Source organism: Collinsella sp. Sow4_D11 (genome assembly GCF_052116465.1).
Classification (GTDB): domain Bacteria; phylum Actinomycetota; class Coriobacteriia; order Coriobacteriales; family Coriobacteriaceae; genus Collinsella.
The window spans coordinates 56,273-113,943 of record NZ_JBQKLA010000003.1 but is presented as its reverse complement, the minus strand read 5'-3'; the positions used below and the strand labels follow the sequence as shown (position 1 = coordinate 113,943).

The window sequence follows — 57,671 nt, the reverse complement described above, 5'->3', positions numbered from 1 at the left end:
CTTTCCCTTCTCGTCAATAAGTTCGGTGCGGCGAACGGTGTCGCGCAACTCAAGAATGTACGGCACGTACGTGCCGGCAGGACAGTCGATAGGGCGGGTGAGCGATGTAGGCGCCATGGCGCAGACACGCTCAACCTCTTCCTCAAAGCGTTCGGCCAACGCGGCGCTTGCCCTTCCACAGACGAGCGTAAGCAGCTCGGAATGTTCGGTGAGCCAGGCAGCGGCGTCGATATTCTGCTGCGCGATGGCGCTCAGCGTGTCGTAATCCAGGCCACTGCGTTTGATTTTGGAGACAAAGCCGATCATCTTACCGATGTTTTGCGCGGGCATATCAGGTGACCCTCCACCTAACGGAGAACCAAAAGGCAGCGATTTGAGCAGCCGATCAAAAATCTCTTGCTGGTGCAGGTTGGTAACAAGCGTGTCGGTCGAAGGGCGCATGAAGTACTCGGGATAGCGCGACCTGATGCTGCTTGCAAATCCGTGAAACGTGCTGACTTCGATGCCGTAGGCGTCGCGTCCAATGAGCTCAATCAGACGTTTGCGCATGGCTTCCGCGCCCGCCTCGGTATAGGTGAGGCAGAGGATGTTGCGCGGGGCGGCATCGCGCTTGGCTAGGATGTTCGCCGCGCGCAGGCTCAACAGCTGCGTCTTGCCGGTGCCGGGGCCGGCAATGACGAGCAACGGACCATCTAGGCATTCGACGGCCTCGCGCTGTTCGTGGTTTAGTCGGTCAAGCGATGCGATGAGTTCGGGGGTCATGTTCATGGCAGTATTACCTGTCTTCCTGGTAGAGCGCACGCGTACTATCGAGATAGTCGAGATATGTGTCGATGGCACTTTGCGGCTGAACGATTTTAATGTAGGTGCTGAGCTGCAGCAGCCAGCCAAAGAACTGAGGCGACAGCGGGGCTTTGACGGTCGCCAACAGGCGCCCGTCCTGGTTCTCAAACACGACGGCGTCGAGTCCAAACTTGTCGATGAGCGGGTTCATCGCGCGGTCGTCGAGCTCCAGCACGACGGTGGTCTTGTCGGCCGCGTAAACGCCAAACGACGGCGAAACGTGATCTTCGAGCACATAGCCCGCGATACGCGGGTCTTTGGTCGCGGACTCTTCGGACACCGCCACATCGAGCATGCGATCGACGCGATAAGGCGTGAACGGCTGATGACCCGAGCCGGCATTAGCCCATTTATCTCTAAATCCAATCATGTAATAGAGTTCGTCGGAGTAGATAAGGCGCACAGGTGTGAGCTCGTAGGTCTTTCCGTCATGATTAAGGGCCTTTTGCTTGGCGGCGTCGTAGTGGAAGTAACGAAACCGAATCTTGCGTTTTTCGCGCATAGCCTGCTGAATCAAGTCGATGTTGAGCAGGGCATCTGAGTTTTGCATCTTCACGCGCGAAGGCACATCGACGCGCTTGTGCATCAGCTCGCGTTCGCCCAGGCTGGCGAGGCTCTGCAGCTTGCCGATGAGGTGGTCGGTCAACTCATCGGTCAAAAACGGCGAACTCTGGACGGCGTCAACAAGCATGATGAGCTCTTGCAGGTCGAGCGGGCGTGAGACCAGCACCCATTCCTTGCCACCGCGCTGGTTGATGTTGAGCCCAAAGTCGCGAAGCGTTTGCAGGTCGCGATAGATGGCCTTTCGCTCTGCCTCAAGGTCGTGATAGGCGAGCTCCTCGATAATCTGCTGCGTTGTGAGCCCGTGCGTGCTGTCGGTCTTTTCCATCAAGGTTTTAAGCAGGAACAGAAGCCTGAGCTTTTGATTTGGTCTGTTCGCCACGTTGTCTCCTTTCGCCGGCAGGGTACCAACCGGAGATACAAAACAAGACCCGTTATTGGGACTCATTGTAGTCCGCGCGACCGTAGTATTCGCAGCAATAAGAGCTCGAATAGGGCGAAAGGTGGTTAAACGGAAATCGGCGGTTTGGCTGGATGGTGTGACATGCGCTCTATTGGCTTGGGGCCGGTTCCGGTTTACAAGGATCAGAACAGGAGAAATGCGATGGCAGACATCAAAGTCTTTGCCGAGAATCTTGAGGATTCAACCAAGGAGCAGATCGAGGAGATTTCCAGCTGCCCGGCGTTTGAAGGCGCCAAGATCCGCATTATGCCCGATGCCCATAAGGGCAAGGGCTGCGTGATTGGCTTTACGGCAAACTTGGGCGACAAGGTGATTCCCAACCTGGTTGGGGTCGACATCGGATGCGGGATGTACTGCGTGCCGCTTGCGGAAACCATCGCGCGCGACGACCTCATTCAGTTCAATCGCGATGTGAAGCGCGCGGTGCCCACGGGCTTTAGCCTTCATCGCGATCCTGCCTGCGTACTCGCGGACTTTAACATGGAGTCGCGCGATTGGCTTCAGGACAAGCGCAAGGTTGAGCGCTCCATGGGCACGCTGGGCGGCGGCAATCACTTCATTGAACTCGACGAGGACGAGGATGGGTGCCAATATCTGGTCGTGCACACCGGCTCGCGCAACATGGGCAAGCAGACGGCGGAGCATCATCAGGCGCTGGCGCAGAAGACGTGCACGGCGGATATCCCCGACGAGCTTAAGTATCTCGTGGGAGATCTTTCTGCCGAGTATCTCGTCAATATGCATAACTGCCAACGCTTCTCGAATCAGAACCGCAAGGCGATTGTCACACAGATTGTTGAGCGTACGGGAATTCGACTCGACGGAGACGGCTTTACCACCATGCACAACTACATCTCGGAAGGCGGCATGATTCGCAAGGGCGCCATTAGCGCTCATGCGGGCGAGATGGTGCTGATTCCGTTCAACATGCGCGACGGTGCCGTTATTGCACGCGGCAAGGGAAACGAGGACTGGAACTGTTCGGCGCCGCACGGGACGGGTCGCGCGATGAGCCGCGCCAAAGCGTTCCAAACGCTCGACACCAGGTCGTTCGTTAACGAGATGCGCGATGCCGGCATCTACTGTCCGAGTGCATGCGAGACGACGCTCGATGAGTCGCCCGAAGCGTATAAGCCTGCGGATGATGTACTGAGACTCATGGACCCGACGGTTGATGTTATTCACCGACTCAAGCCGATTTGGAATTTTAAGGCTACTGGTAAGCGTGGTAGGCGTTAGGAGGGTTGCGATGACGCTAAAGATGGACTCCAGGGACGACCGAATTGGCCGTTCTGTGAGTTTGGGCGAGATGCTGGGCCTATCAGGCGTGATGCCGCCGACGCCCACGAATCAGCGTAGTGGGAATCGAAAAGAACGTGATGACGAGGTTTTTGACCTCAGCGGGTTTCGCAATCGACTGGTTTCTGGGCTCGATCGCCGTATGGAGACGTCGCTTTTTGAAACTCCTTGTGTGTTGAAAACCGGTATGTCGGTCGATGATGCCCTAGGTGGCGGCGTTGGGTTGGGCAAGCTTAGCGTGATTGGCGGCGCGCATGAAGACGTTTCGAACGTACTGGCGCATGCGGTTTTATGCCTGAGCGAGCAGTGCACTGTGCTTTACGTGCCGATGCGGGAGCGTGAAGAGGATGCGGTTGCCCGGCTTATTCGTGCCGAGATGGATGACAAGGTGTCAGAGGATCCTGAGGAACAACAGGTTGAGGCAATCCGCGCAACGATGCGCCTCAAGCAGCGCGACTTGGGCATCTTTGCCGAAGACAACATGACCATAGACCTTTTAACGAGTTGGCTGCTCGGCGACCAGGCGTGGAATAGGGCGGTGCTAAAGGACGTCGTGGTCGTAATTGACGGACTCGAGATGCTCGACGACAATCGCCCCGTGAATGCAGCCCTGCGCGACCTGCGCAACATGCTCAGCCCAACATCCGCCATCCTGGCAGGCTGCTTTGCGGCAGAGGGCGGCAACGATGCGGCTTTTGCCGAGACCCACTGCAATGCAGACGCCCTGGCCCGCATAAGTTTCGATGGCACGGAATCTTCCTGCGCGCGAGTCTTTGGCTGAGGTCAGGGCCAATAACAACTGCTCGGCCAGCAGCGCGTCTACCAGCAGAAAGTGACCGCTCAACAGCCAAGAAGATGCGTTTAAGTGGGTTAAGAATTACCATCAAATAGAGGGCAAAGACGAGCGGGCTTCTGTCAGATTCAGAAAGGAACGTCCAATGGCAACGCGTAAAGATCGGAATGTTAGGCGAATCGTTTCTTCCATTGAGGCTTCGCTTCATCCGGATAAGTATTACGAGTTTGATTTAGACCAGAACGATTTTCCGGTTTTTAGCGATAAGAACATCGCCTTTGTGAACGGTCTCGTAAATAATGATTCGAATTACACATGGATTGATCAGGACACGATTCACGATAAGTATGTGGATGCTTCGAACGGTGATGCCTGCGCCATCCGGGAGGCTGTTTATTTTACTAATAAAATGAATTCGACGCATTTGGCTGCAGTGACGGTAAAGGGTGACCAAGATGAGCTAATGGGCAAGATGAATGCCGAGCTCAAACGGCTTTGCGAAATCAAAGAGGATTCGCAAGGCGGTAGTGGTGAAAAGGGGGATGAGGGCGAAGCCGAGCTTACTGGAGGAACACTTATAACTGCCGCATATCTTGTGAGCCAGTATGCGAATAATAATGAACTGGGGTCTAGCCTGCTGGAAAAAGACCTTGAGTCCCGAGCGAATCTCGTTGCCAGCATCGCGCGCGCTACAACAAATATGACTTATAAACTATTGCCGGAAGAGGACCCTAGCGACCTTAAGTGCAATCGAAGCAATTTTTCCTTTGCAACAAAGTTTTGCCACCATGGTTGTCGTAATCTAAGCAGGCGTGAGGTGAATGACTCTTATATCTATGATGCGGACAACTTCTGCATCTATGACACGGTTGTCGGCACAATGCTTCCTTATTATGCGGATGCTTATATTGATTACGGCAGCAATGAGGGTGAGTGGCTTAACGAATGGTGCAAAAAATACAATGACACTCCATTGAGCCGCTATGGAAACCGATATGCATGGATTAGAGGTACGATTAATAAACTGGTTGCCACGCCCGATGAGGATGTTGAAAACGCTGACGCCCAGGTCGCTTGGGGCTACCTGGGATACCTTGATCTTTACAGCCATATCGTTGACGGTATCAATGAGTGGCGAAAGCAGGAAAACCAGACGGTTGGTTCAAATAACGGCTCCGCCCCAGATATTGGCTTCCATGAAGTCGACCTGATGATTTGGTACTTCTTCAAGGGCAGTCGTCTCGACAAGGCAAAGGAGACGATGAAATAAATCGTCGCTAAGCTTAGCGACGATTGACAATGGAAAAGTCCCGCCCAAGTTCGACATTATGTGCAGAGCTTGGGCGGATCAAGATGCTTTCACTTCGCCCAAAGATATTCTGAGTCTCGTTCTCGGGCCGTGCCTGGTGTGGGCACGGCCTCTTTCGTGTCCATGAGGATTCGAATGCCGAATTGAGATATGGGCAAGACTAGCTAATGGGGGTTGTTGCGGCTTTTCGTATCTTCCGTCAACATGCGCGATGCCGATATATATCCAGCCAAATTGGCTCGTTCTCCTTGTTGTCGGCGTACTCTTCAAGCAAGCCTTCTATCCTGTCCAGCTCGACCGCTTGCAAAGCCGCGTATGCTTCCGGCAAGGGCTGCGTTACTTTCTTCGCTCTGAAAACAGGCGACAGCATCAAGTTCGTATGCGCCCATCCGGCAAAGCAGCTGCCGTAGGGGATAGAGCCGCATCTGATCTGCCCATTGCCATCGGGATACAGGAAGTCCAATTTCGAGTTTGCTACCAGGCAATAACAAGGTCCTGGCGCCCATGGTCGGCAGTCGATTTCAAGAATATCGCCCTTTCTGTACGGCGTGGGCAGGTCGACATATGCCCCCTTGAACCACGGGCCAAAGATTCCACCCACAATGCAGTCGAGCACCTCGCCGCATTTGCCCTCTTCTTCCCTGCAGATGTACTGGATTTCGCCGGAGGCGTTTGCGTAGTAAGTGTAGTCTGGCTGTAGAAAGCCGTCGTATGGATATGAACAGCTCGGGTCGTTGGCAAGGTTGAACAGCTCGATCATCCAGTATGAGGACGATAAGTCTGTCATTTCGCTCCACTTGTTTGCGTATGCCTTCATTGCCGCAAGGGCGGCCTGCCAGGATGCCACGGGGAAGGGGCCATGCGTGATGGCGGATCCCACTTTGTTGTCGACAAAGCTAATTTCGCTAATAAGCAGCACCTTCCTGTTTCCGTCGACAGCGTTTAGCGCGTTCATGCAGTCATCGATGTAGTCGATGCAAATCTGCCGATAGTGCCAGTAAGGGGTGTCGTCTGACGAGTTGCACCCGCCAGCAGCCAGTCTGTTGAGTAGCTCTCGTTTGCGGGTAATTTCAACCGGTGCTCCACCGACAATCTGCATGCAATGGTCGCCGCTCAGGAGCTGCGGATTATGCAGCAAATGCTCTCGCAGCTCCGGAGAGTCGATCAAGTTGATTATTTCTTCGTGCACGATAGTCTCCGAGTTGTTGGTGCGACTTCTTGTGGATTCGGGCATGACGACCTTTATTCAAATAGCTGCGGGTACTTCTCCTTGAGCGGCGCCTGATCAAGACGTAGCTCTTTCAGGTTGCGCTTTGCCTTGGACTCCATCCTTATGGTGTCGATAAACGCGATGAGTGAGTCGACATACAGGTCGCCGCGCAGGTAGGCCTGGGCGGCGATTAAAATTCGCTGCTCGTCTTCGAGTGGTTTGCGATAGTACTCAAGATTCAGGTAAAGCGGGTCTGGCTCGCCGATGTAGAGGGGAAACGTCTCGTTGTAGGTAATCGAGCAGCCAGTGGCACGCATGTTGCTGATATCCCCTGCATGGCGATAGTGCTCGAGGCGCTGCTGCGCATGATCAAGCCATTCGTCAGAACGGTCTGCCTGCCGAAGCTCTGCCTCGAGCTTTGTCCGGTCCCACGTGGGCAGATCGAACAGCGTGAACGGCTCACGGACACTGCCTTGCGGCGTCCAGACGATATCGCCGGTGTGGAACGGCGTGGGGATATCGACCCAGATGAACTCGAACGCGATCCCCCAATCGTTCTCAATGGGGCCGGCGGAAGGACAATAAACGGAAAGGGCCTCACCTTTGCCGTTCACAAGGAGCCAATCTTCCCGGCGATGTTCTTCGTCGGCATCGAGTGGGTACCGGGCGATGCGTACGCGTGCCTCTGGACGGCTCGCCAGTTCATCATCACCGCGCAACGCCTCGGCACATTTCTCATAACAGCTGAATGGCGCGCCGAAGGCCCCACAAAGTTGCCCGTCGGGCACAATCTCCTCTTCATACTGATAAACGTAGCCCGTCCCACTCGTAAACGCATCGACGCACCGCTTGTTGTAATCGATTGTCCAGCGCAAAAAAGCATGGAAATCGGGGATGGCCGGCCTTCCAAGACCGGCAAGGGTTGCCTCCAGCGAACAATTGGGCATGGTGTGTACGATCTCCTGCCAGGCTTCGCGCTTCTGCTCAAGCGAGGCGGTCTTCGAAAACCAAACCAGATAGGCGGCCTCAATGGTGTTGGGTTGAAAATTGATGCGGCGGAGATGCTCCCGAATGTCCCGGGAGTCCACAAAATCCAAGATGTCCATGGTTAGCTCCTCTTTGTTTCGAATCGCTCCGGCGGGGTTATCGCATCATCGAACAGCTCCGGATAGCGGATCTTGAGTCCGCCGTCTTCCCCTTCAAACCGCTCGGCTTTTTTCTTGACCAGCGCCTGCAGCTCGCAAAAACTTGATAGCGCAATTAGTGAGTCAAGACCCAGATTGCCGTCGAGATATGCCCGCACGCCGTACAGAATTCTCGCCTCCGGCTTGAGCGGGGTACGGCAGTATTCCATATCGAGAAGAAAACAACTCGGCTCTCCGATATAGACGGGGTACTCCAGGGGATATTCAATCTGACAGCCGTAGGCGTACATGTCGCTCGTATCGCCATTTTGCCGATGGTGCCTGAGCAGGTCGTCGGCCTTTTTTGCGGCGCATTCCCTGTAGGTGGAAGGCGGAAGCTCATCTATGACCCGCTGCGTGGTCCATGTCTGCATATTGAGAAGCAGTATGGGGTCGCTAGGGTCGCCGTGACAACAGATGATGTCGCCGGCATGGAATGGCGTCGGGATGTCAAACCACATCAACTCAAAAGCGAAAGTGGGGTCTTCGCCCTCGCGTTCCATGTCGATGCAGCTCAGCTGGCAGTCCATAATTTCGCCTTTTGCGTTGAGCATGAGCCTGTCGGCGGCATAGTAGTCTTCGTCCGGATTGATCGGGCGGCGTGTTACTTCAACCGAGGTAGGATTCTCCTCCTCAAGCACATTCCAGATTGCCTCGAAACATTTTTCGTAGCTGGTGTAGGGGCCATAATTGCACTCGCTCTCAGGGGGACTTCCCGTCTTGTCCTCAAAGAAATACATGTGCTTGCCAGGCTGTTTGAACCGGACGATTTTCTTGCGCTCCCATCTGATGACGTCGCGAAGAAAGACATGGAAGTTGGGGATATTGAACGTGCCGTATCGCCTGCTCATCGCACAATTGGGCATGTTTTCGAGAATCTTTTGCCAGGCCTCGATCTTCTGTTGCAGCGTCTTCTCGTTCGAATGGTCGACGATGAACGCTGCCTCGGGCGTGGTGGGCTCGTAGCCGATGCCTTCCAAATGCTCTCTGATATCGGGCGAGTCGAGAAACTCGAGAATGTCCGAACGTATGGCGTTGACGCCGGCGCCGGCCGATGTGCGATATGGCTGCAAGCAGTCGTGTACGACCGATCCATCCGACCAATGTTTGCCACAGCCGGGGTCATCGTGCAGCTTTTTCGAGAGTTCGAGCATAAAGGAGCAATCATCGGGCAAGTCGCCGATATAGCGTTCGGCGGTGTAGAGCGCAGAGGGTGTGAAGTCGTCGAGGAAGCCGTCCGTGAAATCCCTCAAGCGGAGATTGCCTTCCTCAACGCCGTAGATTTTGCTCGGATAGGCGCACCAAACCTGGCCTTTGAACGAACTATCGTAGTCGTCTTCGAGCACGATGGCGAAACGAGGGCCGTGGTCGAAGGGCCGACCGTCGATCTTGATGATGTCGCCGGGGACCCAGGGAGTGTAAAAGACCTCACCATTGGCGCAGAAGTGCTTGCTATTGTTCCACGGCAAGTGATTGATGCTTTGATGCGGAGTCCGCTGATTCCGGCGGTCGCTCAAAAAGACCAAATCGCCAGCCATGGTTGCGGCGAATATCAGCGAGGCTTGAGTGCGTGGGCGGTCGTGTAAGTCTTCGGCGGTATAGAGCTTAATCTGCCAGAATGATTCGGACCAATCTTCATCGGGGTCGTCATCGACGTATTGCTTCATAAGGGTTTGAGCGGCATCCCAAGAGGCAACGGGGAAGGGGCCATCAAAGGTGTCGTGCCCGCGCTCGTCTTCACTGTAAAACATGCCGGAGACCAGCAAGATACCGCGGTCACGGTCAACGTTGTAAAGCATATCGAGTGCAGTGTCGAGTTGTTCGAGGTCGGAGTCGATCGTCTCGGCGTAATCCGATGAGACCTCTTTGCGAAGCTGCTCGAGCATGGTCCGTTTTTCGTCGAGCGTCTTGAGGGAGCCGCCGATGGTTTTACAGAGGGAGCCATCTGCCATTCCCATGTGTTTGAACATATGAGCACGCAGCTCATCGTCCTTGATGCAACTGCAAACGAGCTCCCTGCCGGCATCGGTGATCACGGTATCTGCTTGGCTGTCCATAGCAACCTCCAATTCGGTCGTTGCCGTTAGCATCCATCAGAGGCTGTGCTTTGTGATCCCATTAACGGGTCTGATATGAATCTCGCGTCAAACATACTTTTGGAAACGCACTGGTACATGAGTGTGCGCGTACTGAAAGGACAATCGGTAGTGGCGTTTCAAAAACTAAGCGTAACTGGTGCAACCTCCCTCTAAGAAGGGATCGGCCGTCGCATCGAACAGCTCCGGGTAGCGGTCCTTGAGCCAACCGTCTGCATCCTCGAAGCCACGCGCCTTTTTCTCCGCCAGCGCCTGTAGCTCGCATGCGCTGGCCATTGCGGCGAGCGAATCAACCGCCAGGTCGCCTTTGACATATGCCCTGACGCCGTAAAGGATTCGCTCCTCTGACTTGAGTGGCTTGCGGTAATAGTCGATGTCCAAAAGAAAGCCCTCAGGCTCCCCAATGTAGAAGGGGAAATGCAAGGCGGATGAGACTTGGCAGCCGTAGGCGTACATGTCGCTGGTGTCGCCGTCATATCGGTGCCAGCGCAATAGCTTGTCGGCCTTTTGAACGAGGCGCTCTTTGTAGACGGAGGAGGCCAGCTCTTTGTCGACTCGTTCGGATCCCCAAGTTTGCAGGTCAAACAGCACCATCGGCTTGTCGGGGCGTTGGAGGTTGCAGACGATGTCTCCGGCATGGAAAGGCGTCGGGATATCAAACCACATGTCCTCGAAATCGCTGGCGGTGCCCGCCTCGTCCCACTCGCTTTTGTTGCGGTAATCGCAAGACATTACTTCGCCGTTCGCATTGAGTAAGACCATGTCGTCGGCATAGTGGTCTTCTTCTGGGTCGATGGGACGACGAGTGATCCTGATGGCTTTGGGGTCGTCACCGTCGAGCTCTTTCCAGATGGCATCGAAGCACTTTTGATAACTGCTGTACGGGCCGTAAAGATAGCCGCCCTGCCCGCGCCGGTCCCACGAGTAGTCCTCAAAGAAGTACAGGCTTTGACCGTCCGTCCTTTTAAAGTGTGCGAGCTTTCTTTGCTCCTGCCTGATGACATTGCGCAGAAAGGCATGGAAGTCCGGGACGTTGACCGTGTCATTTCTGCGGCTCATAGTGCAATTGGGCATATTGTCGATGATCTTTTGCCAGCCTTCGAGCTTTTGCTGCAGCGTCGCTTTATGCGAGCAATTGACAATGAAAGCCGCTACGGGTGTGGTGAGCTCGTAGTTGATTCGTTGAAGATGCTCCTTAATGCTGCGCGAGTCCAAAAACTCAAAGATGTCCGAACGAATATCCAGCTCGCTTTGGTTGGCGGGCTTGCGATACGGCTGAAGGCAGTCATGTCCGACGGAACCCTCGGACCATTGTTTGCCGTAGTCGGGATTATCGTGCAACTTTTGCGAGAGCTCGAGCATAAAGGCGCAGTCGTCCGGCAAGTCGCCGGTATAGCGCTCGGCGGTGTAGAGGGCGGAGGGGATGAAGGGGTCCAAGAGACTGTCGCGGTAGGTGCCGGATGAAAGCGAACCCTCCTTAACGCCGTGATCTTTGCTAGGCCCTGCGCACCAAATCTGTCCCCGGAGCGTGTGCTCGTAGTCGTTTTCGAGCACAATGGCAAAGCGAGGCCCGTGGTCGAAGGGGCGACCGTCGATTTTGAGGATGTCGCCCGGTACCCACGGCGTGTAGATGGGCTCGTTGCTGTCGCAGAACCGTCTGCTATCGTTTCGCCAGGCGCTTTCGACATACGATTTGCGAGTGCGGTTATTGCGCTGATCGCGGAGAAATATAAGCTCGCCATCCTTGGTTGCCGCAAACGCCAGGGAGGGCTGCGCCGTTTGATGTTCGTGCAGGTCTTCTGAGGTGTATAGGTCGATCTTCCAGTACGATTCGGGCCAGTCGTCTTCAGGATACTCTTCGATGTAGCGCTTCATGAGCGTTTGCGCGGCTTCCCAGGATGCGGTGGGGAAGGGACCGTCGAGGGCGTCGGCGTCGCGTTCCTCCTCGTTGTAGACCATGACGTGCAACAGGAGGATTCCGCGGCCGCGCTCGATGTTGTCGAGCATTTCAAGCGCGCTGTTAAGTTGGGCAAGATGCGAATCGACATCTTCGGTCAGCTCCGGCGAAACCTCCTTGCGGAGTTGCTCGAGCATGGTGCGCTTTTCATCAAGCGTCTTAAGAGAGCCGGCGATAATTGGCGCTGGCCAGTATAGGTATTTACGCATGTGGTCGCGCAGCTCTTGGCTCTTGATGCAGCTGAGGACGAGGTCCTTGCCGGCATCGGTGATGCCATCGCATGCCTGATTGTTCATGTCGGCCTCCTTATCGATCATTACCGGCATGATGAAACGGGCGTGGCGATTGTTGGTCCCATTAACGGGACCAAGCAGCGGCTCGATGTGGCAAAGGGACTGCCCCTTCGTCGCATCCAAATATTGCCTTTACGTGTTGATGCACACGGTGTGCAATAATACTCGCACTGTGCAATAGCGCACAGGCTGAGTAACAAGGAGGACGCTTGTCCCAGCTCGAGAAATGCGATCGCCGGTCCCTTCGCTCGCAGCGTGCCCTTCGCCAGGCACTTGCCAGCGAACTAGCCGAAAGCGGCGATCTTTCGCGCATTAACGTCGCGTCGCTCACCGAGCGCGCCGGCCTTACGCGCCGTACGTTCTATTCGCATTACCGCGATATCCCCGACTTTATCAATCAAATCGAGGACGGCTTGCTGGCTGAGATCCGTGAGCGTATTGAGCTCATCACCGCAGCTCGGCTGCCCGATCTTTATCACAACATCGATGAGCTCGAGCCGGCGCCCGGTTCGGTTGAGCTGCTGCGTTATCTTGCGGCCAACCGCGACTTAATCGGTGCGCTGCTGGGTCCGGGCGGCGACCAGGCCTTCATTAAAAGGATTATCGACACCGCGCGTGAGGCTGTGGTGCCGCGTGCACAGACGGGCATTTTGGGCCTGGCGCTGGGCACGTTCTTTGACTACTACGTCACCTACGTCGTGAGTGCCGAGGTCGGCATGATTCAGCGCTGGTTTGAGCGTGGGCTCACCGAATCGCCCGAGGCCATGGCGCGCATGATGACGGTGCTCGCTTTTGTGCGCCCTGGTGACCTGTATGGCCAACCCATCGATATCAACGTGCCGGAGTACGGCATGAAGCTATTGAACTTGCAGCTCGAGGACGCGGCCGACACCCCCGCAACCGTCGAGTCCAACAACTAAGAGGAGAGACAATGAGCAAACTCGTCGAGGGCATCAAGGACCGTATGGTCGCTGCCGCGCGTGAGGCCGCGCCCACCGTGGTGGACGCCGCGCAGAAGGCCGCGACCGCGGCTGCCGAGAAAGTTGCCGAGGCAGTTGCCGATGCCAAGAACTCGGTAGGGGAGACGTCCGTCGCTAGCGAGCCCGCCACCGCCGCCGAGCCCGCAGCCGCCGCCCACGCCCCCGAAGGCGCAATCTTCAACCCCGAGGCCGCCCACGGCAACCTGCACCTGGGCATCGATGTGGGCTCCACCACCGTCAAGCTCGCCGTGCTCAACGACGACAACCAGATCGTCTACGCCAAGTACCAGCGCCACCACACCGACGTCCGCGCCTGCGCCCGCGACCTGTTCGAGGGTGCTGCGGCCGTGCTGCCGACGGCCCAGATGACCTGCGCCATTACCGGCTCGGGCGGCCTGCTGCTGTCCCAGTGGCTCGACCTGGAGTTTGTCCAAGAGGTCATCGCCAGCAAGCGCGCCGTCGAGACCCTCATCCCGGCCACCGATGTCGCCATCGAGCTGGGCGGCGAGGACGCCAAGATCATCTACTTCGATAACGGCATCGAGCAGCGCATGAACGGCACCTGTGCCGGTGGCACGGGTGCGTTCATCGACCAGATGGCAACCCTGCTGCACACCGACGCCAGCGGCCTTAACGAACTCGCGGCCAACGCCACCACCATCTATCCCATCGCCAGCCGCTGCGGCGTTTTTGCCAAGACCGACGTCCAGCCGCTGCTCAACGAGGGCGCCCGCCCCGAGGACGTGGCCGCCTCCATCTTCCAGGCTGTCGTGACCCAGACCATCTCAGGCCTGGCGTGCGGCCGTCCCATCCGCGGTAACGTCGCCTTCCTGGGCGGCCCGCTGCAGTATCTCTCCGAGCTGCGCCATCGCTTCTACCTCACGCTCAACCTGGACGAGGAGCACCGCATCGTGCCCCAAAATGCTCACCTGTTTGTGGCGAGCGGTGCCGCCATGGCGCACGAGTCCAATAAGCTCAGCACGTTCCCGCAGCTCATCGAGGCCATCGATGCCCTGGGTGACACACAGGGCGCCGAGGTCGAGCGTCTGGATCCGCTCTTTGCCACCGACGAGGACTTTGCCGAGTTCAAGACCCGCCACGACACCGAGGTCGTCCCCAAGGGCAAGCTCGAAGGCTACACCGGTCGCGTGTTCATCGGTATCGACGCCGGTTCCACCACCATGAAGGCCGCGCTTGTGGGCGAGGACGGCCAGTTGCTGCATACCTGGTACGGCAACAACAACGGTGACATCCTGGGTACGGCCAAGGTCATCATGGCCGATTTCTACAACCACATCCCCGCCGGCTGCACCATCGGCCACGTGACCACCACGGGTTACGGCGAGGCGCTGCTCATCGAGGCCCTCAAGGCCGATTCCGGCGAGATCGAGACCGTCGCGCACCTACGCGGCGCCAAGGCGTTCCTGCCCGGCGTCGAGTTTATCCTGGACATCGGCGGCCAGGACATGAAGTGCCTGCGCGTAAAGGACGGCGTCATCGAGCACATCATGCTCAACGAGGCCTGCTCGTCGGGCTGCGGTAGCTTTATCGAGAGCTTCGCCGTCTCTATGAACATGGACGTGCGCGCGTTCGCCGACGCAGCCATCCATGCCAAGGCTCCGGTGGACCTGGGCAGTCGCTGCACGGTCTTTATGAATTCGCGTGTTAAGCAGGCGCAAAAGGAAGGCGCCACGGTGGGCGACATCGCGGCCGGTCTGTCCTATTCCGTCATTAAGAATGCCCTGTTCAAGGTCATTAAGCTGCGCGATCCCAAGGAGATCGGAAGCCAGGTGATCGTCCAGGGCGGCACCTTTATGTCCGATGCCACGCTGCGCGCGTTTGAGCAGCTCACCGGCGTTCACGCCGTGCGTCCCGACATCGCCGGCTGCATGGGCGCCTATGGTGCGGCCTTGCTCGCCCGCGATCGCGCTGGCGCCGACGGCACCTCGACCATCCTTTCGGCCGAGGACATCGCGCACCTCACTGTGACGCAAAAGCACGTCCGCTGCGGCCGTTGCTCCAACAACTGCCAGCTCACCGTCAACGACTTTGGCGGCGGCAGGCGCTTCATTACCGGCAACCGCTGCGAGAAGGGCGCCGGCCACAAAAAGCAAAAAACCGAGGCCCCTAACCTCTTCAAAAAGAAAAACGAGTTGCTCTTTAATCGCGAGGTGCTGAGCCCCGACGAGGCCCCGCGCGGCACCGTGGGTATCCCGCGCGCACTCAACATGTACGAGAACTACCCCTTCTGGCACGCGTTCTTTACGCGCTTGGGCTTTAGCGTGCAGCTGTCCGACCAGTCGAGCAAGAAGACCTACCAGGCGGGCATCGAGTCCATGCCGTCCGAGAGCGTGTGCTATCCGGCCAAGATGAGCCACGGCCACGTGATGAACCTTATCGACCGCGATGTCGACTTTATCTGGATGCCGTGCGTGCGCTGGGAGCGCAAGGAGGATCCGACGGCCGGCAATTGCTATAACTGCCCCATCGTCATGAGCTACCCCACGGCGCTGGCACTCAATATCGACGAGATTCGTGAGCAGAATATCGAGTTCCTGTACCCGTTTGTGCCCTATCACGACAAGACCGAGCTCAAGCGCCGCTTGTACCAGGTGCTTGCCGTCGACCGCGTGGCCGATTCGCAAGCCGGTCGCGGTCGCGTGCGCGGTCCCAAGATCACGCGCTCCGAGGTCGATGCCGCCGTCAACGCTGCCTTTGAGGCCGATGCACGCTTCCACGAGGACATCCAGACCATGGGCGAGGAGGCCCTTAAGTGGGTCGAGGACCATGGCGGTCACGGCATCGTGCTCGCCGGTCGCCCCTACCACAACGACCCCGAGATCAACCACGCCCTGCCCGAGCTTATCTCGAGCTTTGGCTTTGCGGTCTTTACCGAGGATTCGCTTGCGCACCTGGTGAAGCCCGAGCGTCCCATCCGCGTCGTCGACCAGTGGATGTACCACAGCCGCCTGTACGCCGTCGCCCGTTTTGTGACGATGCGCAACGACCTGGACCTGATCCAGCTCAACTCTTTCGGCTGCGGCCTGGACGCTCTGACTACCGATCAGGTGCAGGAGATTCTGGAGGCCAGCGGCAAGATCTACACCGTGCTCAAGATCGACGAGGTGTCCAACCTGGGCGCCGCGCGCATCCGCATCCGCTCGCTCATGGCCGCGCTTAAGGACCAGGAGGCCGAGCGCTTGGCCGAGGCCGCGGCCGCGGGCGAGACCTACGAGCAGGGCGATGCCGCGCCGGTGGCTCCCTCCACGGATGCCCCCGCATTCGCGAGCCGCAAGTACACGTTCGAGGCTCAGCGCGAGAGTGCATCGACCGCGTGGCCCAAGGTGCCCTTTACCGAGCAGATGCGCGAGGAGGGCTACACCATCCTGTGCCCGCAGATGGCGCCGATCCACTTTGACCTGGTCAAAGAGGTGTTCCGCGGTGCCGGCTACAACTTGGAGCTGCTGCCCTCGACCGATCACGACGCCGTCGAGGCCGGCCTGCGCTATGTGAACAATGACATTTGCTATCCGTCCATTTTGGTGACCGGCCAGATTATGGAGGCCATCGAGAGCGGCCGGTACGACCTGTCCAAGACGGCCGTGGTTATCAGCCAGACCGGCGGCGGCTGCCGTGCCACCAATTACATCGCACTCATCCGCAAGGCCCTGCGCGAGAGCGGCCACCCCGAGATTCCGGTGATCTCGCTTTCGGCGGTGGCGCTCGGTGAGGACAACCCCGGCTTTAAGATTACGCCGGCGCTGCTTAAGCAGGCAGTCTACGCGGTGCTCTTTGGCGACGTGATGATGCAGATGCTTTATCGCTGTCGTCCATACGAGGCTACGCCCGGTGCCGCCAACGCACTCTACGAGGAGTACATGGCGCGCGCCCGCAAGCTGGCGCCCAAGTTCAACCGCCACAACTACACCAAGCTGTGCCGCGAGGCCATCCGCGCGTTCGACACCATGCCGCTCGTGGGCGAGGGCACCAAGCCGCGCGTGGGCGTGGTCGGCGAGATCTTGGTCAAGTTCCACCCCACAGCCAACAACCACGTGGTCGACGTTATCGAGCGCGAGGGCTGCGAGGCCGTGGTGCCGGGCCTGCTGGACTTCTTCCTGTACTCCATGAGCAACGCCGAGCTGCAGAAGGATGAGCTCGGAAGCTCTGCAACCACGCGCGCTGGTATGCAGGCGCTCATCAAGCTCGTGGACTGGATGCGTACGCCGGTGGAGGAGCTGCTCCAAATGTCCCGCCGCTTTGAGGCGCCCGAGCGCATCGGCACCATGGCGGACAAGGCCCGTACGGTGCTTTCGGTGTGCAACAACATGGGTGAAGGCTGGCTGCTCACGGCCGAGATGCTCGACCTGATTGACCATGGCGCGCCCAACATCATCTGCACGCAGCCCTTTGCGTGCCTGCCTAACCACGTGGTGGGCAAGGCCGTGATCAAGGAGCTGCGCCGTCGGCACCCCGAGAGCAACATTGTCGCAGTGGACTACGACCCCGGCGCGTCCGAGGTCAACCAGCTCAACCGCATTAAGCTCATGATCAGCGTGGCCAAGGAAAACATGCGCGCCGGTAAGGGCTTTAAGCTCGAGAAGGTGGCGCCGCTCGCGATGGACGAGGTCACCGGCCAGATGCATGCCCATGATGGCTGCGTGAGCTGTGGCTCGGTCAGCGAGGAGGCCGTTGCATCGGTCGCCAAGCGTCTGGGACGTGGCATTAAGAAGTAGTTGGCCTGCTATGTGCTAGATATGAGACAAACGGGTGGTAGCCGTATCGGCTACCACCCGTTTTTGCTGGACGTATGCTGCGTAAACGCCCCAACTATCACCTCTTCCGAAAGCTACGTGTCAGTGGCACCAAAAATCGCCCTTGGAACCCTGAGATAATGAACATATGTAGCCGTTCGCCGCAAAATACCGTCCGTTTATGGAACCCACCTCTAGCGCGCGTCATCCTTACGGTTGAATAAATACACATCCATGGAATTACGTAAGAGAGGACTGTTCCTATGAGCTACAAGACCGTTTGTGTTGCCGGTGGCGGCGTGTTGGGAAGCCAGATTGCCTTTCAGGCTGCCTACTGCGGCTTCGATGTGACGATCTGGCTGCGCAGCGAGGGCAGCATCGGCCGCACTCAGCCCAAGATCGATCATGTGCGCGAGGAGTACATCGCGGCTATCGAGGGCATGGCGGACGGCACGGGCGAGTGGTGTGCCGGTATCGCCGATAGCGACCAGCCCTTCGATAAGGAGGCGGCGCTCGCCGCCGTCGAGCGTGCCTACTCCACACTCAAGCTAGAGCTCGATCTTGCCAAGGCAGTGGCCGACGCCGATCTGGTTATCGAGTCGATGGCCGAGGACACCCAGGCAAAGATCGACTTCTACAAGAAGCTCGCCCCGGTTCTCCCGCAAAAGACCGTTGTCGTGACGAACTCCTCCACGCTGCTGCCGAGCACCTTTGCCAAGTACACTGGCCGCCCCGAGAAGTACCTGTCGCTGCACTTTGCCAACTCCATCTGGAAGAACAACATGACCGAGGTCATGGCTCAGGACCAGACCGACAAGCGCTATTTCGATGAGCTCGTCGACTTTGCCAGCGACATCCGTATGCTTGCCCTGCCCGTCAACAAGGAAAAGAACGGCTATCTGCTCAATTCCATGCTGGTGCCGTGGCTGCTTTCGGGCCTTGATCTGTACGTCTCGGGCGTCAGCGACCCCAAGAGCATCGACCTCGCATGGACGCGCGGCACTGGCGCGCCCAAGGGCCCGTTCCGCGTGTTCGACACCGTGGGCATCCAGACGGCCTATAACATCGTCATGCAGTATCAGAAGGTGCCGGGCTTGGTGAGCCCGCTGCTCAAAAAGATGATGATGCCCTACAACTTTAAGGCCATGGCATCCGTCCTCAAGCAGATGCTCGACGAAGGCAAGCTGGGCGAAAGCTCGGGCGAGGGCTTCTTCAAGTACTAAAAAGATTCCTCGGCAACATTGAGAAACATATCATTTGCAGTGTCAGTGCGCCGCAGCGCCGCTCGGCAACGGGACAATCCGCTTTATGCGCCAACGCGAACTTGTCGACTTTGCCGCGGACTGGATCGAGCACCATCGCGGCCGCTCCGATTGATCAGTTGGGAGCGGAAGGGTTGCGGATTCCCTTCGCGCCCCGCGTTTCCGTATCGCTACAAGCTTAAACTTGCATTAAGGGGCGTTTGTTAAACTGCGAGTCAAAATTAGACAGGGATGGGCAAACGCCGTGGTATATGAGGGAACAACAATGGTATTCAAAGACGGTAACGATATGGAATTGAGTGACAAGGACAGCAGACTGCTTTCGCGTCGAGCGGCTCTTGCGGGTGCGGCGGGCGCGCTGGCGCTTGCCGGGACAGGGCTCATGGGCTGCTCGGTCGGCGGAGCCGGCACGGGCGCCGCATCTACTGCGAGCAACGAGCTCACTGACGAGCAAAAGAAACTCCACAAGCAGATTGTCGCGACCTACGACGTCGAGAAGCAGGCGGCCATCAAGGAGCGGCTCGATGCCGAGTACGCTGACGGCGGCTACAACGAGACCACTCCGTTTATCGCGCAGGACCCCTTTGGCACCGATACCCTGAGCTGCTACGTTCGCTTTGCGACAACGGATTCCGTAACCGTCTCCTACAAGGTCGCCGGTCGCAAAAAGACTGGTGACACGCCCAAGGTCGCCGCGTTTTCCCATACGCCCCACGGCGGCGACGCGCCGGCCACGGAACACGAGTTCAAGGTCATCGGCCTCATTCCCAACCACAAAAACACGGTAACCATCACTTGCACGGCACAAGATGGTATCAGCCGCACCTCGACGTTCACGGTCAAGACGCCGGCTCTCAAAGGCGAGGAAGAAGAGCAGCTTGCCGTCACGTCGGGGGAGTCCAATACGCCGCTTGCCGATGGTCTCTTTACTATTCTGGGCAACGACTCGTCCAAGCTCGACTTTATGTACCTCTACGACAACGACGGCCAGATTCGCGGCGAGGTGCCGATTGTCGGCTACCGCAGCCACCGCCTGCTGTTCCCGGGCGACGGCAGCATGATCATGAGCGTCTCGACTACCAAGATGGCCCAGATCAACGCCATCGGCCAGGTGGTAAACGTCTGGAGCACGGGCGACTACGAGCTACACCACGACTACGCTTTCGATGACGATGGCAACCTGCTGGTGCTGGCGAGTCACGCCGGCTCCGAAGCCGATTTGGACGTCGATCGCGCGGCTGCCAAAAAAGATAAGGACGATCGCGTTAATGTAGAGGACCTCATCATTAAGGTCGACATAACAACAGGTGACGTCTCTCTCGTCGTGGACCTGGGCGATATATTCCCCGACCTCAAGGCAAGTGCCAAGGTTGCCTCGGACGGCGACCTGGATTGGATTCACATCAACACGATCCAGTGGCTCGGCGGCGGCACCGTTTTGCTCAGCTCGCGCGAGACCTCAACGGTCATCAAGCTCACGGATATCTACGGTACGCCTACGGTCGATTGGCTTATGGGCCCGCCAGAGTTTTGGGCCGGCTCGGGCTTTGAGGACAAGTTGCTGCAGGCTCAAGGCGATTTTTCGCTCAACGCAGGCCAGCATAGTGTGACCTATCTGCCAAACGACGAGACGACCGCGACTGGTCGCTACCAGGTGCTGCTATACGACAACAACTTTGGTGCTGCCGAGAGCTATCCCAAGTTCGACTGGGGCCAGCTGGGCGCTGCGGTAGTGACCGACTACAGCAAGGGAACGCATTCGTTTGGGCGCATTTTTACGGTGGACGAGACCGCGCGCACCTACGAGCTTGTGGACCAGATCGCAGTGCCGTTCTCAGGTTACGTAAGTAGTGCGCAGCGCGTCGGCGATTCGAATAGCATGCTCGTGGCATCGGGCATAGCCAAGACCTTTGCCGAGTACGATCGCTATGGACTGCCCATTGCCACGTACGAGATGGAAGCCGAGAAGTACATCTACCGCGTGTACAAGTACGAGCTGTAGCGCTGCGCTTGGCTGTGCCTGTGCCCCGCGGCTGCGCGCGCTCGTACCGGGCCTACCTCACGTTCCGCATCACTTCACGTCAAACTCCACGCGATCGAGTTCGGGTACGTTGAGGTCGATGAGCTTGCGGGCAACACGGCGGTCGTGCGCCCCGAGCGTCTCGCTTGTCGTTACGCGAGCGACAGTCTGGCGCTCGACAACGCCCTCCTTGTCGCCCTCGGTAGCCGAGGTCTCGACGGCGACGGTGTAATCCTTAAAGCCCGGCAGCACCGCGGCAAGTTCGCGCGTGGTTTCAGTGACGCCGTAGCCGTCTTGCACGCCGGCCTGCGCCGAGCCAATAGACCCCGCCGTCATAATAATGCAGGGGATGGCAAAGATCGCCGTGCCCACGATGATGCGGCGGCGCACCTTGCGCGATAGCTCGTTGACCTCGGCGTTTTCTTCAGCAGTCACAATACCGTCGCCGTTCAGGTCGCGCTTGAGCGGCACGCGCAAAAGAAGCAGCACGGCTTCGGCAGCCAGTGCGATAAAGACCACGTTGACGCCAAACTCATAAAGCGCCGAGAGAAACAGTGACCCGCTTGCAGTGGCGATGCCATAGCCCGCCGCGCACAGGGGCGGCATGAGCGCGGTCGCCACGGCCACGCCGGCGATAAGCGTGGCAGGTTCCTGGTCACGCGAGTTGCCCAGCCCGCCCGCAAAGCCGCCCGCGAGCGCGACGGCAAGGTCCCACACAGTGGGCGTCGAGTTGTCGATGATGGCGGCCGTGGTGGTGCCAAGGGGCGAGAGCTTAAAATACAGCGTGGACGTGATCAGACAAAAGGCCATCTGTAGCGCGAGGCCGGCGACGGCCTCGACGGCAATCTCGCGGTCGAGCGTGGCGATGCCATATGCCATGGCAAGGACCGACCCCATGAGTGGGCAGATGAGCATGGCGCCCACGATGGCAATGTCCGAGTCGATATCGAGGCCGATGCTCGCGATGAGCATGGCGATGATGAGGATGCATAAGTGCGAGCCGGTCAGCCGCGCCCCGTTTACAAAGCGCTTGCGAATCACGTGATAGGGTGCGCGACCCTCGCGAATGTTGAATGCGCGCTTTAGGAAGCGGCCGGTGTTCTCCAGGGCCTCACTATGGGCAGGTCGAATGCCGTGGCGCCGGTGATGGCGTTTGCGTAGTCGCTTGATCTGTTGTTTGTCGAGTTCCATGTCCACCTCGTATTGCCGCAGGAACGCGGGTGCGCTCGCAGCATGTACTCTACACCGTGGCGGGCGGGGCGGTCATCTTGACGTGAAACTTAGACGAGCAGGTAAGGGGGACGTCAAATGCGGTTGCGGCCGAGTGTTTCGACAGATACAGAGCGCGGGGCCGGATGGTCTCCGGCCCCGCGCTCTGTACGGGTACGTTGTTGTTGGGTTTAGCCCAGCAGACTCAGGCCGACGGAGACAAACGCCAGGATAACGCCAACGACAGACTCGCCTCCCAACAGGCCGCTGGCGACGACCAGGCCCTGCTCCTGGAAGGCAGCATCCTTGGAAGCCTTCTCTTTGCCCGAAAGACCGGAACCGGCGTCGCGGTGGGCTGCCCACTTGTCGTAGGCGAGCTTGACGCAGGAGCCCAAGAAGGCCGTGAGCGACATGTAGAACGGCAGGTACACGCCCAGACCGATCATCATGGCCGGAATGCCGAGCCAATACATGACGATGCCGGCGATAAAACCGCCTGCGAACCACGGCACGCTCGGGATGCCCGAGACCATGGTGGCGACTACGCTTGCCTGCGCGGCCACAAAGCTCTTGTCGGGACCAAAGGCGTCCGGACCATAGGCGGTGACGAGCGCGACCATGACGGCGGCAGCGACCAGTGCGCCCACGATGCCGCCGATGGCCTGGCCGATCCACTGTGCGCGCGGGTTGGTGCCCAGCACGGCGCCGGCCTTAAAGTCGTTCATGACGTCGCCCGCAAGGCCGCACGCCACGGCCACGATGCCGGCGATAAAGAACAGCTTGACCTGCGCAAGCTGCGCGAAGGCCGCTACGATGAGCATGACGATGAGGCCAAAGATCTCCATGGGGTCGATACCCGTCTGGCCGCAGCTCTGCGCACTCATGATGGTGGTGACAAAGGTGAACAGCGTGACGATGACGGCTGGGACGGCACCCAGGTCGAGCGCGACGGCGATGATCACGGCGATGGAGGCGGTACCCAGGCCGATGATGCCGGCGTCGAGCTTAAGCGAGCCCGAGATGAGCGACTGCTCGTCGGTGTCGGTGGAGCTGTCGGCGGCAAGACCGCGGACGATACCGGCGACCTGCGGCAGGATGTCTTTAAGGACGACGGCGACGCCAAAGCCCATCATAAGGCCCATACCTAAGGACTTGACGATACCCTGCGCGGTCACAATATCGAACAGGCCGGCAGCGGTGCCGCCGACGATAATGCCAAAGTTGCCCAGCAGCGCGCCGGCAAACCAGAAGGCGACGGGGGCAAAGCCCACCAAAAAGCCGATGGACAGCAACATGGGCGAGTTGTAGATGGCAAAGGTCACGCCGGGGATATTGAGCGTGCACAGCATGCTGGGCACCACGCCCAGGGCGTCGCGCAGCACGCTATAGATGCCTGCGATGGCCATGGAGCCAAAGAGCTGCTTGCCGGTCTTGCCGCCGGCCTCGGTAGCACGCAGGGTCTGGGCTGCGGCGTTGCCGGTGGGAAACTCCAGCGCGGCGTCCACGATAAAGTGACGGTGGATGAGCGCCGTTGCCAGAAGGCCCAAGATGGTGCCGGCGATCGCCACGATAAACATGTCGAGCCAGCTGATCTGGTCGGCATAGCCCAGCATCCAGGCGCCCGGGATGGTAAACGCCAGGCCGCCGGCGACCATGGCACCCGCGGACATGATGGTGTGGGTAACGTTGGCCTCGTTGAGGCTGGCATTGCCCATGAGCTTAAGGAAGAACAACGAGATGACGGCAGCGAAAATGATCGGCCAGGGGAGGGCGCCCATCTTGAGGGCCGTGTAGGCCGAGCTTGCCGTGATAATCACGCAGCCAAGGACGCCGATGACGACGCCGCGCAGCGTGAGTTGACCGCGCATAGAGGTGCGGTTCGAGGGATTGCCCATATAGAACTCCTTTGCGTATATCCGCTTCCCCCGCAAGCGCCGCTACGGATACGGCGCGGGAAGTCGGGTTACCAAGGGCCGCCGCGTGAGCTCGCGCACGACCGCGCATCAGTATAGCGGCATCGCCCGTCCCATGCCCTGCCAAAACCAGCTAATTTGGGACGGGACTTTTTTAGCTACCTCGAGCGAAGTCGAAGGATGATTATTCTGGGACGGGGATATACTGCTGGGCAGACGAAAGGAGCGCCGACGATGCTTAATGGGTGCGCATATATATTGACGGTCGACGTGGGCAACACGTTCATTCGCTTTGGTCTGTTTGCCGAGGATTCGGCCGCGGCGCAGGAATGCCCGCTTGCGACGTGCGAGATCACGACGCCGCCGAGCATTACGGCCGATGAGGCGCGCATGAGGCTCGCGCGGGTCATGGGCGCACTGGCAGCCGATGCGGGCATGCCTGGTGTGCTCGTTCCTGCGGCAGCAGTGCTGAGCTGCGTGGTGCCGGCGCTCGAGCGCCCGTGGAAGGCGGCACTTTCCCGTACCTGCACGGGGCGCGTGCTCACCGTGGGGCCGGGACTTAAGACCGGCATGCCCGTGCACTACGACGACCCGGCCGAGATCGGTCCCGATCGCATCGCCGACGCCGTGGCGGCCCGTGCCGTCTACGGCTCTCCGTGCATCGTGATCGACCTGGGCACTACGACCAATATCGAGGTCATCGATGCGCGCGGAACCTTTGTCGGCGGTGTTATCGCGCCGGGGCTGGCGCTCGGCGCTCGCTCGCTCTCGGCCGCTGCGGCGCGCCTGCCGCAAGTCGAGCCCTCGGCACCCACGCATGTGATCGGTCGCAACACGCGCGAGGCCATGCGCTCGGGCGTGGTCTTGGGCGAGGTGGCCCGTATCGACGGCATGCTCGACATGGTGCTTGCCGAGATGCGCTCGACCAAGGCGGCAGGCGAGGGCAGCGTGCCCATTGTCATCACCGGCGACGATGCCGAGGCGCTCGCGGCGTTGGTCGGCCACAGCCTGACGGTAGACGACGCGCTGACGTTGCGGGGTCTCGCCGAGCTGTACCGCATCAACCAAAAGCCTCGCCGCGCATAAAGCCAAGAACGTCGGCGGGGGGAGGAAACAGTCCCACCTTTCACCTGCTACAATGGGCCAAACTATTTCGATTTCGGAGGTGTCTGCCATGTCGGACGATCTTCATCAAACCGCGTCGGGCAAGCGCCGCGACGTTATTAGCTGGGACGAGTTCTTTATGAGCGTGGCCATCGCCGCGCAGCGCCGCAGCAAGGATCCCAATACGCAGGTGGGCGCGTGCATCGCCAGCACCAACCACCGCATTCTTTCGGTGGGCTACAACGGTACGCCCTCGGCGCTCAACGACGACTTTTTCCCGTGGGGCACGAGCGATGACCCGCTGCAGGACAAACATAACTACGTAGTTCATGCCGAGGCCAACGCCGTGCTCAACTACCGCGGCTCGCTCAAGGACCTTGAGGGTTCCACGGTCTACGTCACACTGTTCCCGTGCCACGACTGTGCCAAAATCCTGGCGCAGGTAGGTGTGGGCGAGGTTGTCTATCTGGACAATAAGTACGCCGACACCGACGACGGCCGCATCAGTCGCCGCATTCTCGACTCCTGTGGCATTAGCTTCCGCCAGGTTATCGTCGATGTCCACATTGGTACCGGGGAACAAACGCAGCAGTAGCGGCAGCGTGTACGAGCGCCGGGCGTTGGCAAAAGCGGCTAATTAAGCCCCGTCCCAAATTGACTGTCAAATTAACTGCTCGTGAAAGTCGTGTCCGCGCGCATGGACGGCTCGCGAGCGGGTACATGGCTGTAGTAACATAGCTCTGTCCGCGGGCGCGCCCGCGTTATTGTGAGAAAGGAGCCCCTGTGGCTGTTAACGAAGAGCTGCTTAAGAAGGTTCTTGAAGAGATTCGCCCCAACCTGCAGGCCGACGGCGGCGACATGGAGTATATGGGCGTTGATGACGAGGGCGTCGTCAAGCTGGAGCTCCAGGGCGCCTGCGCCGGTTGCCCCATGAGCGCTCTGACGCTTTCCATGGGCGTCGAGCGTATCCTCAAGGAGCACGTGCCCGGCGTTACGCGTGTCGAGCAGGTCAATGCCTCCGGCGAGGTCGAGGATCTGTACGACGAGTATGCGCCGTTCTGAGAAGCGAAAGCTGCGGGCGATGTGCTCCGCATAGACGTCATGCCCAAATGTGCGGCTGCGAGCGAAAGGCCCGCGGCCGCATTTGTATGTAGGGAGCAGGGGGACCGATATGCTCAACGACCTCTACCATATGCTTGATCCTGTCGCCATTTCGGCGGGGCCCATCACCATCTACTGGTACGGCTTGGCCTATGTGGTCGGAGCTCTGCTCACGGCGGTCGTCATGTACCGCACGCAGCGTCGTTGGGGTTTTGACATTACGGTCGACGACCTGATGAGTGTCGTGGTTGGTGTGGTCTTTGGCCTCATCATTGGCGCCCGTCTGTTCTACGTCATCTTTTACGGTGACGGCTACTACTGGGCGCATCCGCTCGAGATCTTTGCCACCAACGAAGGCGGCATGAGTTTCCATGGCGGCCTGGTGGGCGGCATCATCGGAGGCGTGCTCGTGTGCCGCATGTACAAGCTCGACGCCTGGACCATCGCCGACCTTGCCGTTATCGGTGCTCCGCTGGCCCTGTGCCTGGGGCGCTGCGCCAACTTTGTCAACGGCGAGCTGTGGGGCAAGCCGACCGATTTGCCCTGGGGCGTGATCTTTGGCGGCACCGCGGGCGATATGCCGCGCCATCCATCCCAGCTCTACGAGGCATTTCTCGAGGGCATTGTGCTCTTTTGCATTCTGCAGGTGCTCAGCCGCAAAAAACCGCTGCTGCCCCAGGGTACGTTTATGGGTGTGTTTGTGATGGGGTACGGCATCGTCCGCTTTCTCGTTGAGTTCGTGCGCGTGCCCGATGCCCAGCTGGGTTATCTGCTGGGCGGCGTCATCACCATGGGCCAGCTGCTGAGTTTGCCGCTCGTGATTGCGGGCCTGGCGCTCATCATTTTTGCCCTCCGTCGCAACCGTCCCCAGCGCATCTATCTCGACGCCTAACCACCACATACCGCCACAAAGGGGACAGGCGCCTTTGTGGCGGTTTTGCCAGGCAACGATGACAGAACCGTAACGTTTCCCCAGATAAAACCTGCCAAAATAAACCTGTCCCTTTTTGGCAGGTTTCTAGAAAGGCTTTTCGGACTGTGAAGGATTCCGATCTCTCCACAACGGCTGCGCGCGACGCCGCCCGCATCGTTTGGTTTAAGCGCTATCCCGCCAAGCAGACGCTCGTCGCATTTTTGCTCGCCCTGCTGGCGACCACGGCGTTTTCCATCGATCCCGCCCCGGTGTCGAGCAACGCGGTCCTGGCGATCGATCCAAAGGCGACGGGCGTGCTTTACGTGTGCTACGAGGTACTCCTCTCATTTGCCGGCCATACCGACGCTGTGATGCTGCTCGCGCTGGCCTGCCTACTCACGCTACCGTTTCGCTATGTGTTCTTTGGCCGCGGTGACGCTTGGCGCCCCTCGGTCGTGCTGCCGTCGCTGTTCTTTGCCGTCTGCATGGTGTTCGGCCGCAGTTACGACCTTACCGATTCGGCCGAGATTGTGCTGGGCGACAAGGCGCGCGTTATCTGCGCCTGGATTGGCGGCGCGGGCTGGATGCTTCTGGCGATTGTGTCCTTCTATCTGGCTTTTGAGTTTTTGGATTGGTTGAGTTCTCGCCGCATTCCGTTTTCGGAGGCGCATTTTGGCCGCATGTGGCGTGTTGCCCACGCCGTGCTCTCGGTCCATCCTTTTGTTGGGCCGTTTCTTGTACTCATGATTGTCTGGGCGCCCACGCTTATCGCCTCGCTGCCCGGCCTCTTTATGGGAGATACGGGCGCGCAGATCCGCCAATGGTTCAACTACCCCAACGGCACGAGCGACTACCTGCGCCTGCTTAACCCCAACGTGCTGCTCAACGGCCATCATCCGGTGGTGCACACGGCCATCATCGGCTCGTGTGTGCAACTGGGGCTTTCGCTATTCAATAGCGCCAATGCGGGTCTTGCCATCTACACCTGCGCCCAATTTGTCATCACGGCCGCCTGCGTGGCCTATTCCATATCGTCGCTGCGCAAGCTGGGCGTGAGCCTGCCGGTCCGCGGCGTCATCTTGCTGTTCTTTGCGTTTATGCCGATGTTCTCCAACTACGCGGCGCTGCTGACCAAAGACGTACTGTTTGCCGATGCGTTTCTGGTACTGCTCGTTCAGACCGTCAAGCTCGTGGCATGTGGCCTGCCCCGTCGCGATGTCAATGCCGAGCGCGCGGGCGAGCGCACGCCTGTGCTCTTTGCGCGCCACGACTGGCTGTTGCTCGTGCTGGGCGCCATGGGTTCCACGTTTTTGCGCAATGGCGGCCTGGTCTTTCCGTTGGCGGCCTGCGTGATTGCGGCGGCGTTTTGCGCCTGGGACGCGCATGTGGCCCGTCGCGTGGTCAAACAGTCTGGCGTCGCACCCTCATGCGCCACGCCGCGCTTCCGCTGGGCCGGCGTTCTCGCGGTGCTCGTGCTCTGCCTTGCCTCCAACATGTACTTTACCAAGGTCTTTATGCCCGAGCACGATATCACGCCGGGTTCCAAGCGCGAGATCCTCTCGATTCCGTTTCAACAGACGGCGCGCTTCGTCCAAAAGCACGACGGCCTTAATTCGGGCGTTAACCCCAAGGTCAAAGACGACGGCACGATTGAGGAAGCTCCCTGCGACGGTCTGGTGACCGATAAGGAACGCGCTGCGATCGACCGTGTGCTCAAGTACGAGAATCTGGGCCGTCGCTACAACCCCGACAAGTCGGATGCCGTAAAAAACTGTTTTAACGAGTACGCCTCGCAGGAGGACATCAAGGCCTATTTTGAGGTGTGGGCCCAGATGTTCAAAAAGGATCCCGAGTGCTATATCTCGGCGCTCATCAATAACTACTACGGCTACTTTTATCCGAGTGCCCGCGATGCGTGGGTCTACAGCACGGCGCGCAGTGCCGAGATCATGGCGAAGCCCGATAACCTCAAGTACTTCGACTTCCATCCGGTCGATAGCAAGGTTGTGCGCTGGTGCGACCACCTGATCAACCTGTATCGCGTGGCAGTACAACGCATCCCGTTTATCTCGCTCACCATGAGCTCGGCCACCTATGTGTGGATCATGATCGCTGTGGTGGTCTATCTGCTACGTCGTCATTCGTGGCGCGGGCTGGCCATTTGGGTGCCGCTGCTGGGCGTGCTCGCCGTGTGCCTGATCGGTCCCTGCAACGGCTCGACCTACATGCGCTACCTGTATCCAGTCATCGCCTGCATGCCCTTCGCCATCGGCGCCACCATCACCCGCAGCGACCTTCTCTGGTTCTAACTTGGTGCAAAGGGGACAGGTTGCTTTGCACCAAGGGGCTGCATCATCACGACGCCTTCATTTTGGGGTTTATCTCGCAGGCCAGTAGGTATATCATAACGACGTTTGTTTATATTGCCCGAGCATCTGCGCTGGGCTTTAGGTCGAAACCGATAGGAGACACGTATGTCCGGACACTCTAAGTGGGCCACAACCAAGCATCGTAAGGGCGCGCAGGACGCCAAGCGTTCCGCCCTCTTCTCCAAGCTGAGCCGCAACATCACCGTTGCTGCCCGTCTCGGCGGCGACCCGCTGCCCGAGAACAACGCCAGCCTCGCCGCTGCCGTTGCCAAGGCCAAGGCTCAGTCCATGCCCAAGGACAAGATCAAGTCCGCTATCGACAAGGCCTTCGGTTCGGGTGCCGATGCCGCCGTCTACGAGAGCATCGTGTACGAGGGCTATGGCCCCGCCGGCGTTGCCGTCTACGTCGACTGCCTGACCGATAACCGCAACCGTACCGCCGCCGATGTCCGTTCCGCCTTCTCCCACGCTGGCGGCAACCTGGGCACCTCCGGCTCCGTCGCCTTCCAGTTTGAGCGCAAGGGCCAGATCGTCGTCGCCAAGGAGATCCTGGACGAGAACGCCAAGAAGGAGACCATGATCGCCAACGGTGCTGCCGGTGACGAGGAAGAGTTCATGATGGCTATCGCCGAGGCCGGTGGCGACGACTACGAGGACGCCGGCGAGGAGTGGATCGTTTGGACCGCCGCCAACGACGTCATGGCTGTTTCCAAGGCGCTCGAGGAGCAGGGCATCCAGGTCAAGGGCTCCGAGACCACCATGGTTCCGACCACCCCGACCGAGGTCTCCGGCGCCGATGCCAAGAAGGTCCAGCGCCTCATCGACCGTCTCGAGGAGCTCGACGACGTTCAGGATGTTTACAGCACCATGGACATGACCGACGAGGTCATCGCTGCCCTCGAGGAGGAGTAGCGCCTGCACGGGTTAAGCCGTGCATATCTGGGCATAATGAAGCGAGCATACAAGCCTCGTGGAATAGATGAGCCGGATCCGCGTGCGTATGGCACCGGACCCGGCTCTTTTATAATGATGCGAATCGTTTTGCATTCTGTGGACCGAAACCTGAAGGGAGCGCGCGTGCGCGTACTCAAACGAGCCCTAGCAACCGTGTACCTTGCCGCCGCCATCGTGGCGCTGGGCACGCTTGTCTGCCAGTTCTGGGGACCGTATACGTATCGCTTTATGCTGCTGTTGCGTGACACCATGCCTCGCGTCGTCGTTACGGTGTGCGCCGCCATCGTGGCACTTGGCGTGCTCATCGGGTTTTTCCGCCTGATGTTCGCGCGTCGCGAGCCGTCCTGCGTGCATCCGGCGGGGGAGCGCAACATCGAGGTCACCCTCGCAGCGCTTTCCTCGTGCGCTCGCGCTGCGGCAGAGCGCGACGACCGTGTGATGGTCGAGCATGTCGAGGCGCGCGTGCAGGGTTCCGACGAATCGCTCGTCCGTTTTAAGGTCGACGCCATCGCGCTCGATGACCGGGACGTGGCCTCCCTTGCAACCGCGATGCAGCAACGTATCGAGGAGGCCTGCGACACCATGCTCGGCACGCCGGGCACGACCGCGCGCGTCCGTTTTTTGCCGTCCAAGACTACCGTCCAGACCGTGGAGGTTTCCGGTGAGTGATACTAATCAAGACAAGACCGTCCGCACCCCGCGCCTGACGATCGACCAGAACGCTACGCCGGCGAGCGAGTCCGCCGACACCACCCCCGAGGCCGGCGAGCAGCACGACAGCGCCGCCAGCGACTTTGACGAGGCCATGGGTCTCATCAAGGGTACGGGGGCGGCCATCTGGAGCTATGCCGTCCGTCATCCCAACACCACGCTCGGAGCCGTCGCTGGTTTTGTGCTCGCCGTGCTGGTGCTCACGCTCGGCCTGTGGGACACACTCGTCATCGCATTCTTTGTGCTGATCGGCGCCGTGATTGGCCAGATCCGTGACGGCGAGAACGGGATCGTCAACTTCTTCGGCCGTCTGTTTAGCGGCCGCTAGTATGTATTCGACCGCCGCGTGTGCGGTGGGCATAAGGAGGAACCATGGCTTTTAACACGAAGGTCGATGTGGCCGATACCGAGCTCGAGGCAGGCGAGACCGTCGCCGCCGAGGCTGAGGACGTAACGCTCGAGGACGGGGCGCTCGTCGAGGCCGAGCCCGCCGACGATGCGGACGAGGATGACGAGGAAGCGGACGAGTCCGAGGATTCGCTGACCTATTCCAACGGTGTGATCGAGAAGATCGTCGCCATGGCCACCCGCGAGGTGCCGCACGTCCTGGGCATGAAGGGCAACCTTATGCACTTTGTGCAGGAGCAGTTTGGTGCCGAGAACCTGACCAAGGGCGTGACGGTCGAGGTCACCGATGACAACCGCGTGGTCGTCAACATTTCCGTCATTATCGAGTACGGCGCCTACGCACCCGCGATTTTCGACGACGTTAAGGCGCGCGTGACCGAGCGTCTGGCCGCGATGACCGGCCTTGAGGTGGCAGGCGTCAACCTGCGCATCGAGGATGTCATCACCCCCGAGGAGTACGAGCACCGCACCAGCCAGCACGAGTAACCTACCAAATAGGGACAAGTTTGTTTCGATAGGTTTTACCTGCGAAAACGCTAAACGGTCGACCGCGCAAGCAAAAGTGCGGTCGACCGTTTTCTATATGCCCTCGATGTAGTCATACCGCTCGTCTAACTAGGGGTTGCAATCTTCGCGCTCCGCGTTACCCTAATGGGCGCATTGTTTCCAAATTGTTAACGAGGGGTTGCCGTAATGGCCGACGAGCACGAAACAGAAAGCAAGGCATGGGCGATTGAGGCCGCCGCGGCAGAGGCGGCATCGCGTGCCGCCGAGGAGGTGCATCGTCCTCCCGTGGTGCCGATGGAGCGCGTGGTCGATCGCGCCGATATCGAGCGCGGCGAGCGTGCCGGCCGCAAGCGCAGCCAGGAGCCGGGCTTCCCGCGCTTTTTCGCCGAGCTCAATCTGGGCCTGATCCTCACGGCGTTCGCCATCGTTGCGTTTAAAACCCCTAATCATTTTGCTTTTGGCGGAACCTCGGGCGTGTCGGTCATTCTTTCCACGCTGTTCCCGACTCTGCCCGTCGGCGTCTTTATGTGGATCATCAATGCGGTTCTCGTCGTCTTGGGCTTTATCTTTTTGGAGCGCAAGGCAATCCTTTGGAGCGTTTTTGCCTCGTTTGCGCTTTCGGCCTACGTCTCGCTGTTTGAGCTCTTCATTCCGACGGATGTTTCGATGACGGGAGATATGTGGCTCGACCTGTGTTTTGCCGTGATTTTGCCGGCGCTGGGCAGTGCCATTGTCTTTGACATTGGCGCCTCGACGGGCGGCACCGATATCCTTGCCATGATCCTCAAGCGTCGCACGACGCTCGAGATCGGACGCGCCTTGCTACTGGTCGATATCGGCATCGTGACCATCGCGGCCTTTTTGTACGGTCCGCGCGTTGGCCTGTACTGCGTGCTCGGCCTGTTTGCCAAGACGCTTGTGGTCGACAAGGCCATCGAGAGCATTCACTTGCGCAAGGTCTGTACGATTATTTGCTCCGAACCGCGCAAAGTCGAGGAATTTATCGTCAAGCATCTCAACCGCACGGCAACGATCAGCCGCGGCTACGGTGCCTTCTCGGGCAATTGCGTGACGGTGATCATGAGCGTGTTGAGCCGTCGCGAAGCAGTGCAACTGCGCCGCTATACCCGCGATATCGATCCAGATGCGTTTATCACGATCGTTGACAGCTCCGAGATCGTGGGCAAGGGCTTCCGCGGCACGAACTAGCGCGGATATACCCTTCGAACCATTGAATAAAGCCGCCAACGTTTCAAATCGGTCATCTTGGGGTATTTGTCCCCACATTGCGCGATAATGTTGCCAAAGACGTCGTTTGCGATCCAGGTGGTTCACTCTAGATACGAAGGGATGATTTCGATGTTCTGTTCGCAGTGCGGCGCCCCCATGGGCGATAACGACAAGTTCTGCGGCGTGTGCGGTGCCCCTAATACCGTGGTCAAGGCCGCCGGCCCCGCTCCCCAGGGACAGTCTCAGCCCCAGCAGTTTGTTCCGCAACCGCCCGTGGCGAATGCGCCAAAGGGCTGTGTGGCTCAGGCGTTCCAAGACATGACCAAGACTCCGGGCGTGCTGCAGCGCGTGTGCCAGATTGCTTTTTTGCCGGCGCTTATCTGTGTCGTGTCGGTGCTCGTGCTGTTCATTCCCGTTATCGGCGGTATTGCAGCTGCCATCGGCTTTTTGGCCGCCTGCGTGGCGAGTGTGTGCGGTTCGGGCTTTGGCATCGAGTGGGGTCGCGACCTGTCGCTTAAGATCGATGACGGCATGGATCGTCCGTTGATGCGTTCCACATCGTTTGGCCTCGGGGTCTTTTCGAGCGTTATTTCGGTCGTGCTCGAGATTATCGCTGCCATTCCCGTTATTGGTGTAGTGCTTTCGCTGGTGGAGAGCGTGGTAATTGGCGCGGCGGGCTCGTATTCGTATTACGGCTCTTCTGCGCTCGAGACTGCGCTGTTTGGCTCGCTTGGCCTGCTTGTCCTGGCTATGATTGCCACGGCGGTCCTGGGAGTCTTCTTTAAGATGTTCGCCGATATCGCCGTGATGCACTTTGCGGTGACCGGTCGCGTCGAGAGCGCGTTTTCGCTCGACAAGGTCTGGGCGGCCTTTAAGAACAATAAGACCAAGCTGTTCTGTGCTTCATTCCTTCCCGAGTTTTTGACGGGCCTGGTCGCCAACGTTGTCACATGGATCTTGACGGCGGTCTTTGGCGCCATTGCCTCTGTCGGTATGTATAGCTATTACTATCGTCCTACGGGTATTGAGGCAATTGTTGCCGGCGGTGGCATCGCACTCGTACTGTTCCTGGTGCTGATCGCTTTCGTCACCGTATTTCTAACGGTCTTTGGCAAGATGCTCAAGCACCGTGCCGTTGGCTATTGGGTCGCACGTTATGCAAGCGAGTGGGCCGACGAGGATAAGGACGACGTCCTGACGTTTGTATTGCCCTTCGAGAAGAAGTCCGCTCCTTCGGGTTACAGCGCTCCGGATGTCGCGCCTGAGCCCGAGCCTGAGTCTGCTCCGGGATCTGCGCCGGAGTCCGAGCCCACGACGGAGCCCGAGCCCGAGACGGAGCCCGAGCCCGAGACGGAACCCGCGCCAAGCTCCGACGAGGACCCGCAAGACGAGTAGCCCTGTCACCTGCCATTTGGGGACGGGGTAGAAATGGTAGAAATAGTGCTTGACGAATGAGCGGGGGCGGACGTGTCGAAACGTCCGCCCCCGCTTTGACATCGCGATGTGGCTACGGCTGCGAGATGGTCGCGATTCGGCTACTCGCCATGCTTCTCCTCGTGACGAGCGGCGGTGCGAGCTTCGTGGATGCCCTTGATGGCGGCATGGCGGGCGGTGCGGGCGTCGTGCATGGCGTCGCGGGCCTCGGCGGCCGTTGCCTTGGCAGAGCGTAGCTTGGCTGCCAGATCGGGATTGGTCTCGGCGACTGCGGCGATAGCGGGGCCGTCGAGCTCCTCTTGCGTGGGCTCGGCCAAAAAGTCGATAGCATACTGAGCGGCTACCATGGAGCCCTTGGCGAGCACGCTCTCGTCGATCTTATAGAAGCAGGAGTGCTGGGCATAGGTGGCGCCGATCTGGGGGTTGCGCGTGCCCACAAAGGCAAGCACACCCGGTACACGGCGCAGGTACTCCGAAAAATCCTCGCCCGAAAGCGTGCCGCGATAATGGCCTTCGCCGGCTGCACCCAGACACTTGACCACGGCCTGACGACAACGCTCACTCGAGGCGACGTCGTTTTCGACCTTGTAGTTGGCGATGGTGTAGTCGGTAAGTTCAGCCTCGGCGCCCAGGGCCGCCGCAGTGTGCTCTACGATGCGGCGCATGAGCTCGGGCATTTCCTCGTGCGTCGAATCGCCATAGGTGCGCACCGTGCCGGCGAGGTAGGCGGTACCGGCGATAACGTTGCGCGCGGTGCCGCCGTGCAGCTCGCCGACGGTAATGACGGCCGGCTCGTAGGGGCTGATCTCGCGCGAAACGATGGTCTGCAGGGCGTTGACGATCTCTGCCGCCACCATGACGGCGTCGTGGCCGCGCTGGGGCATGGCGCCGTGGCACGAGGTGCCGCGGACATCAATGCGGAACCAGTCGGTATTGGCCATGCGCGGACCGGGCTCGCAGCTTACGGTGCCGGCGTCGACCTCACTCCAGATGTGTGCGGCGTAGGCGCCATCGACGCCATCGAGCACACCCGTGCCGATCATGAGTTTGGCGCCTTGGCCGTTTTCCTCACTGGGTTGGAAGACGATGCGGACCTCGCCGTGGATGTCGTCGGTCATATGGCGCAGAATCTGCAGCGTGCCGAGCATCATGGCAATGTGGCAGTCATGGCCGCAGGCGTGCATACAGCCCTCGTTGACGCTGGCGAACTCCTCGCCGGTCTGCTCGGTGACGGGTAGGGCGTCGATATCCGCGCGCAGCAGGATGCGGCGGCGCGGCGTGCCGTCCTCGCGGTAGGCGTCGGGTGCGGTGCCGCGAAGGGTCGCCACCAGGCCCGTCTTAAGCGGGCGCTCGTAGGGGATATTCATGGCGTCGAGCTGGTTGGCGATGTCAGAAGTCGTGCGCTCTTCGGCGAGGCTCAGCTCCGGGTGCTTATGGAAGTGCCGGCGCTGCTTGATGATGTAGGGCTCAAACTCGGCGGCGATATCTTGGATGGCTGCGGTGACGTCATCAGCCGCGCGGGCCTCGGTCGCTGCCATAATCTGCTGTGCCTTGGTCTTCGTCATGGTCGATTTGCTCCTTGCTGGTTTATCGCAAAATCGTACAGGCTCTTTCCAGTATGCCACCTGCCACTTGGGGACGGGGCAGAAATGGTAGAAATGGATACCTCCGTAACCTTGACAGGTGCAAATTGCTTATGCACGCAGCCTTGGATGCGGCTGTCAAGCTTGAAATCTACCATTTCTACCCCGTCCCCAAGGGCAGGCGGGGCCGTTGGGGTTGGGAAAGGTGCCGTTTACCGCTTGACGTTTTGCAGCTGTGGCGGTGGAGTACACTCGGGGGTGTTGAATTTCCTGCCAGAGATGGGGATGCCCATGCAACATATCGATCGGATTATCCGCTCTAAGAACGTCTTTACCTCGCAAGACGGCATCGATACCGCCCGTGAGCTGGCGATTGCCATCGCAGGCGACCGTATCGTCGCAGTCGGCAAGCCCGATGACGTGATCGCCGCCGCGCCTGCCGCCACGCCGGTTATCGACTACGGCGAGCAGTTTGTCTGCCCCGGTTTCCATGACGCTCATCTGCACTTCTTTCATACCTCGGTCGGTTCCTCGCCGTATATGCTTATGGATGGGGGCACGTCCGAGGTGGCGCTGGTGCGGCACGTGCTCGAGTTTTCCCAGGATCTGCCCGACGACGCTTGGGTTGTAACGCAGGGCTGGCGCGACTACCGTTGGGACCCGCCCGAGCATCCTACCAAGGCGTCGCTCGATGCGGTATTTCCCGATCGTCCCTGCGTTATGTACTCGGGCGACGGCCACACGCTGTGGCTCAACAGTCGCGCTCTCGAGGCGCTCGGCGTCACGCGCGATAGCGAGCCGCCAGCGGGCGGCAGCTACGACAAGGACGCAAACGGTGAGCTCACGGGCATTGCTCACGAGGCGGCTGCCATGCAGCTGTTGCCGCGCTGCCTTGAGTGGCTGGGCGAAGATCGCATCGCAAGCGCTTACGCCGATCAAATGAGGCGCATGGCCGAGCAGGGCATCACCTCGATCTGCGACATGTCGCTCATGCCCATGCCGGGCTGCGATTTTATCCGCGACGACGTCTACGACAAACTGCAGACAGCCGGCAAGCTGGGCATTCGTGCCCATCTGTTCCCCACGCTGCTGGATGACCAGTCGCGTCTAGAAGAGCTGCAGGCACGCTACGCGAACAACGCACTGCTTTCGGCGCCGGGCTTTAAGCAGTTCTTTGACGGCGTGTCGAGCGAACATACGGCATATCTCACCGAGCCCTATACCAATCCGCGCTTCCCGGGCGACCAAGGCCGTCTGACGGTTTCCGCCGAGCGCATGCGCAAGCTGGTTCTGGCGGCTGCGGAGCGCGGCCGCGCCGTGCGCATCCACGTTATCGGCGACGGTGCGATTCATGCCGCGCTGGATATCTTCGAGGAAGCCGCCGGTCTGTACGGCCTGCCCCAGCACGGCCACAACACGCTCGAGCACCTGGAGAACCTCCTGCCCGAGGACATCGACCGCCTGCGCAAGCTCAACGTGATCGCCTCGAGCCAGCCCTGCCACATTACGCTCGACCCGGGTGGACCGGAGCGCGATTTGGGCTTGGAGCGCAGCCGCATCATGTGGCCGTTCGCAACCTATAAGCAGCGCGGCATTCGCCAAGCCTTCGGTACCGACAGCCCCATCACGCCCGTCACCAGCATGGACGTGCTCTACACGGCTATCACACGCCAGGACCCCAAAAGCCACTGGCCCGAGGGCGGCTGGTTGCCGAGCGAGCGCATCGACGCGGCAACGGCTTTGCGCAACTACACCTTGGGCAGCGCCTATGCAGCAGGCGACGAGCAAAACCTCGGCAGCTTGGAGCCCGGCAAGTATGCTGACCTGGTGGTCTTGGACCAAAACCCGCTCACCGTTGACCCCCAAGAGCTGCAAGCCACCAAGGTTCAGGCCACCTACCTGGCAGGTAACGTAATCTACGAGCGCTGATGCTCATGCCGTGTCGTTAAACGCGGCCCGGGCGACTTATTTTGTGATGGCGCTCGAGCCACGTCTGCATATCGGTGGGGACTCGTTATGAGCGTCCCTGCTCTGCCGGATTTGTGCGTGGGGTGGAGGCGCTGCTGCCCCGCGCGTTCAAATTGGACATTTGCAATGCTGTCTCATGGTGTTTTGCATACTTCCCATTACAGATTGCATAAAAAGGTTGGGATGTTCTTTCTGGCCCTGATGTACCCCCGCCTGGGCCGTGCAAAAAACGGAGTATTCAGCACTGCGAGCTCTGCCGGCGCCGTTGCGGTCGGGTAATGTCATGGGGATTGACGTCATTTTGGCGTCCGGGCAGGCACGAGGCATGCCTTTATGCCCTGATGGGGTCTGCCTGCCGACCCAAATCGCCGGTCGAAGGCGTCCTTGGGACCAATAAGATGTGTCTGGCGCGTATACAGCCATCCTGGTCTGCTGAATACTCCCAAAAATGCACGGTGCTCCCCAGGGGACCCGTGCGTGCAGCGAAAGCCATGCCCATGTTCCTATCCGCATCGCCATTTTGCTGCACTGACGTTTCTGAATGCCGCGCCCGAACTAGTTAACTTGGCTCCCGTGTGGCTCCGGAGGGGCGGGGCATAAGGTTTGTCGCGAGTTCCGCACGCAAAGGAAGGCACTTAATGCGCTTTCCGTCTTGCGCAGGACTGTAGAGCAGCAAACTTCATGCCCTCCGGTCCGCCCAAGGAGCCACTTCTAAGTTATCCCCCCGGCATTCAGAAAATCTAAGTGCCAAAAAATAAGATTTTTTGACTCTGTGTTGTATAACCCGCCATTCGTGGGTACCATTCAACGCGTACGCAAACAAATAGGGTTAATTCGCGTGGCATATCCACGCGGCCCAAAAAGGAGGAGACAAGCATGTCGTCTTTGAAGCCGCTTGCAGATCGTGTTCTGGTCAAGCCCGACGAGGCCGAGCAGAAGACCGCTTCTGGTCTGTATATCGCCAGCAACGCTCAGGAGAAGCCGCAGCGCGGCACCGTCATTGCCGTTGGCGCTGGCAAGGTCAACGACAAGGGTGAGCGCATCCCCATGGACGTCAAGGAAGGCGACGTTGTCATCTACGGCAAGTTCGGTGGCAACGAGGTCAAGGTCGACGGCGAGAAGTATCTGCTGATGCGCGCCGACGACATTTACGCCGTCGTAGAGGCCTAGTCTCATCAGGCTCTCTGATTCGTCTTTGAACGCGGTCGCCGCATAGGACTCGGAAGCGGCGACGTGAGTCACATTTCTTTTGGAGGATTACCTACCATGGCAAAGAACATTACGTTCAATACCGATGCCCGCGCTAAGCTCGCCAAGGGCGTCAACACTCTGGCCGATGCCGTTACCGTCACCATGGGCCCCAAGGGTCGCTATGTCGCCCTGCAGCGCACGTTCGGTGCCCCGACCATCACCAACGACGGCGTTTCCGTCGCCAAGGAGATCGAGCTCGAGGACAACATCGAGAACATGGGTGCCCAGCTGGTGAAGGAGGTCGCCACCAAGACCAACGACACCGTGGGTGACGGCACCACCACCGCAACCCTGCTCGCTCAGGCCATCGTTAACGACGGCCTGCGCAACGTCGCCGCTGGCGCCAACCCGCTGGCCATCCGTCGCGGCATCGACAAGGCCGTCAACGCCGCCGTCGCCGAGATGAAGAAGCAGGCCAAGCCGGTCGAGACCAAGGAGCAGATTGCTTCCGTCGGTACCATCTCCGCCGGTGACCCCGAGGTCGGCGAGAAGATCGCCGAGGCCATGGAAGTCGTGGGCAAGGACGGCGTCATCACCGTCGAGGATTCCCAGACGTTCGACATCACCATCGACACCGTCGAGGGCATGCAGTTCGATAAGGGCTACGTCTCCGCTTACTTCGTCACGGACAACGACCGCATGGAGGCCGTGATGAAGGATCCGTACATCCTCATCACCGACCAGAAGATCTCCAGCGTCCAGGACATCATGCCTGTTCTCGAGGCTGTCCAGCGCGCTGGCCGTGGCCTGCTCATCATCGCTGAGGACATCGACGGCGAGGCCCTGCCCACCCTCGTCCTCAACAAGATCCGCGGCGCCCTCAACGTCTGCGCCGTCAAGGCTCCGGGCTACGGCGATCGCCGCAAGCGCATTCTCGAGGACATCGCCGTCCTCACCGGTGGTCAGGCTGCTCTGGACGAGCTGGGCGTGAAGGTCGCTGACATCACCGCCGATATGCTCGGTACCGCTAAGTCCGTCACCATCTCCAAGGACAACACCGTCATCGTCGGCGGCGCTGGCTCCAAGGAGGCCATCGACGCCCGTATTGCTCAGATCAAGGGCGAGATGGAGAACACCACCTCTGACTTCGACCGCGAGAAGCTCCAGGAGCGCCTGGCCAAGCTCTCCGGTGGCGTTGCCGTTATCAAGGTCGGCGCTGCCACCGAGTCCGAGCTCAAGGAGATCAAGCACCGCGTCGAGGACGCCCTGCAGGCAACCCGCGCTGCTGTCGAGGAGGGCATTGTCGCTGGCGGCGGCGTCGCCTTCATGGACGCTGTGCCTGCGCTCGATGCCGTCGAGATCGACGACCCCGAGGAGAAGATCGGCGTCGACATCGTCAAGAAGGCTCTGACCGCTCCGGTCGCAACCATTGCCAAGAACGCTGGCTTTGAGGGCGCTGTCGTGGTCGACAAGGTCGCCGAGCTGCCCGCTGGCCAGGGTCTCAACTCTGCCAGCGGCGAGTGGGGCGACATGATTGAGATGGGCGTCCTCGACCCCGTCAAGGTCAGTCGCGTCACCCTGCAGAACGCTGCTTCTGTCGCCAGCCTGATCCTCATCACCGAGGCCACGGTTTCCGATGTGCCCAAGAACACTCAGCTTGAGGATGCTATCGCTGCTGCTACCGCTGGTCAGCAGGGCGGCGGTATGTACTAAGGCCGACAAGGTCTAGAACTCCCACCGGGAATCCGGGGGCGTGACGGGGTTTCTCTCCGGAACGTCCTCGGACATGCAAAGAGGCTCCGCATCGCGCTTCGCGCTGCGGAGCCTCTTTGCGTCCTGCGGAATGTTCCGGAGAGAAGCCCCGTCACGCCCCCGGATTCCCTACGTTTACGGCCTTGAGGTCGGCTCGCGGAGAAGGACATGGTTGATGGGGGTACGTGTCCCTTTCGCTGTTTCGCGGCTTTGCCGCGAAAAGCGCGTTACTTTGGGGAGGGTGGGGAACGTGGTTGTTGCGGCAACTGATCCCCACCACAAATTACCTTTGGCATACTTGCGCGAAAGCCTGCCCGTGCTAGACTTGGAATTGCTGTTTCAGGGCGGGGTGTAATTCCCCACTGGCGGTAAATCGGACGGTGCCAGAGGGGTGCCGTGGCGCAGGCGAGATACCTGCGTCCGAGCCGATGAGTCCGCGACCCGTACGTGCGTTGGTTCGCATGTCGGCTGAACTGGTGAGATCCCAGTACCAACGGTTAGAGTCCGGATGAAAGAGGCAGGTGATCTTATGTCTGAACAGTCGCAGCATATCCATTTTGAGAACACGAATAGGTGGAGCACCAAACAGCTCGTTACCATGGCGCTGATGTGCGCCTTGGGCGCCCTGTTTATGTACGTGCAGCTGCCCATCCTTCCTTCGGCGCCGTTTTTGACCTACGACCCGTCGCTGGTGCCGGCGATGGTGTGCGGTTTTGCGTATGGTCCCGGCGCCGGTACTGCTGTTGCCGCTATGGCTATCGTTATTCACGCGCTCACCACGGGTGACTGGGTCGGTGCGCTTATGAACCTGGTTGCCACGCTGGGCTACATTCTGCCCGCGGCTATCGTCTACCAGAAGATGCATACCTATAAGGGTGCTGTGATTGGCCTGGTGTTCGGCGTCATTGCCGCTACGGCGCTGTCTATGGTCGCAAACCTTACCATTGGCGTATGGTTCTGGTATGGCTCGGTCGATGCGATCGCTCCGCTCATGGTTCCTGCCGTGCTGCCGTTCAACCTTATCAAGACCGTGCTCAACTCGGTGCTCACGCTTGCAGTGTACAAGGCGGTCTCCAACCTCATCACGCCTAAAAAGAACCAGGTCAAAGGCCGCGCATGATTGATTGTCGAGGCGTTTCCTTTAGCTATGACGGTGTCACGCCGGCGCTCGACGGTATCGATCTGAACATCGAGGATGGCGAGTTTTTCTGCATCCTCGGCGGCAATGGGTCGGGCAAGTCGACGTTTGCCAAGCATCTGAATGCGCTGCTGCAGCCCGATGCAGGAACGGTGCGTATCAACGGCATGGATGCATCCGATCCCGAGTTGGTCTACGACATTCGTTCGACCGCGGGCATGGTGTTCCAGAATCCCGATGATCAGCTGGTGGCAACGCTTGTCGAAGATGACGTTGCGTTTGGTCCCGAAAACCTTGGCGTGCCATCGGCGCAAATTGCGCAGCGCGTACGCGAGGCGCTGAAGGGTGTGGGCCTGGTGGGCTTTGAGCGCCACGAGACCCATGCACTTTCGGGCGGCCAAAAGCAGCGCGTGGCGCTTGCCGGCGTGCTCGCCATGGAACCGCGCGTGCTCATATTGGACGAGGCTTCTTCGATGCTCGATCCGCGTGGACGTAAGGGCCTCATGAAGGTCTGCCGCGCGTTGCACGATCGCGGCATGACCATCGTGATGATTACGCACGTTATGGAAGAGGCCGCCGAGGCCGATCGTGTCGCAGTGTTTCGGGCGGGGCGCGTTGCCATGCTCGGTGCGCCCGAGGAAATCTTGACGCGGGCGGACGAACTTGCCCAGCTCAACCTGGATATGCCGGCGTCGTGCTGTCTAGGTAGGGCACTCCGCGCGAAGGGCGTACCCGTTTGCGCGCAGGTGCGTGAGGCGGATATGGTCGCCGAGATTGCACAGGTTTATGCTGAGCGAAGCGGGGCGGACGTCGCTGGGCGGCCCTCCGCATCCGATTCTCGTGTGCTTGACCATGCATCCTCTGCAGCCGACGGGATGGTCGCGTCGGAACCCGTCATCGAGATTTCGCACCTCTCGCATAGTTACTCGCTGAGCGCCCGCGAGCGCCGCCGATGGCGCAAGCGCTCGACCACTGTGGGCGCATCGGGCAAACAGGCTCTTTGGGGCAACGATCCAAACAGCCCCTGGGCGCTACGTGATGTTTCGCTGACGGTGCGTCGCGGCGAGTTTCTGGGCCTGGCGGGTCATACCGGCTCGGGTAAATCAACGCTGGTTCAGCACCTCAACGGGCTGATTCGTCCACAGGAGGGGAGCGTTTGCGCACTGGGACTCGACCTATCAAGCAAGAAAGGCGCCGCCGCGGTTAAGGCCAAGGTCGGCGTGGTGTTTCAGTATCCTGAGCGCCAGCTATTTGCCGAGACCGTGGCGCAGGACGTGGCGTTTGGCCCGCGCAACCTTGGCCTGCCGCAAGACGAGGTTGTTCGCCGTGTCGCAACATCGCTTGCGCGCGTGGGCCTCGACCTTACTGCGATAGGCGACAAGAGCCCCTTTGAGCTTTCGGGCGGTCAGCAGCGCCGCGTGGCGTTTGCCGGCGTGCTCGCCATGGAGCCCGAGGTCCTGGTGCTCGACGAGCCCATGGCGGGGCTCGATCCGGCTGCGCGCAGGGATTTCCTGGAGCTCATCGATCGGCTCCATCGTGAGGGCCTGACCGTTGTCATGGTTTCGCACAGCATGGATGACCTGGCCAATTGCTGCGACCGTATCGTTGTGATGAACGAGGGCACGGTGTTTGCCGAGGGCACGCCCGCTCAGGTTTTTGCGCATGCGGATGAGCTTAAATCAATCGGCTTGGGTGTTCCCGCTGCGCAGCGCATGGCATTGTCGCTCGTGCAAGCCGGTGTGCCGCTCCGCTGCGACAAGCTTTATACGGTTGAGTCGCTGGCCGACGAGTTGGCCGGCATGCTGCTAGGCTGCGCGGACGGACCTTTGAGGGCGTCGCGTCAGGCTGGTTCCAAGATGGCCACGCAAGAGGAGGGCTGCTAATGGAGGCATTCTCATTTGGCAGCTACTATCCGGGGGAAAGCGCGCTGCATCGTCTGGATCCGCGCACTAAGTTGCTCCTAGGTTTCGCATTTCTGATCACTGCGCTCACCGTCGGCAGCTTCCGCGGGCTGGTTCCGATCGCAATTTTTGTCGTGCTGGTCTATGTCGCGGCCCGGGTTCCGTTGCGTCGGGTCCTATCGTCGATGGCACCACTGCTGGCGATTGTCGTGGTGGTCGCGGTGCTCAACCTGTTTTCCGATCAGGGTGGCCGCATCCTGTGGCAGTTTGGCTTTTTGCAGGTGAGCGAGGGCTCGCTGCGTTCTGCGACGTTTATGGCGTGTCGTCTGACGATGATGATGGCCGGCATGAGCGCCATTACGCTCACCACGCCGACACTCGACCTCACCGCGGGTTTTGAGCGCCTGCTCGCACCATTCGCGCGTGTGGGGCTTCCGGCGCACGAGCTCGGCATGATTATGGGTATCGCACTGCGGTTTATGCCACAATTTGCCACCGAGATGAAACAGACGGCCGATGCACAGGCAAGCCGTGGCGCGCGCGTGACGGGCGGTCCGCTCGGTGGCGTGCGCATGCTCGGCAGTGTGGCGATTCCGCTGTTTACTGGCGTGTTCCGTCATGCCGAGACGCTTTCGGCCGCCATGGATGCGCGCTGCTATCACGGCGAGCGGGGACGCACGCGTCTGCATGCGCTTACGTTTGGCCGCGGGGATGCACTGGCCGCGGTGGCGATGGCGCTGCTGGTGGCATGCGTTGTCGTTATCAATCTTCAACTCGTCTAAGCTCGATTCGAGCGCAAGAAAGGGGTCTCTATGACCGACATCGATCGCACGGCTCAGCTCGAGCGCGTCTGCTCGTATCTCAGACGCATTCCGGCGTGGTATCTTGCCACGACCGATGCAAACGATGGGTATCAGCCCCGCGTGAGGCCGTTTTCGTTTGCCATGGTCGATAACGACAAGCTGTGGTTTTGCACGTCGCGCGACAAGGACGTGTGGGCGGAGTTGAGCAAGAATCCCAAGTTTGAGGTATCGGGCTGGAAGCCGGGGGAGTGCTGGATCGTGTTAACTGGCGAGGCCGCACTCGAGGACGATGCATTCGTGAGTGGCAAGGTGCGCCAGACGGGCTTTAAGCACATGGTGGGCATTGGCGAGCAACACGATAGTGCCAACGATGGCCGCCTTGCGTTCTTCTCGGTCCGCAACATCGCCGCGCGGTTTTGCGATATCGACGGCAGCGAAGAGCTCCTCGAGCTTTAATTTCCCAAATTAGCTGCCCATTCCAAAAAGACTGGTCAGATGACAGGAGGAAACGTGGACGGGTTGAATACGGTGCTGGAGTATCTGACGTCGGTGCCGGCGTGGTACCTAGCGACGAGCGTGGACGGGCAGCCGCATGTGCGTCCGTTCTCGTTTGCTCAGATTCAGGACGGCAAGCTGTGGTTTGTAACGGCGCGCACCAAAGATGTGTGGCAAGAGCTGCTGCAAAACCAGCGCTTTGAGGCCACGAGTTGGTGGCCGGGCCATGGTTGGTTGATCCTGCGCGGACGTGCGGGTCTGGACGACCGGGCTTCGGATGAAATGCGCGAGGCCGGGTGGAAGCATCTTGAGCGCCTGAGCGAGCACTATGAGGGGCCTAACGATCCCACGCTCGTCTTCTTTAGCGTCGAGGACCCCGAGGCTTTTATCTGCAATCACGACGAATGGGTTTCGGTCGAGCTCTAGGCTGCTCTGGGCGACCCTTAAGTTTGGTATTCCGTATAAGGTGGGCTCTGCATTGGCCAGCAGCATGATGCGCTGCGGCTAATGCAGAGCTCGCTTATTTTTGTCAATTCCTTCAAGCGAATGTGTCGGGTATGTTTCAATGCATGAAGACACAAATTATTTGCGTAAATATGCATTCTCTGGTGCTAAAGTTTCAACCTACCTCATAACGACGGCTGCGGAATGCGCAATGACGCATAAGACCGCAGACAAGGAGTCCGATATGTCTTTAAAGGTTGGAATCGTCGGCGCGGCTGGATATGCCGGCGCCGAGCTTATTCGCCTCGTGCTCGGCCATCCCGAGTTTGAACTTGTTGCCATTACGTCCAACGCCGATGCCGGCCAGCTGCTGTCCGCGGTGTATCCGAGCTTTGCTGGCGTGAGCGATCTGGTTTTCACCACGCATGACGCCCCTGAACTCAAGAGCTGCGATGCGGTTTTTCTCGCCGTGCCGCACACGGCTGCCATGGCACAGGTGCCCGCTCTGCTTGCGTCGGGTGTCTCTTGCTTTGATCTTTCGGCCGATTACCGTCTGAGTGACGCGTCTGTCTTTGAGACATGGTATGCCGCCGAGCACACGAGCCCCGAGTTGCTTAAAACACGTGCCTTCGGTCTGCCCGAGTTGTTCTGCCAGGACTTAGAGACCGCTGCATCCAGCCATGCCGCTGGCAGACCCGTGCTGGTCGCCTGCGCCGGTTGCTATCCCACCGCAACGAGTCTTGCTGCCGCGCCTGCCGTGCGTGCGGGCTGGGTGGCCCATAGCGGCCCCGTAGTCGTCGACGCCATCAGTGGCGTGACGGGTGCCGGTAAGTCGTGCAACACCCGCACCCATTTTTGCAGCGCGGACGAGAATCTGGAGGCCTATGGCGTAGGAAAACATCGCCATACGCCAGAAATTGAGCAAATTCTGGGCCTTACCGATCGCGTCGTCTTTACTCCGCACCTGGCACCGCTCAAGCGCGGCCTGCTCTCTACGGTGACGCTGCCGCTCGCAACGCAGGCTCTCGAAGCGCTGACTCTTGAGGATGCCGTCGACCATTACAAGAAGTTCTACGCTGGTCGTACCTTTGTGCGCGTGCTCGATGCCGGCCAGCAGCCCAAGACGGCTTCGGTTGTCGGTACCAATGCCGCCCAGATCGGCCTTGCGCTCAACAAGCGTGCGGGCGTGCTGGTGGCGACGGGCGCCATCGACAATTTGTGCAAGGGTGCTGCGGGCCAGGCGGTCCAGTGCGCCAACATCGTCTTTGGTTTTGACGAGCGACGAGGCTTGCCCACAGTGGCGTGCCCGGTGTAGCACATTCGATTATTAACGATTTGGTAGTCGGGTATCGAGTTTGGCGCCACTTTTAAGCTGGTCTCATGATTGCGGCTGGCATGGCGCACCAACCGATGCCCATTTTTTGTTTGACATAAGGAGTCGTAAAGACGATGAATGCTGAGCAGTTCGATATCAAGATTCGTGCCGTAGAGGGCGGCGTAACGGCGGCAGCCGGCTTTAAGGCGGCGGGCATCCATGCCGGATTCCGCAAGAATCCCGAGCGCCTGGATTACGCGCTCGTTGTGCCCGATAAACCCTGTCCCGGGGCCGGCGTGTTTACGACTAACCGCTTTTGTGCGGCGCCCGTGCAGGTGAGCCGTGCCAACCTGGGCGGTACGGACAAGGGCTATGGCATCATCGCCGGTGTTTCAATCAACTCCGGCAACGCGAACGCCGCCACGGGCGAGACCGGCCTTGCCTGTGCGCGCGAGACGTGCAATATCGCCTCGCAGGTCATTGGCTGTGAACCCCAACAGATTTTAGTTGCCTCCACGGGCGTGATCGGACAGATTCTGCCGATCGACACGTTTGAGACGGCAATTCCGTCCGCCTACGAGGCACTCTCTGCCCATGGCGGCGCCGATGCAGCCCGTGCCATCATGACGACCGATACGCATTCCAAGGAGTATGCCGTGTGTTACCGCAGCGAGGCCGCGGGGCACGCAGGCAATACCTATACGGTGGGCGGCATGTGCAAGGGATCGGGCATGATCATGCCCAATATGGCCACCATGATCGCGGTCATTACTACCGATGCCCCCGTCGAGTCGGCGGCGCTCCACACCCTACTGCTCTCGACCGTTAAACAGACCTTTAATAAAGTGACGGTCGATTCCGATACCTCGACCAACGACACCTGTATCATGCTGGCTTCTGGCGCTGCCGCCGCGGATGCCGAGGCCATCGTCGAGGGCACTGACGCCTTTGACGAGCTGGCCTTTGCCGTGCACGAGGTGTGCGAGAGCCTGGCGCGTAACATCGCGGCCGATGGCGAGGGTGCGTCAAAGCTCGTGACGGTTAACGTCACCGGCGCCGCCAACGACGAGGAAGCCGATATCGCCGCCCGTGCCGTCGCCAACTCGCCGCTCGTCAAGACCTGCATCGCTGGCCACGACTGCAATTGGGGTCGCGTTGCCATGGCGCTCGGCAAGTGCGGCGTAAAGTTTAATCAGGAAGACGTTTCCATCGACATGATGGGCATGCCCGTCTGCCGCGATGGCCTGACTGTTCCTTTTGACGAGGACGAGGCCCTGCGACGTTTTGAGGCGCCCGAGATCGTGATTTCGGCCGACCTGGGCGCAGGCGACGCGGCAACGACCGTGTGGACCTGTGACCTCACGCACGAGTACATCTCAATCAATGGTGACTACCGCTCCTAGACTCCAGGCACGCTGCGCATCTCGCCGCGATTGCGGGCAGCGGAGCACAGCGCGATAACGATACGAAAGACGAGGCAGATTATGAAATTCGCACGCGATTGTCGTTCGAGCGAATCCAACGAAGCAACTGCGCAGCTGCTGTTCGAAGCGCTGCCGTGGATTAAAAACCTGACCGGCAAGACGGTCGTTATCAAGTATGGCGGGGCCGCCATGGTAGACGAGCAACTACGTCGCGACGTGATGAGCGACATCGTTTTGCTCAAGATTATCGGCATGCGCCCCGTCATCGTGCATGGCGGCGGTAAAGCCATCAACGAGGCGCTGAGCCATTACGATATGCCCGTCGAGTTTAAGAACGGTCAGCGCGTGACCACGCCGGCGACCATGGATATCGTGCGCGAGGTGCTGGGCGGCAAGGTTAACCAAGAGCTGGTGGCGGCAATCAACCACCACGGTAACTTGGCCGTGGGCGTATCGGGCAGCGACGCCGGCACGCTCATCGCCGAGCCGCTCGACCCCGAGCTCGGACGCGTGGGCAAAGTGACGCATGTCAACACCGACTACATCGAGAACTTGCTCGATAGCGAGTATATTCCCGTCATCGCTACCGTCGCGGCGGGGGAGGACGGTGGCTTCTTCAATATCAACGCCGACACCGCCGCCGGTGCCGTTGCGGCGGCGCTCCACGCGCACAAGGCGATCTTTTTGACCGACGTCGACGGCCTGTACAAGGACTTTAGCGATAAAGACTCGCTCATCTCCAACCTAACGCTCGACGAGGTTAATGAGATGCTCTACGGTGGCGAGGTCGATAAGGGCATGATTCCCAAACTGCGCGCGGCCGTCGATGCGCTTGTCGGCGGCGTATTTCGCGCTCACATCATTAACGGTACCACGCCGCATTCGCTGCTCCTGGAGCTGCTGACCGATGCCGGCGTCGGCACCGTGATCCACTCTACCGAGACGGCCTACGAATTTGATACGCACCCGCACCCGCTTTCGACCTTTGCGGCGCGCCTGACCGAGAACCTCGACGAGGTCGAGAAGCTCCAGACGGTCTAGCTGGTTAGAAATCGTCACACCGTTACACCCACAGTCCGCGCCACCTGGCGCTTAACGAAAGGCATCTCATGTCACTTGCAGCTCAACAATCGCTCGAATCCCACTACGTTATGCAAACCTTTGGCCGCTCGCCGGTCGAGTTTGTCGAGGGCCACGGCATGAAGCTCACCGGCGACGACGGTCGCGAATATCTCGATTTTCTTGCAGGTATTGGCGTATGCAGCCTAGGCCACGGCAACCCGGCGGTGCTCTCGGCGCTCGAGGCCCAGGCCAAAAAGCTCCTGCATGTCTCCAACTACTTCTACATTGAGCAGCGCGGCCAGGTCGCGGCGTTGCTGTCCAAGCTCGCCAACGACGATGCGGACGGTGCGCGCGTGCTTGCCGACGCGATTGCCGCTGGCGACGAGACCACGGCGGCGGCGCTTGGCGCTCCGGCTGCGGGCGAGCAGGTGTGGGAGACGTTCTTTGCCAATTCCGGCGCCGAGGCCAACGAGGGCTCTATGAAGCTCGCGCGTCTGTATGCCAAACGTGCTGGCAACGGTGGCAACACCATCGTGTGTATGCGCGGCGGATTTCATGGTCGTACGCTCGAGACCATTGCGGCGACCATGCAGGATTGGCTGCAGGACAGTTTCCGCCCGCTGCCGGGTGGCTTTGTGGCATGCACACCCAACGATGTAGATGAACTACACGCAATCTTTAAGCAGTTGGGAAGCGAGATTTGCGCTGTGATGCTCGAGCCGATCCAGGGCGAAAGCGGTGTGCATCCCATGACCGAGGAGTTTATGGCGGCGGCGCGCGACTTGGCACACGAGGTGGGTGCCGTGCTTATCGCCGACGAGGTCCAGTGTGGTATTTTCCGCTCCGGCAAGCCGTTCGCGTTTCAGACTTATGGTGTGGAGCCCGATATCATGAGTCTTGCCAAGGGCATCGCCGACGGCGTGCCCATGGGTGCCGTGGTGGCAAAGAAAGAAATCGCTGACATCTTTAAGCCCGGCGACCATGGTTCGACCTTCGGCGGCAGCTGCTTGGCCATCGCGGCGTGTGCCGCGACGCTCTCCGCGCTTGTGCGCGGTGACTACGCAGAACATGCCGCCAAGGTGGGTGCCTATATGGAGGCAAGGCTCGCCAAGCTGCCGCATGTTACCGAGGTGCGTGGTCGCGGCCTAATGCTCGGCTGCGATTTGGACGATGCTGCGGGTGATGCGCACGACGTTGTGGCTCGCGCATTGGTGGCTGGTGCCGTGATTAACGCTACGGGTGCACATACACTGCGCTTTCTGCCGCCGCTCGTGTGCGAGGAAGCCGACGTGGATGGTCTGATCGAGATCCTGGCGGGTGTTTTAGCTTAGCGCCATCAGACATAGCAGTTTGAAGCGGGTTCCAGACCGTCACGTGCCGTTTGGCGCACGATTGGGCAAACTGGAGCCCGTTTTGCTATCGATTTACCATGGCTGGGATAGGCCGTGTGCAAACAAAAACGGTCCCCTTGCGAGGACCGTTTCCAATTCAGTGGTGGGCGATGAGGGATGTCCGCGTGCGGCTGGCGCCGCCCGCTTCCGCTTCGTCGCTCCGCTCCTCGCGTGCTGCGCTGGAAAACGCTTCGCGTTTCCTCAGCTCCGCACCCTTGCGGGTTCGAATCCCTCTGCACTGGGCCCAAAAGGGAAAGGCCCCCATCGCTGGGAGCCTTTTCAATCAAGTGGTGGGCGATGAGGGATGTCCGCGTGCGGCTGGCGCCGCCCGCGCCCCGCTTCGTCGCTCCGCTCCTCGCGTGCTGCGCTGGAAAACGCTTCGCGTTTCCTCAGCTCCGCACCCTTGCGGGTTCGAATCCCTCTGCACTGGGCCCAAAAGGGAAAGGCCCCCATCGCTGGGAGCCTTTTCAATCAAGTGGTGGGCGATGAGGGATGTCCGCGTGCGGCTGGCGCCGCCCGCGCCCCGCTTCGTCGCTCCGCTCCTCGCGTGCTGCGCTGGAAAACGCTTCGCGTTTCCTCAGCTCCGCACCCTTGCGGGTTCGAATCCCATGCACCGGGCGCAAACAAAAACGGTCCCCTTGCGAGGACCGTTTCCAATTCAGTGGTGGGCGATGAGGGATTCGAACCCCCAGCCTTGTGCGTGTAAAGCACCTGCGCTAACCGTTGCGCCAATCGCCCGCGGGAATTGAGTATAGCGGAAACCCTGCGGGGTTCACCGCTAATTCATAACGAAATCTAAGCGGCGACTTCGGTGCCCTTGTTCTCGTCGATAAAGAAGCGCTTGTACCAAATGAGGAACGTCAGCGTGGTATAGATCTTGCGCTGGTTGAGCGCGCGGCCCTCAAAGTGATCGTCGAGCAGCTTCATGAGCGCATCGGTGTCAAAGAAATCGGCAGCCCACGGTGCGGTGAAGTACTCCTTGACGTAGTCGTAGTATTTCTGCTCGCGCAGCCAGAACTTAACTGGTACCGGGAAGCCAACCTTCTTGCGTGTTGCCCACTCATCGGGCAGCGTGCGATTGGCGGCGTGGCGCAGGACAAGCTTGCAGCCCTCTTCGTTGACACGGTAGTTGGCGGGAATATGCTCGGCGAACTCCATGACCTTTTTGTCCAGGAACGGAACGCGGAGCTCCAGGGAGTGCGCCATGCACATCTTGTCTGCCTTGAGCAGAATGTCGCCCGGAAGCCACATGTTCATATCCAGGTATTGCTTCTTAGAGAGCTCGCAGCAGTCGGGGACCTGCTTGTAGTACTCTGCGCACATTTCGGAGGCGTTCTTGCCGGTGTCGTAAGCTGGCTTGAGAACCTCGTCAACCTCGGACGGGTCGAACACCTTTGCCTGGCCCACGTACCAGCGCTCGGGGACCTCGGCGCACTTGGTCAGGAAGTTGTGACCCTTAAAGTAGGGGAGATGCTGAACGAGCGAGCCCAGGGCACGGCGCACGCCGAGCGGCACGCGCTTCTTGAAGGATCGCATCTCGGGGGTGTCCTCGTACCACTCGTAGCCGGCAAACAGCTCGTCGGCGCCCTCGCCCGAAAGGACGACGGTTACTTCCTCGGCGGCCATCTGTGCCAGATAGTACAGCGGCACGCTGGAGAGGTTCGATTGTGGCTCGTCCATGTGGTACTGGATATCGGGTAGCGCGTCGAAGAACTCGTCGGCGGTGATCATCTTGCGCACGTTCTTAATGCCAAGCTTGTCGGAAAGCTCGGCGGCATAGTTGGTCTCGTTGAAGTTCTTGTAGTCAAAGCCGACGGAATACGTGGTGTCGGGCATGAGGCAGGCGGCAATGTAGCTGGAGTCGACGCCGCCGGAGAGGAATGAGCCAACTTTAACATCGGCGATGCGGTGCGCGGCAACGCTCTCGTGCACGACCTTGTCGCACTCGTCCACGTACTCCTCGAAGCTCTTGGAGTTGTCATCGGTAAAGTCGCAGCTCCAGTAGCGCTTGATGTCCATAGTGTTGGTCGTAAGGTCGTACGTAAAGCAATGCGCGGGGGCAAGCTTGAACACGCCCTTAAAGAACGTCTCCTCCGTGGCAGGGAACTGCAGCGTGAGGTAAGGACGCAGCGCGTCGCGGTTGACGGCCTTCTCAAACTTGGGGTGGTCCAGGAAGCTCTTGATCTCGGAGCCAAACAGCAGCGAGCCGTCGGAGGCCCGGTAGTAATAGAACGGCTTGATGCCAAAGATGTCACGGGCGCCGAAGAGCTTATTCCTGTTCTGGTCGTGAATCACGAACGCATACATGCCGCGCAGGCGGTTGACTAGGTCCTCGCCCCACTCCTCGTAGCCGTGCACCAGGACCTCGGTGTCGGCGTTGCAGTGGAAGACGTAGCCGGCAGCCTCGAGCTCGGCGCGAAGCTCCTGGAAGTTGTAGATCTCGCCGTTGAAGACGATGGTGACCTTGCCGTCATCGCTCGACATGGGCTGAGCGCCAGCCTCGGAAAGGTCGAGAATCGAAAGACGGCGGAAGCCGAGGGCGACGTTATCGACGATGTGCTGGCCACCCATATCCGGCCCACGATGGATGATGCGATTCATCATGGCCGTGAGAACCAGCTCACTCTGTTCATCTGTACCGGTAAAACCGACAAAACCGCACATGCAAGATCCTTTCTGCTGACGGCTTAGGTGCGCTGCCGCAAGGTTTGCAGCAGTCGATATCAATCAATCCTTACTATCATGCCAATCTTTTGCTTCGTGATGGGGCATAAGCGCCGAGGGGACCGAAAAACCACGGCCCGCACGTTGGGTGAAGCGGCGGGCCGTGACTGCGACGATTACTGTGTGCGAGAGCGCGAGAGGGGCTAGCGCTTGCCGCGCTTGGCAAGGCGGTGCTCTACCTTGGCGACGACGTGGATGAGCGGAACCGTCACAACCAGATAGTAGGGTGCGGCGCAAATGTAGGGTGTGATGTTGCCCGTGGTGGTCGTGAGGTTTTTGGAGAACAGCATGAGTTCCATGACGCCGACGCTCGAAAGCAGCGACGTGTCCTTGTAGAACATGACAAACTCACTGGCCATCCCCGCATCGCGCGCATTTGTAGGGCGGGGGTTTTGTTATTTCGAATTAACCGTGCGCTGGTCCTTGCAAGTTTTTAGGGTGCTGAGACACTCGCAAGGTCAGGTGGCATATTAGGATGGTTGATAATACAGGGGCGCGACCGGATTCATCTGGGACGGTTTTTGCTCTTTTAAGGTTAGGTTTAGCGAGAAAGGTCGTTATATGTCGGGTACGACGAAGGAGAAGCTGGCTTTGATGCGCTATGTGGAGCTGCTCGAGGCCGAGGCCCTTGTTGTTTCCAAGCCGGATACTCTTTGCGACCAGCGCATCGAGTTTGCGACCGACGACTCGCGCCAGGTACGTCCGGGCACATTGTTTGTCTGCAAGGGCCGTGCGTTCAAGCCCGAGTATCTGGTCTCGGCGATTGCCGAAGGCGCCGTGGCGTACGTGTCCGAGGTTGATTACGACGTCGATATTCCCGCTGTGATCGTCAACGATATCCGCCGCACGCTCGCTGTGGTGGCGGACGCCTATTACGGTCATCCCTCGGGCAAGGTGAAGGTCTGCGCTTTTACGGGCACCAAGGGCAAGTCGACCTGCAGCTTTTATCTGCGTGGCATTCTTGCCAACGAGGCTAAGCTCACGGGCCGTCATCGACCAGCCCTCAACACGGGTATCGAGTTCGATGACGGTATCGAGGCCGGTCCTTCTAAGCTAACGACCCCCGAGTCCTTCCTTTTGCAGTCGCGTATCGCACATGCCGCCGAGGCGGGCGCTCCGTGGCTGGTCATGGAGGCGTCGAGCCAGGGCCTCAAATACGAGCGTACGGGCAAGATTGACTTTGAAGTGGGCGCCTTTACCAATATCGGTGAGGACCATATCTCGCCGATCGAGCACCCCACGCTCGAGGATTACTTTGCCAGCAAGCTCAAGATTTTTTCGCAGAGCCGCTTTGCCGTGGTCAACCTCGATATGGACCACGTCGACCGCGTGCTCGAGGCGGCGTCCCGCTGCGAGCGCACGGTGACGTTCTCGCTGACCGATGGACGCGCCGACGTGCGTGCGTTGGCCATTCGCAACGGCGATTGCGGCGTGATCGCCACGGTCCGCACGCCGCGCTTTACGCGTGACATCGTGATCCCCACGCCCGTCAAGTTCAACGTGTCCAATGCGCTTGCCGCGATTGCCTGCGCCGAGGCCCTCGGCATTTCCGAAGAGGGCATCGTCCATGGCTTTGAGGGCGTCTTTGTTCCCGGTCGCATGGAGCTCTATCCGTCTGCATCGGGCAAGATTTTGGGCGTCGTTGACTATGCGCACAACGGCATGAGCCTCGAGACGCTTTTGCGCGACCTGCGCGAGAACTATCCCGAGCGCGAGCTGGCGGTTGTCTTTGGTGCAACGGGAGGCAAGGGTGTCGATCGCCGTACTACGATGGGTGTCGCTGCCGGCAAGTACGCCGATCGCATCGTGATTACCGAGGATGACCCGGGCCCCGAGGACGTCGAGGACATCTGCGCCGAGATTGCGCGCAATGTCCAGGCGCAGGGAAACGATAACTGGCAGATCGTGTGCGACCGCGCCGCCGCTATCGAGACGGCCGTGCGCGAGACCGACCGCCCCGCTGTGGTTATCGTGACCGGCAAGGGCGAGGAGGAGTGCATGCTGCGCAAGAACGGACCCGAGCCCTGCGAGCGTGATGGCTCGGTTCTCAAACGTATCCTTGCGGCGTACGACGCCTAAGCGCCGCTGCCTTTAGGATGGCGTTTGTGGATCCTCGACGCCCGATGATGCCGTGTCTCTCAAGCGTGTTCACCTTAGGGAAAACGCGGTACCAAGATTAAGTCTTTTCTACGTAATAAATGGAGTGACCATGTCCCACAACACCCTGCCGACCGTTGCCGAGCTTTCGGGCGAGATGCGCGAGCGCCTTGCCAAGGTCAAGTACGTCTTTACCGATCTGGACGCCACGATGCTCGCGCCCGGCTCGTGCGTGCTGCGCGACAACGACGGCAATCCCTCGACCAAGCTCGTCGAGGCCGTCGTGGCGCTTGCCCGCGCTGGCATCCAGGTAATTCCCACCTCGGGTCGCAACCGCACCATGATCCACGAAGATGCCCGCGTGCTCGGCCTCAACTCCTACATTGGCGAGATGGGTGGCCTGGTCATGTACGACCTCAAGGCCAACGACTGGGAGTATCTGACCGGCGACATGCCTTACGACCCCGCCTGCGGCCTTACGCCGCACCAGGTGATTGAGCAGACCGGCGTGTGCGAGAAGATTCTCGCTCGCTGGCCGCACAAGATCGAGTACCACAACGACATGTCGACTGGCTATAAGTACCGCGAGGTCACCGTCGGCATGCGCGGCGATATTCCCGATGACGAGGCGCAGGCCATCCTCGACGAGGCCGGCTGCGGTCTGGTCTGGGCCTGCAACGGCCACTTGACTCATCTGTCCAAGCCGACGACCCTCGAGCTCGATCGCGTCGAGGACGGTCGTGCCTTTAACATCAATCCGTCGGGTCTCGACAAGGGCGTGGCGGTCGCGCGTTTCTGCGAGCATCTGGGCATCGAGCGCGACGAGACGCTGGCACTCGGCGATTCCGAGTCTGATTTCTACATGGCCGACCACGTGGGCACGTTCTGCCTGGTCGAGAACGGTCTGACCAGCGCCGGCGCGTCCGAGTTTCTTGCGTCCTGCGATAACGCCTTTGTCACGCGCGGCAGGATCGTTGACGGCTGGGCGGCGACGGCGGAGCTGCTCGTCGCGGCCCGTTCATAGCGCAGTGCCGTTACGCTTGGCCATATCTTTTCGAGAGAGAATCTGGTGAGGTAATGTCCGATATCGAGAATCTGGCCGGTGATACGCGCCCCATCGGCGTGTTCGACTCGGGTCTGGGCGGCTTGACGGTTGCGCGCGCGATTGCGACGGCGCTTCCGCACGAGTCCGTCTACTACTTTGGCGATACCAAGCGCTGCCCTTACGGCACCCGCACCGAGGACGAGGTACGCTCGTTTGCGCTACAGGCGGGGCGCTGGCTTTCGAGACACGACGTCAAGATCATGGTCATCGCCTGCAATACGGCGACGGCAGCGGCGCTTCGCCTGGCTCAGCAGGTGCTCGATGTCCCCGTGATTGGCGTAATCGCGCCGGGCGCGCGTGCCGCCATCAACAGCACCCGCACGCGCCGTGTGGGCGTGCTCGCCACCAACCTCACCATCCGCTCGGGCGCCTACACGCGCGCCATCCAGGACTTGGATGCCGGC

At 59.8% G+C, this 57,671-nt stretch carries 44 protein-coding genes, 1 tRNA gene and 1 riboswitch (2 of these 46 running past the window's edge); of the genes, 33 read left to right on the top strand and 12 right to left on the bottom strand.

Annotated features, from left to right (window positions below; translation table 11 throughout):
- A protein-coding gene (locus ACTQ40_RS02555) for an ATP-dependent helicase (protein ID WP_441563271.1) crosses the window boundary here: on the bottom strand, positions 1–762 show its 5' end (the start). 2,520 nt of this gene lie to the left of the window's left edge; 762 of the gene's 3,282 nt are visible here — the first part of the coding sequence; its start codon is at positions 760–762; its stop codon lies off the left edge, out of view.
- A 13-nt stretch (positions 763–775) separates the two neighbouring features.
- Positions 776–1,786 carry a helix-turn-helix transcriptional regulator gene (locus tag ACTQ40_RS02550; RefSeq protein WP_441563270.1) on the bottom strand — a complete coding sequence of 337 codons (1,011 nt, stop codon included), beginning with the start codon at positions 1,784–1,786 and terminating at the stop codon, positions 776–778.
- Positions 1,787–2,008: 222 nt separating this feature from the next.
- Here ACTQ40_RS02550 and ACTQ40_RS02545 point away from each other — a divergent pair, with 222 nt between their 5' ends.
- From ACTQ40_RS02545 to ACTQ40_RS02535, 3 genes are all read left to right on the top strand, one after another.
- Positions 2,009–3,106, top strand: coding sequence for an RtcB family protein (locus ACTQ40_RS02545; RefSeq protein ID WP_441563269.1), 1,098 nt, complete (start codon positions 2,009–2,011; stop codon positions 3,104–3,106).
- Between the two features lie 10 nt (positions 3,107–3,116).
- Complete coding sequence (locus ACTQ40_RS02540) at positions 3,117–3,947, top strand: hypothetical protein (RefSeq protein WP_441563268.1); 831 nt, start codon at positions 3,117–3,119, stop codon at positions 3,945–3,947.
- Between the two features lie 157 nt (positions 3,948–4,104).
- Complete coding sequence (locus ACTQ40_RS02535) at positions 4,105–5,229, top strand: hypothetical protein (RefSeq protein ID WP_441563267.1); 1,125 nt, start codon at positions 4,105–4,107, stop codon at positions 5,227–5,229.
- Between the two features lie 238 nt (positions 5,230–5,467).
- Here ACTQ40_RS02535 and ACTQ40_RS02530 read toward each other — a convergent pair whose 3' ends face one another.
- The 4 genes from ACTQ40_RS02530 to ACTQ40_RS02515 all read right to left on the bottom strand — a co-directional run bounded on the left by ACTQ40_RS02530 (position 5,468) and on the right by ACTQ40_RS02515 (position 12,032).
- Positions 5,468–6,502: a hypothetical protein gene (locus tag ACTQ40_RS02530; protein WP_441563266.1), complete on the bottom strand. Its 1,035-nt coding sequence runs from the start codon at positions 6,500–6,502 to the stop codon at positions 5,468–5,470.
- Positions 6,503–6,510: 8 nt separating this feature from the next.
- Positions 6,511–7,584: a hypothetical protein gene (locus ACTQ40_RS02525; RefSeq protein WP_441563265.1), complete on the bottom strand. Its 1,074-nt coding sequence runs from the start codon at positions 7,582–7,584 to the stop codon at positions 6,511–6,513.
- A 2-nt stretch (positions 7,585–7,586) separates the two neighbouring features.
- Positions 7,587–9,698 (bottom strand): hypothetical protein, encoded by a 2,112-nt coding sequence (locus tag ACTQ40_RS02520; RefSeq protein ID WP_441563264.1) that lies wholly within the window; start codon positions 9,696–9,698, stop codon positions 7,587–7,589.
- Positions 9,699–9,884: 186 nt separating this feature from the next.
- Positions 9,885–12,032 (bottom strand): hypothetical protein, encoded by a 2,148-nt coding sequence (locus ACTQ40_RS02515; RefSeq protein WP_441563263.1) that lies wholly within the window; start codon positions 12,030–12,032, stop codon positions 9,885–9,887.
- Positions 12,033–12,217: 185 nt separating this feature from the next.
- Here ACTQ40_RS02515 and ACTQ40_RS02510 point away from each other — a divergent pair, with 185 nt between their 5' ends.
- The 4 genes from ACTQ40_RS02510 to ACTQ40_RS02495 all read left to right on the top strand — a co-directional run bounded on the left by ACTQ40_RS02510 (position 12,218) and on the right by ACTQ40_RS02495 (position 21,003).
- The gene (locus tag ACTQ40_RS02510; RefSeq protein ID WP_427728052.1) at positions 12,218–12,928 is read left to right on the top strand and encodes a TetR/AcrR family transcriptional regulator; all 711 of its coding nucleotides are present in this window, start codon (positions 12,218–12,220) and stop codon (positions 12,926–12,928) included.
- Between the two features lie 11 nt (positions 12,929–12,939).
- Complete coding sequence (locus ACTQ40_RS02505; RefSeq protein WP_441563262.1) at positions 12,940–17,721, top strand: acyl-CoA dehydratase activase-related protein; 4,782 nt, start codon at positions 12,940–12,942, stop codon at positions 17,719–17,721.
- A gap of 281 nt (positions 17,722–18,002) precedes the next feature.
- Positions 18,003–18,962: a 3-hydroxyacyl-CoA dehydrogenase gene (locus tag ACTQ40_RS02500; RefSeq protein WP_154514839.1), complete on the top strand. Its 960-nt coding sequence runs from the start codon at positions 18,003–18,005 to the stop codon at positions 18,960–18,962.
- Between the two features lie 328 nt (positions 18,963–19,290).
- Positions 19,291–21,003, top strand: a complete 1,713-nt coding sequence (locus ACTQ40_RS02495; protein ID WP_441563261.1) for an aryl-sulfate sulfotransferase — start codon at positions 19,291–19,293, stop codon at positions 21,001–21,003.
- Positions 21,004–21,072: 69 nt separating this feature from the next.
- Here ACTQ40_RS02495 and ACTQ40_RS02490 read toward each other — a convergent pair whose 3' ends face one another.
- Both ACTQ40_RS02490 and ACTQ40_RS02485 read right to left on the bottom strand, forming a co-directional pair.
- On the bottom strand, positions 21,073–22,212 hold the full coding sequence (locus tag ACTQ40_RS02490) for a DUF389 domain-containing protein (RefSeq protein ID WP_441563260.1): 1,140 nt from the start codon (positions 22,210–22,212) through the stop codon (positions 21,073–21,075).
- A 209-nt stretch (positions 22,213–22,421) separates the two neighbouring features.
- Entirely contained in the window at positions 22,422–24,125 is a 1,704-nt protein-coding gene (locus ACTQ40_RS02485; protein WP_441563259.1) for an OPT/YSL family transporter, read from the bottom strand.
- 252 nt (positions 24,126–24,377) lie between these two features.
- Between ACTQ40_RS02485 and ACTQ40_RS02480 the strand changes: the two genes are divergently transcribed.
- From ACTQ40_RS02480 to ACTQ40_RS02430, 11 genes are all read left to right on the top strand, one after another.
- Positions 24,378–25,229: a type III pantothenate kinase gene (locus ACTQ40_RS02480; RefSeq protein WP_154514831.1), complete on the top strand. Its 852-nt coding sequence runs from the start codon at positions 24,378–24,380 to the stop codon at positions 25,227–25,229.
- Between the two features lie 88 nt (positions 25,230–25,317).
- Positions 25,318–25,842, top strand: a complete 525-nt coding sequence (locus ACTQ40_RS02475; protein ID WP_154514829.1) for a deoxycytidylate deaminase — start codon at positions 25,318–25,320, stop codon at positions 25,840–25,842.
- A gap of 188 nt (positions 25,843–26,030) precedes the next feature.
- The gene (locus ACTQ40_RS02470) at positions 26,031–26,309 is read left to right on the top strand and encodes a NifU family protein (RefSeq protein ID WP_427718265.1); all 279 of its coding nucleotides are present in this window, start codon (positions 26,031–26,033) and stop codon (positions 26,307–26,309) included.
- A gap of 109 nt (positions 26,310–26,418) precedes the next feature.
- Positions 26,419–27,240 carry a prolipoprotein diacylglyceryl transferase gene (lgt, locus tag ACTQ40_RS02465; protein WP_154514827.1) on the top strand — a complete coding sequence of 274 codons (822 nt, stop codon included), beginning with the start codon at positions 26,419–26,421 and terminating at the stop codon, positions 27,238–27,240.
- A gap of 146 nt (positions 27,241–27,386) precedes the next feature.
- The gene (locus ACTQ40_RS02460) at positions 27,387–29,570 is read left to right on the top strand and encodes a DUF6020 family protein (protein WP_441563258.1); all 2,184 of its coding nucleotides are present in this window, start codon (positions 27,387–27,389) and stop codon (positions 29,568–29,570) included.
- 165 nt (positions 29,571–29,735) lie between these two features.
- Positions 29,736–30,542, top strand: coding sequence for a YebC/PmpR family DNA-binding transcriptional regulator (locus tag ACTQ40_RS02455; protein WP_441563257.1), 807 nt, complete (start codon positions 29,736–29,738; stop codon positions 30,540–30,542).
- A gap of 165 nt (positions 30,543–30,707) precedes the next feature.
- Positions 30,708–31,253, top strand: coding sequence for a hypothetical protein (locus ACTQ40_RS02450; protein ID WP_441015154.1), 546 nt, complete (start codon positions 30,708–30,710; stop codon positions 31,251–31,253).
- On the top strand, positions 31,246–31,623 hold the full coding sequence (locus ACTQ40_RS02445) for a DUF2273 domain-containing protein (RefSeq protein ID WP_441563256.1): 378 nt from the start codon (positions 31,246–31,248) through the stop codon (positions 31,621–31,623). The genes ACTQ40_RS02450 and ACTQ40_RS02445 overlap by 8 nt, the downstream gene beginning before the upstream one ends.
- A gap of 44 nt (positions 31,624–31,667) precedes the next feature.
- On the top strand, positions 31,668–32,189 hold the full coding sequence (locus ACTQ40_RS02440; protein WP_441563255.1) for an Asp23/Gls24 family envelope stress response protein: 522 nt from the start codon (positions 31,668–31,670) through the stop codon (positions 32,187–32,189).
- Between the two features lie 207 nt (positions 32,190–32,396).
- Positions 32,397–33,419, top strand: a complete 1,023-nt coding sequence (locus ACTQ40_RS02435; protein ID WP_427747673.1) for a YitT family protein — start codon at positions 32,397–32,399, stop codon at positions 33,417–33,419.
- A gap of 150 nt (positions 33,420–33,569) precedes the next feature.
- Complete coding sequence (locus tag ACTQ40_RS02430) at positions 33,570–34,835, top strand: zinc-ribbon domain-containing protein (RefSeq protein ID WP_441563254.1); 1,266 nt, start codon at positions 33,570–33,572, stop codon at positions 34,833–34,835.
- Positions 34,836–34,975: 140 nt separating this feature from the next.
- On the opposite strand, the gene ACTQ40_RS02425 is transcribed toward ACTQ40_RS02430, so the two are convergent.
- Positions 34,976–36,439: a M20 family metallopeptidase gene (locus ACTQ40_RS02425; protein WP_441563253.1), complete on the bottom strand. Its 1,464-nt coding sequence runs from the start codon at positions 36,437–36,439 to the stop codon at positions 34,976–34,978.
- A gap of 303 nt (positions 36,440–36,742) precedes the next feature.
- Between ACTQ40_RS02425 and ACTQ40_RS02420 the strand changes: the two genes are divergently transcribed.
- The 12 genes from ACTQ40_RS02420 (at position 36,743) to ACTQ40_RS02365 (ending at position 51,281) form a co-directional block, all read left to right on the top strand.
- Positions 36,743–38,386, top strand: coding sequence for an amidohydrolase (locus tag ACTQ40_RS02420; protein WP_441563252.1), 1,644 nt, complete (start codon positions 36,743–36,745; stop codon positions 38,384–38,386).
- 915 nt (positions 38,387–39,301) lie between these two features.
- Positions 39,302–39,595 (top strand): co-chaperone GroES, encoded by a 294-nt coding sequence (groES, locus tag ACTQ40_RS02415; protein WP_154514813.1) that lies wholly within the window; start codon positions 39,302–39,304, stop codon positions 39,593–39,595.
- Between the two features lie 96 nt (positions 39,596–39,691).
- Complete coding sequence (groL, locus tag ACTQ40_RS02410; RefSeq protein WP_154514811.1) at positions 39,692–41,329, top strand: chaperonin GroEL; 1,638 nt, start codon at positions 39,692–39,694, stop codon at positions 41,327–41,329.
- A gap of 370 nt (positions 41,330–41,699) precedes the next feature.
- A riboswitch (FMN riboswitch) is annotated at positions 41,700–41,892 on the top strand.
- A gap of 5 nt (positions 41,893–41,897) precedes the next feature.
- Complete coding sequence (locus tag ACTQ40_RS02405) at positions 41,898–42,488, top strand: ECF transporter S component (RefSeq protein WP_229770605.1); 591 nt, start codon at positions 41,898–41,900, stop codon at positions 42,486–42,488.
- Positions 42,485–44,389 (top strand): energy-coupling factor transporter ATPase, encoded by a 1,905-nt coding sequence (locus ACTQ40_RS02400; RefSeq protein WP_441563251.1) that lies wholly within the window; start codon positions 42,485–42,487, stop codon positions 44,387–44,389. The genes ACTQ40_RS02405 and ACTQ40_RS02400 overlap by 4 nt, the downstream gene beginning before the upstream one ends.
- Positions 44,389–45,189 carry an energy-coupling factor transporter transmembrane component T family protein gene (locus ACTQ40_RS02395; protein WP_441563250.1) on the top strand — a complete coding sequence of 267 codons (801 nt, stop codon included), beginning with the start codon at positions 44,389–44,391 and terminating at the stop codon, positions 45,187–45,189. The genes ACTQ40_RS02400 and ACTQ40_RS02395 overlap by 1 nt, the downstream gene beginning before the upstream one ends.
- A 30-nt stretch (positions 45,190–45,219) precedes the next feature.
- Positions 45,220–45,666, top strand: coding sequence for a pyridoxamine 5'-phosphate oxidase family protein (locus ACTQ40_RS02390; RefSeq protein WP_441563249.1), 447 nt, complete (start codon positions 45,220–45,222; stop codon positions 45,664–45,666).
- A gap of 54 nt (positions 45,667–45,720) precedes the next feature.
- Positions 45,721–46,131, top strand: coding sequence for a pyridoxamine 5'-phosphate oxidase family protein (locus tag ACTQ40_RS02385; protein ID WP_441563248.1), 411 nt, complete (start codon positions 45,721–45,723; stop codon positions 46,129–46,131).
- A gap of 262 nt (positions 46,132–46,393) precedes the next feature.
- On the top strand, positions 46,394–47,464 hold the full coding sequence (gene argC, locus ACTQ40_RS02380) for an N-acetyl-gamma-glutamyl-phosphate reductase (protein ID WP_441563247.1): 1,071 nt from the start codon (positions 46,394–46,396) through the stop codon (positions 47,462–47,464).
- A 134-nt stretch (positions 47,465–47,598) separates the two neighbouring features.
- A complete protein-coding gene (argJ, locus tag ACTQ40_RS02375) occupies positions 47,599–48,867 on the top strand; it encodes a bifunctional glutamate N-acetyltransferase/amino-acid acetyltransferase ArgJ (RefSeq protein ID WP_441563246.1) in 1,269 nt (422 codons plus the stop codon).
- Between the two features lie 81 nt (positions 48,868–48,948).
- Positions 48,949–49,929 carry an acetylglutamate kinase gene (gene argB, locus ACTQ40_RS02370; protein ID WP_427718310.1) on the top strand — a complete coding sequence of 327 codons (981 nt, stop codon included), beginning with the start codon at positions 48,949–48,951 and terminating at the stop codon, positions 49,927–49,929.
- Between the two features lie 68 nt (positions 49,930–49,997).
- The gene (locus ACTQ40_RS02365) at positions 49,998–51,281 is read left to right on the top strand and encodes an aminotransferase class III-fold pyridoxal phosphate-dependent enzyme (RefSeq protein ID WP_441563245.1); all 1,284 of its coding nucleotides are present in this window, start codon (positions 49,998–50,000) and stop codon (positions 51,279–51,281) included.
- A gap of 722 nt (positions 51,282–52,003) precedes the next feature.
- On the opposite strand, the gene ACTQ40_RS02360 is transcribed toward ACTQ40_RS02365, so the two are convergent.
- The 3 genes from ACTQ40_RS02360 to ACTQ40_RS02350 form a co-directional block, all read right to left on the bottom strand.
- Positions 52,004–52,079 (bottom strand) — tRNA-Val (locus ACTQ40_RS02360).
- Positions 52,080–52,136: 57 nt separating this feature from the next.
- The gene (gene asnB / locus ACTQ40_RS02355; protein WP_441042422.1) at positions 52,137–54,005 is read right to left on the bottom strand and encodes an asparagine synthase (glutamine-hydrolyzing); all 1,869 of its coding nucleotides are present in this window, start codon (positions 54,003–54,005) and stop codon (positions 52,137–52,139) included.
- Positions 54,006–54,208: 203 nt separating this feature from the next.
- The gene (locus ACTQ40_RS02350) at positions 54,209–54,424 is read right to left on the bottom strand and encodes a hypothetical protein (protein ID WP_441563244.1); all 216 of its coding nucleotides are present in this window, start codon (positions 54,422–54,424) and stop codon (positions 54,209–54,211) included.
- 202 nt (positions 54,425–54,626) lie between these two features.
- Here ACTQ40_RS02350 and ACTQ40_RS02345 point away from each other — a divergent pair, with 202 nt between their 5' ends.
- The 3 genes from ACTQ40_RS02345 to murI all read left to right on the top strand — a co-directional run.
- Entirely contained in the window at positions 54,627–56,144 is a 1,518-nt protein-coding gene (locus ACTQ40_RS02345; protein ID WP_441563243.1) for a Mur ligase family protein, read from the top strand.
- A gap of 130 nt (positions 56,145–56,274) precedes the next feature.
- Positions 56,275–57,186, top strand: coding sequence for an HAD family hydrolase (locus ACTQ40_RS02340; RefSeq protein WP_427793596.1), 912 nt, complete (start codon positions 56,275–56,277; stop codon positions 57,184–57,186).
- 53 nt (positions 57,187–57,239) lie between these two features.
- Positions 57,240–57,671 carry the 5' portion of a glutamate racemase gene (gene murI / locus ACTQ40_RS02335; RefSeq protein ID WP_117769301.1) on the top strand. Its footprint extends 453 nt past the window's final position, so only the first 432 of its 885 coding nucleotides appear in the window; the start codon lies at positions 57,240–57,242; its stop codon lies off the right edge, out of view.

What these genes read in the sequence shown, in the direction of transcription:
- groL (WP_154514811.1), top strand. Translation starts at nt 39,692, where the DNA reads ATGGCAAAGAACATTACGTTCAATACCGATGCCCGCGCTAAGCTCGCC.
- ACTQ40_RS02455 (WP_441563257.1), top strand. Translation starts at nt 29,736, where the DNA reads ATGTCCGGACACTCTAAGTGGGCCACAACCAAGCATCGTAAGGGCGCG.
- ACTQ40_RS02495 (WP_441563261.1), top strand. Translation starts at nt 19,291, where the DNA reads ATGGAATTGAGTGACAAGGACAGCAGACTGCTTTCGCGTCGAGCGGCT.
- ACTQ40_RS02395 (WP_441563250.1), top strand. Translation starts at nt 44,389, where the DNA reads ATGGAGGCATTCTCATTTGGCAGCTACTATCCGGGGGAAAGCGCGCTG.
- ACTQ40_RS02505 (WP_441563262.1), top strand. Translation starts at nt 12,940, where the DNA reads ATGAGCAAACTCGTCGAGGGCATCAAGGACCGTATGGTCGCTGCCGCG.
- ACTQ40_RS02430 (WP_441563254.1), top strand. Translation starts at nt 33,570, where the DNA reads ATGTTCTGTTCGCAGTGCGGCGCCCCCATGGGCGATAACGACAAGTTC.
- ACTQ40_RS02485 (WP_441563259.1), bottom strand. Translation starts at nt 24,125, where the DNA reads ATGGGCAATCCCTCGAACCGCACCTCTATGCGCGGTCAACTCACGCTG.
- ACTQ40_RS02390 (WP_441563249.1), top strand. Translation starts at nt 45,220, where the DNA reads ATGACCGACATCGATCGCACGGCTCAGCTCGAGCGCGTCTGCTCGTAT.
- ACTQ40_RS02345 (WP_441563243.1), top strand. Translation starts at nt 54,627, where the DNA reads ATGTCGGGTACGACGAAGGAGAAGCTGGCTTTGATGCGCTATGTGGAG.
- groES (WP_154514813.1), top strand. Translation starts at nt 39,302, where the DNA reads ATGTCGTCTTTGAAGCCGCTTGCAGATCGTGTTCTGGTCAAGCCCGAC.
- ACTQ40_RS02515 (WP_441563263.1), bottom strand. Translation starts at nt 12,032, where the DNA reads ATGATCGATAAGGAGGCCGACATGAACAATCAGGCATGCGATGGCATC.
- ACTQ40_RS02525 (WP_441563265.1), bottom strand. Translation starts at nt 7,584, where the DNA reads ATGGACATCTTGGATTTTGTGGACTCCCGGGACATTCGGGAGCATCTC.
- lgt (WP_154514827.1), top strand. Translation starts at nt 26,419, where the DNA reads ATGCTCAACGACCTCTACCATATGCTTGATCCTGTCGCCATTTCGGCG.
- ACTQ40_RS02480 (WP_154514831.1), top strand. Translation starts at nt 24,378, where the DNA reads ATGCTTAATGGGTGCGCATATATATTGACGGTCGACGTGGGCAACACG.
- ACTQ40_RS02545 (WP_441563269.1), top strand. Translation starts at nt 2,009, where the DNA reads ATGGCAGACATCAAAGTCTTTGCCGAGAATCTTGAGGATTCAACCAAG.
- ACTQ40_RS02400 (WP_441563251.1), top strand. Translation starts at nt 42,485, where the DNA reads ATGATTGATTGTCGAGGCGTTTCCTTTAGCTATGACGGTGTCACGCCG.
- ACTQ40_RS02405 (WP_229770605.1), top strand. Translation starts at nt 41,898, where the DNA reads ATGTCTGAACAGTCGCAGCATATCCATTTTGAGAACACGAATAGGTGG.
- argJ (WP_441563246.1), top strand. Translation starts at nt 47,599, where the DNA reads ATGAATGCTGAGCAGTTCGATATCAAGATTCGTGCCGTAGAGGGCGGC.
- ACTQ40_RS02530 (WP_441563266.1), bottom strand. Translation starts at nt 6,502, where the DNA reads ATGCCCGAATCCACAAGAAGTCGCACCAACAACTCGGAGACTATCGTG.
- ACTQ40_RS02425 (WP_441563253.1), bottom strand. Translation starts at nt 36,439, where the DNA reads ATGACGAAGACCAAGGCACAGCAGATTATGGCAGCGACCGAGGCCCGC.
- ACTQ40_RS02490 (WP_441563260.1), bottom strand. Translation starts at nt 22,212, where the DNA reads ATGGAACTCGACAAACAACAGATCAAGCGACTACGCAAACGCCATCAC.
- ACTQ40_RS02535 (WP_441563267.1), top strand. Translation starts at nt 4,105, where the DNA reads ATGGCAACGCGTAAAGATCGGAATGTTAGGCGAATCGTTTCTTCCATT.
- ACTQ40_RS02350 (WP_441563244.1), bottom strand. Translation starts at nt 54,424, where the DNA reads ATGGCCAGTGAGTTTGTCATGTTCTACAAGGACACGTCGCTGCTTTCG.
- ACTQ40_RS02435 (WP_427747673.1), top strand. Translation starts at nt 32,397, where the DNA reads ATGGCCGACGAGCACGAAACAGAAAGCAAGGCATGGGCGATTGAGGCC.
- ACTQ40_RS02340 (WP_427793596.1), top strand. Translation starts at nt 56,275, where the DNA reads ATGTCCCACAACACCCTGCCGACCGTTGCCGAGCTTTCGGGCGAGATG.
- ACTQ40_RS02475 (WP_154514829.1), top strand. Translation starts at nt 25,318, where the DNA reads ATGTCGGACGATCTTCATCAAACCGCGTCGGGCAAGCGCCGCGACGTT.
- asnB (WP_441042422.1), bottom strand. Translation starts at nt 54,005, where the DNA reads ATGTGCGGTTTTGTCGGTTTTACCGGTACAGATGAACAGAGTGAGCTG.
- ACTQ40_RS02540 (WP_441563268.1), top strand. Translation starts at nt 3,117, where the DNA reads ATGACGCTAAAGATGGACTCCAGGGACGACCGAATTGGCCGTTCTGTG.
- argB (WP_427718310.1), top strand. Translation starts at nt 48,949, where the DNA reads ATGAAATTCGCACGCGATTGTCGTTCGAGCGAATCCAACGAAGCAACT.
- argC (WP_441563247.1), top strand. Translation starts at nt 46,394, where the DNA reads ATGTCTTTAAAGGTTGGAATCGTCGGCGCGGCTGGATATGCCGGCGCC.
- ACTQ40_RS02365 (WP_441563245.1), top strand. Translation starts at nt 49,998, where the DNA reads ATGTCACTTGCAGCTCAACAATCGCTCGAATCCCACTACGTTATGCAA.
- ACTQ40_RS02500 (WP_154514839.1), top strand. Translation starts at nt 18,003, where the DNA reads ATGAGCTACAAGACCGTTTGTGTTGCCGGTGGCGGCGTGTTGGGAAGC.
- ACTQ40_RS02420 (WP_441563252.1), top strand. Translation starts at nt 36,743, where the DNA reads ATGCCCATGCAACATATCGATCGGATTATCCGCTCTAAGAACGTCTTT.
- ACTQ40_RS02440 (WP_441563255.1), top strand. Translation starts at nt 31,668, where the DNA reads ATGGCTTTTAACACGAAGGTCGATGTGGCCGATACCGAGCTCGAGGCA.